This is a genomic window from Pseudooceanicola sediminis (assembly GCF_003575965.1).
In the GTDB taxonomy this organism is placed as follows: domain Bacteria; phylum Pseudomonadota; class Alphaproteobacteria; order Rhodobacterales; family Rhodobacteraceae; genus Pseudooceanicola; species Pseudooceanicola sediminis.
Genome location: NZ_QWJJ01000023.1, coordinates 1 through 42,004 on the forward strand (window position 1 = coordinate 1; position 42,004 = coordinate 42,004).

At 61.8% G+C, this 42,004-nt stretch carries 34 protein-coding genes and 2 pseudogenes; 26 read left to right on the top strand and 10 right to left on the bottom strand.

Annotated elements, in window-relative coordinates; all coding sequences use genetic code 11:
- Positions 1–226 precede the first annotated feature (226 nt).
- Positions 227–826, top strand: coding sequence for an MFS transporter (locus DL237_RS19125; protein WP_233545070.1), 600 nt, complete (start codon positions 227–229; stop codon positions 824–826).
- A gap of 239 nt (positions 827–1,065) precedes the next feature.
- On the opposite strand, the gene DL237_RS19130 is transcribed toward DL237_RS19125, so the two are convergent.
- Entirely contained in the window at positions 1,066–1,962 is an 897-nt protein-coding gene (locus tag DL237_RS19130) for a LysR family transcriptional regulator ArgP (RefSeq protein WP_119400655.1), read from the bottom strand.
- A 98-nt stretch (positions 1,963–2,060) separates the two neighbouring features.
- Between DL237_RS19130 and DL237_RS19135 the strand changes: the two genes are divergently transcribed.
- On the top strand, positions 2,061–2,672 hold the full coding sequence (locus DL237_RS19135) for a LysE/ArgO family amino acid transporter (protein WP_119400656.1): 612 nt from the start codon (positions 2,061–2,063) through the stop codon (positions 2,670–2,672).
- Between the two features lie 241 nt (positions 2,673–2,913).
- Positions 2,914–3,240, top strand: a complete 327-nt coding sequence (locus tag DL237_RS19140) for a helix-turn-helix transcriptional regulator (protein ID WP_199672175.1) — start codon at positions 2,914–2,916, stop codon at positions 3,238–3,240.
- A gap of 163 nt (positions 3,241–3,403) precedes the next feature.
- Here DL237_RS19140 and DL237_RS19145 read toward each other — a convergent pair whose 3' ends face one another.
- Positions 3,404–4,351 carry a YihY/virulence factor BrkB family protein gene (locus tag DL237_RS19145; protein WP_119400657.1) on the bottom strand — a complete coding sequence of 316 codons (948 nt, stop codon included), beginning with the start codon at positions 4,349–4,351 and terminating at the stop codon, positions 3,404–3,406.
- Between the two features lie 916 nt (positions 4,352–5,267).
- Positions 5,268–6,197 carry a LysR family transcriptional regulator gene (locus DL237_RS19150; protein ID WP_233545071.1) on the bottom strand — a complete coding sequence of 310 codons (930 nt, stop codon included), beginning with the start codon at positions 6,195–6,197 and terminating at the stop codon, positions 5,268–5,270.
- 145 nt (positions 6,198–6,342) lie between these two features.
- On the opposite strand from DL237_RS19150, the gene DL237_RS19155 reads away from it, so the two are divergent.
- The 7 genes and pseudogenes from DL237_RS19155 to DL237_RS19175 all read left to right on the top strand — a co-directional run bounded on the left by DL237_RS19155 (position 6,343) and on the right by DL237_RS19175 (position 12,136).
- The gene (locus DL237_RS19155) at positions 6,343–7,269 is read left to right on the top strand and encodes an MFS transporter (protein ID WP_199672177.1); all 927 of its coding nucleotides are present in this window, start codon (positions 6,343–6,345) and stop codon (positions 7,267–7,269) included.
- 12 nt (positions 7,270–7,281) lie between these two features.
- Positions 7,282–7,449 carry an MFS transporter gene (locus DL237_RS20770; RefSeq protein ID WP_199672179.1) on the top strand — a complete coding sequence of 56 codons (168 nt, stop codon included), beginning with the start codon at positions 7,282–7,284 and terminating at the stop codon, positions 7,447–7,449.
- A 3-nt stretch (positions 7,450–7,452) separates the two neighbouring features.
- Positions 7,453–8,295 carry an SDR family NAD(P)-dependent oxidoreductase gene (locus DL237_RS19160; RefSeq protein ID WP_233545072.1) on the top strand — a complete coding sequence of 281 codons (843 nt, stop codon included), beginning with the start codon at positions 7,453–7,455 and terminating at the stop codon, positions 8,293–8,295.
- Positions 8,280–8,714, top strand: a pseudogene (locus DL237_RS21095) (SDR family NAD(P)-dependent oxidoreductase); the annotation flags it as partial. The gene DL237_RS19160 and the pseudogene DL237_RS21095, both read left to right, overlap by 16 nt.
- Before the next feature lie 47 nt (positions 8,715–8,761).
- Positions 8,762–9,079: an SDR family oxidoreductase gene (locus DL237_RS20900; protein WP_233545073.1), complete on the top strand. Its 318-nt coding sequence runs from the start codon at positions 8,762–8,764 to the stop codon at positions 9,077–9,079.
- Between the two features lie 11 nt (positions 9,080–9,090).
- Complete coding sequence (locus tag DL237_RS19170; RefSeq protein ID WP_233545074.1) at positions 9,091–9,843, top strand: aldo/keto reductase; 753 nt, start codon at positions 9,091–9,093, stop codon at positions 9,841–9,843.
- A gap of 790 nt (positions 9,844–10,633) precedes the next feature.
- On the top strand, positions 10,634–12,136 hold the full coding sequence (locus DL237_RS19175) for an amidase (RefSeq protein WP_119400660.1): 1,503 nt from the start codon (positions 10,634–10,636) through the stop codon (positions 12,134–12,136).
- A gap of 67 nt (positions 12,137–12,203) precedes the next feature.
- Here DL237_RS19175 and DL237_RS19180 read toward each other — a convergent pair whose 3' ends face one another.
- From DL237_RS19180 to DL237_RS19190, 3 genes are read right to left on the bottom strand one after another with little or no spacing between them, the layout of a single operon-like run.
- On the bottom strand, positions 12,204–13,196 hold the full coding sequence (locus tag DL237_RS19180) for a TRAP transporter substrate-binding protein (RefSeq protein WP_119400661.1): 993 nt from the start codon (positions 13,194–13,196) through the stop codon (positions 12,204–12,206).
- 3 nt (positions 13,197–13,199) lie between these two features.
- Positions 13,200–13,736, bottom strand: a complete 537-nt coding sequence (locus tag DL237_RS19185; RefSeq protein WP_119400662.1) for a TRAP transporter small permease — start codon at positions 13,734–13,736, stop codon at positions 13,200–13,202.
- 13 nt (positions 13,737–13,749) lie between these two features.
- On the bottom strand, positions 13,750–15,036 hold the full coding sequence (locus tag DL237_RS19190; RefSeq protein WP_119400663.1) for a TRAP transporter large permease: 1,287 nt from the start codon (positions 15,034–15,036) through the stop codon (positions 13,750–13,752).
- Positions 15,037–15,200: 164 nt separating this feature from the next.
- Between DL237_RS19190 and DL237_RS19195 the strand changes: the two genes are divergently transcribed.
- The 7 genes from DL237_RS19195 to DL237_RS19225 are packed head-to-tail and all read left to right on the top strand — an operon-like array spanning position 15,201 to position 22,418.
- Positions 15,201–15,968: a TetR/AcrR family transcriptional regulator gene (locus DL237_RS19195; RefSeq protein WP_119400682.1), complete on the top strand. Its 768-nt coding sequence runs from the start codon at positions 15,201–15,203 to the stop codon at positions 15,966–15,968.
- A 12-nt stretch (positions 15,969–15,980) separates the two neighbouring features.
- A complete protein-coding gene (locus DL237_RS19200) occupies positions 15,981–16,325 on the top strand; it encodes a RidA family protein (protein WP_119400664.1) in 345 nt (114 codons plus the stop codon).
- Positions 16,326–16,370: 45 nt separating this feature from the next.
- Positions 16,371–17,606, top strand: a complete 1,236-nt coding sequence (locus DL237_RS19205; protein ID WP_119400665.1) for an NAD(P)/FAD-dependent oxidoreductase — start codon at positions 16,371–16,373, stop codon at positions 17,604–17,606.
- 30 nt (positions 17,607–17,636) lie between these two features.
- Positions 17,637–18,920: an aspartate aminotransferase family protein gene (locus DL237_RS19210; protein WP_119400666.1), complete on the top strand. Its 1,284-nt coding sequence runs from the start codon at positions 17,637–17,639 to the stop codon at positions 18,918–18,920.
- The gene (locus DL237_RS19215) at positions 18,917–20,434 is read left to right on the top strand and encodes an amidohydrolase family protein (protein WP_119400667.1); all 1,518 of its coding nucleotides are present in this window, start codon (positions 18,917–18,919) and stop codon (positions 20,432–20,434) included. The genes DL237_RS19210 and DL237_RS19215 overlap by 4 nt, the downstream gene beginning before the upstream one ends.
- The gene (locus DL237_RS19220; protein WP_119400668.1) at positions 20,431–21,360 is read left to right on the top strand and encodes a CobW family GTP-binding protein; all 930 of its coding nucleotides are present in this window, start codon (positions 20,431–20,433) and stop codon (positions 21,358–21,360) included. The genes DL237_RS19215 and DL237_RS19220 overlap by 4 nt, the downstream gene beginning before the upstream one ends.
- Positions 21,357–22,418, top strand: coding sequence for a phosphotriesterase family protein (locus tag DL237_RS19225; RefSeq protein WP_119400669.1), 1,062 nt, complete (start codon positions 21,357–21,359; stop codon positions 22,416–22,418). Before DL237_RS19220 ends, DL237_RS19225 begins: the two co-directional genes overlap by 4 nt.
- Before the next feature lie 1,550 nt (positions 22,419–23,968).
- Here the strand turns inward: DL237_RS19225 and DL237_RS19235 are convergent.
- A complete protein-coding gene (locus tag DL237_RS19235; RefSeq protein ID WP_233545075.1) occupies positions 23,969–25,012 on the bottom strand; it encodes a sodium:calcium antiporter in 1,044 nt (347 codons plus the stop codon).
- A gap of 973 nt (positions 25,013–25,985) precedes the next feature.
- Positions 25,986–27,017 (bottom strand): LacI family DNA-binding transcriptional regulator, encoded by a 1,032-nt coding sequence (locus DL237_RS19240; protein WP_119400672.1) that lies wholly within the window; start codon positions 27,015–27,017, stop codon positions 25,986–25,988.
- Positions 27,018–27,183: 166 nt separating this feature from the next.
- Between DL237_RS19240 and DL237_RS19245 the strand changes: the two genes are divergently transcribed.
- From DL237_RS19245 to DL237_RS19260, 4 genes are all read left to right on the top strand, one after another.
- Positions 27,184–28,125, top strand: coding sequence for a dihydrodipicolinate synthase family protein (locus DL237_RS19245; protein WP_199672181.1), 942 nt, complete (start codon positions 27,184–27,186; stop codon positions 28,123–28,125).
- Between the two features lie 61 nt (positions 28,126–28,186).
- A complete protein-coding gene (locus tag DL237_RS19250; protein ID WP_119400673.1) occupies positions 28,187–29,188 on the top strand; it encodes a TAXI family TRAP transporter solute-binding subunit in 1,002 nt (333 codons plus the stop codon).
- 65 nt (positions 29,189–29,253) lie between these two features.
- Complete coding sequence (locus DL237_RS19255) at positions 29,254–31,149, top strand: TRAP transporter permease (RefSeq protein ID WP_119400674.1); 1,896 nt, start codon at positions 29,254–29,256, stop codon at positions 31,147–31,149.
- A 3-nt stretch (positions 31,150–31,152) separates the two neighbouring features.
- Positions 31,153–32,238, top strand: coding sequence for a TolB family protein (locus DL237_RS19260; protein WP_119400675.1), 1,086 nt, complete (start codon positions 31,153–31,155; stop codon positions 32,236–32,238).
- 566 nt (positions 32,239–32,804) lie between these two features.
- On the opposite strand, the gene DL237_RS21100 is transcribed toward DL237_RS19260, so the two are convergent.
- Positions 32,805–32,972 carry a hypothetical protein gene (locus tag DL237_RS21100; RefSeq protein ID WP_158585694.1) on the bottom strand — a complete coding sequence of 56 codons (168 nt, stop codon included), beginning with the start codon at positions 32,970–32,972 and terminating at the stop codon, positions 32,805–32,807.
- 137 nt (positions 32,973–33,109) lie between these two features.
- Between DL237_RS21100 and DL237_RS19265 the strand changes: the two genes are divergently transcribed.
- The gene (locus DL237_RS19265; RefSeq protein ID WP_119400676.1) at positions 33,110–33,385 is read left to right on the top strand and encodes a hypothetical protein; all 276 of its coding nucleotides are present in this window, start codon (positions 33,110–33,112) and stop codon (positions 33,383–33,385) included.
- A gap of 918 nt (positions 33,386–34,303) precedes the next feature.
- Here DL237_RS19265 and DL237_RS19270 read toward each other — a convergent pair.
- A pseudogene (locus DL237_RS19270) lies at positions 34,304–34,522 on the bottom strand (ATP-binding protein); the annotation flags it as partial.
- A 304-nt stretch (positions 34,523–34,826) separates the two neighbouring features.
- Here DL237_RS19270 and DL237_RS19275 point away from each other — a divergent pair.
- The 4 genes from DL237_RS19275 (at position 34,827) to DL237_RS21040 (ending at position 41,715) form a co-directional block, all read left to right on the top strand.
- On the top strand, positions 34,827–35,714 hold the full coding sequence (locus DL237_RS19275; RefSeq protein WP_119400677.1) for a tyrosine-type recombinase/integrase: 888 nt from the start codon (positions 34,827–34,829) through the stop codon (positions 35,712–35,714).
- Positions 35,715–35,726: 12 nt separating this feature from the next.
- On the top strand, positions 35,727–36,953 hold the full coding sequence (locus DL237_RS19280) for an IS91 family transposase (protein ID WP_119400678.1): 1,227 nt from the start codon (positions 35,727–35,729) through the stop codon (positions 36,951–36,953).
- 895 nt (positions 36,954–37,848) lie between these two features.
- Positions 37,849–39,009: an ABC transporter substrate-binding protein gene (locus tag DL237_RS19285; protein ID WP_119400679.1), complete on the top strand. Its 1,161-nt coding sequence runs from the start codon at positions 37,849–37,851 to the stop codon at positions 39,007–39,009.
- A gap of 96 nt (positions 39,010–39,105) precedes the next feature.
- On the top strand, positions 39,106–41,715 hold the full coding sequence (locus DL237_RS21040) for a methyl-accepting chemotaxis protein (protein ID WP_119400680.1): 2,610 nt from the start codon (positions 39,106–39,108) through the stop codon (positions 41,713–41,715).
- Positions 41,716–42,004: the final 289 nt, after the last annotated feature.

Below are 42,004 nucleotides of genomic sequence, written 5' to 3' on the forward strand. Positions count from 1 at the left end.
TGGAACACCACCACACAAACAGGCCGGACAGACGACAGTACTGACAAAAATGACCGCAGAAATCGCCAAAAAACTCTTGCAATGCAGGAGCCACCCAAAGCGGAGCATTCGGTCTGCGCAGCTTTGCTGCGCTGGCACTGGCCGTCATGCTCGGCATGCTTTTAGTACGGGTTGAATTGCGCACCCGTCTCCGCTGATCCATTTGGCGCAGCTGCGTAACCGGCGGATGATCGGCAGCCTTTTCGCCAACACCAGTGCGGCCAGCGTGATCATGTCCGTGCTGGCAATCGGGCCTCCCTACCTTTTCGGCGCACTTGGGTTGGGCGCCGCCGCAGTCGGCCTTGTCGTATCCGTTGGCCCCGTCATCGCCGCGCTCAGCGGTGTGCCTGCGGGCTTGCTGGTCGACCGTTTCGGACCACGGCGCATGATCGTCATGGGCCTCGGGTGTATGACGCTTGGCCTTGTCAGCCTCGCTCTGACCTCACTTCATTACGGCTTGGCCGGGTACGGCGCGGCGATGTGCGTTCTCACGCCCTCCTACCAAGTCGTTGTGGCGGCAAACAACATGTCTGTCATGTCCGGTGTCGAAGAAGATCAGCGGGGGGCGATCTCGGGCGTGCTGACGCTGTCGCGGAGCCTGGCCCTCACGACAGGCGCGTCGATGATGGGGGCAATCTTCGTCTACTCGTTAGGCGCCAGCGACGTTGCAACAGCTTCGCCGGGTGACATCGCGAGCGGGATGCGGACCGCTTTTCTGATCGCTGCGGTGCTGACCCTGTTTGCGACACTCATCGCGAAGGCAAGCCACCCGGCGCGACCCAAGTGAAAAGCAAAATGACGGACGCTGCGCCTAGAATGTCGCGCGACTTTCACCTCAGCGTGGGCCGGGCGGGGGTCATTCCTCGATGACAGGGTCAGGTCGGGTACAGGGCGTTCATGCCCCGACCACCTGCGCTGACGGCCAGCGTGCGGACCATCGGTGCCTCAGCCTCGCTGGCACCGATACGGCGGGCCACGTGCCCTTGGGACCGGGTCACGGTGAGGCAATGGTTTGCCGGGCGATTGCTATGCCAGCTCACGACGCGCCACGGCCAGGATGCTGCGCGTCAATTCGGTCAGCTGATCGGCGGCCAGCCTGTTGATCTGCCAGAACAAAGCCCTCTCAAAGCCGAGACCGGGGACAAGTTCCACAAGATCCCCGCGTGCAATATGTTCCTCGGCAAGCTTGGCCGGATTCAGCGCCCACCCCATGCCGGCGATGCTGCCCTGCAAGAAGCTTTGCGTCGATGGCAACCAATGCGTCGGAAATGCCAGGTCACGCCCAAAGACCTGGCGGGCCCAAGCATGCTGAAGCCGATCTTTCTGATTGAACGTCAGGGCTGGCGCCAACTGGAATGAGCCTGCGGTGACCCCATCTGGAAAGTGCCGAGCGACAAATTCGGGACTGGCCGTGGCCTTGTACCACAGCGCCCCAAGTGGTGTGACGCGGCACCCCTGCACTGGGCGCTCCAGCGACGTCACCGCGGCAAGCACGCGCCCGCGCCGCAACCAATCCGCCGTGTGCTCCTCGTCGTCGATGGAGACATTCATCAAGTAATCACTGGATTTCGCAAAGCTCGCAATGGCGTCGAGGAACCAAGTTCCCAGGCTATCGGCGTTCGTGGCCACATTGATCGTCACCCGCGGCATGGCTTCGCCAGGCGCGGAAAGCTCTGGCAGATGCTCCAACAGGTCTTTTTCCAGCATCCCGACGCGTTCCATGTGCCGGCACAGCCAGAGGCCCTTGTCAGTCGCGACACAAGGTACACCGCGTTCGATCAACACGGTACCGATCCGTTCCTCGAAAGTCTTGACCCGCTGAGAAATGGCCGAAGGTGTGACATTGAGGGTCGCGGCCGCCCTTTCAAAGCTGCCGGTCCGGACAATTGCCATGACGGCACGGGCTGCCGCATAGTCGATCATGAGTTAGAATTCCTTAAGATGGATAAGTAGCCTTAATTTGTCTAATCCGCTCACCCGTAATAGCACAAGGCAGGCATTAGCGGAGCGGACCGACCCTCATGAACTTTTATGTATTTCTGACCGGCATCATGATGAGCCTCGGGCTTATCGTGGCCATCGGCGCGCAGAATGCGTTCGTCCTGCGGCAGGGCCTGCGAGGAGAGCATGTGTTGGCGGTTTGCCTTGCCTGCGCACTATCCGATGCAGTCCTGATCACCATCGGCGTAACCAGTTTTCAAACCGTGTCTGACTGGCTGCCGTTGCTGGAACCGATCATGCGCTATGGCGGCGCCGCATTTTTGATCTGGTACGGTGTCAGAAGTTTTCTGTCAGCTTTGCGTTCGAACGCAACACTTGAGGCAGCGTCGTCCGACGGTGTGAGCGACATGATGCGAACCCTGATCGCATGCCTCGCCATCACCTGGCTGAACCCGCATGTCTATCTGGATACCGTCGTGTTGCTTGGGACAATCTCCACACAGTTCGGCAGCGACACGGCCTCTTTCGCACTCGGTGCGATCCTGGGGTCCTTCATCTTTTTCTTCGCACTCGGCTACGGAGCAACCTGGCTGCGACCGGTTTTCGAAAGCCCGACTGCCTGGCGTATCCTCGAAATGGTCATAGCGCTGGTAATGTGGACAATTGCAGCAACCCTGCTGGTCGGCTCTTGAAGACGGTCACCAAGGCCGGTCTTTCAACACAGACTGAGAAGTTGTCGACATCGACGCCCGCCGAGCGCTCGAGCGAGGGGTCAAAATGTGGACACGCTGCGCAACCCATCCCCCATCTGCAACAAAAACACTCCGCAGCGCCCGCGCATGGCGCCGCTTGGCCCGCAACACACCGGAATGAAGACGACCCCCAGGGTCGAATTGCAATGAACTCTGCGATGGCGAGGCTACCCACACGGCGTTGACCGTCGATATCCTGCGCAGCATCTCAGAGGTTCTGGGCGAAGACGCACTCGAGCGGATCATCGACGCCCGCGAGTCAACGACCCAAGCCCTTTACAAGGAGGCCATGGCCGGATGCGAAACCCTTGGCGCACGGGTCGAGAAGCTGGCGGAGATACGCAATCTGGAGGGTTACATGGCGGTGGCCGAGCGCGACGAAACCGGTGAATTGTGTCTTGTCGAAAACCATTGCCCGAGCTGCGCTGCAGCGTCCTTTTGTCAGGGATTTTGCCGCGCCGAGCAGGCGGTCTTCGAGGCCGTGCTTGGCGATGGCGTGTCGGTCTAACGGGTCGAGCATATCGTCGGCGGTGGCCGTCGCTGTACCTATGTCATCCGCGAGACCACCCCATGACCGCAGTATAACCGTAAAAAGCGGCTCCCCCTAGGGCCAAGGATATCTGGGGCGTAATTGCAGACGCTCGACTGGCACGTGAGCGCGGGCCTATTGGTCACAAGCCCTTGTCTGTCCGCAGGGACTGCGCCAGACGCCGGATTCTGATGGCCCGGTTAAGTTCGCCGCCGAAAATCAGGATCAGGGCCGCGAGATACATGAAATAAAGCGCTGCAATGATTCCCGCGAGGCCCGCATAGTAGCTCGCATAGGCCGCGAATTTGGCCAGATAGACCGAGAAGGCCGCAGTCAGGACAATCCATCCGCAAACTGTAAAGAGCACGCCCGGCCAAACGCTGGAGAACCGGGTGCGGCGTGCAGGCAGAATGACGTGCGCCGCAAACAGCAAGGAAAGGAAGATGATCCCGGCCGCCGGGTAGCGGATGAGACGGACCGTGACAGAAGCTGGATCGAACCCAGGCATGAGCTGATGCAGCCATGAGCCCGCCCTGGGCGCCAGCACCAACAGGTAACCTACCATAACGAGGGCAAATCCTGAAATGAGGACCACGCCGGCCTGGATCACGTAGATCAGGATACCCGAGCGCGTTTCCCTAATGCCATAGGCGCGGTTCAGACCCACGCGCACACCGTCCACCCCACCAACCGCGAACCAGACAGTCAGCAGGATACCGATGCTTAACACGCCGCCACGCTGCGCGGTCATGACCTTCTCCACTTCCGAGACGATCGGATCGGCGATGACCGGCGGCACGATCTCGATCAGGAAAGCAGTCAGGTCGTCCGCCATTGAGCGGTCGCCGATGAAGGCCGTCAGCGAACTCGTAAAGATCAGAAACGGAAAGATCGCCAGCAGCATGCGAAAGGCCACGTTGCCGGCAAGACCGAAGGCGTCGTCGCTCCACAGCCGCAGGACAGCTTCGCGGGCCACTGCCACGGCCACACGCCAACCCGACCCCGTTAGCAGAACCTCAGGGCGTTCACTGACAACGCCGTGGGTCAGGACGGTGTCGCGGAGGGTCTGGTGATCGCGGTTGGGGCTCATTCGCATCTTTCTTTCGTACAAGGCGAGGCGACAGGTAGTTGTAGATCGCGACTTTCCCAGCATATCAGCTCATCCGGAAATCACATTAGTTTGCCACAGCGCGCTTTACCTGTGCATCAAGGGCTGGTCCATCGACGCAGGCTTGACGTGCCCCCGGACGTGATTGGATGGTTGATCCGGCACTTGCCGCCAGAACATTTCATGTCGGCCATCCTCCCGGTCGTGCAGCGCGGCAAAACCTGGGATACCGCCTATGGCACCTGCTGTTGAGCAAAACGCATTTTCAAGAGCCGTAAGAGCCGTGCGCACCATTTCTGATGAGCGAACGCGCGCATTTCAAGCGCGATCCGAGCCAAACGTCTTGCGCCGCAGCAAAGTGACAAGGGGATGTCTACGCGCCACCCCGGCACATCGGAGCCGGTGTGCCACTGTTTTGCGCTCACCTCACCACCTCGGCGGCATTGGCACCCTGCGGCCGAACGGTAGACCCAGATGACCGATACAAGGCGATACCCCCTTCCCCTGAACAGACCGCGCCAGACAGCACGTAACCTCGTGAAGCTCTGCCGATCACTTTTCCAACCGCAGGAGTTCTTCATCAACCGGACGAACGAAGAACAGGAACACGTCGTCGATGCGAGGGTGTCTGCGATGTTCAAGCGCGAGCGCCCGACTTCAGCAACCGCTGAAAGTCCACCCGATCCACGTTCACGACGACCTCACTGGTGGCACGACCGGTGGGCTGGGATCGGGCCTGCCGTCGGTGGAAGCAGGTCATTTTTCACATTATGACCCATGCGCGATACTTCTGCGCAGGACCTTGGGGCCAACGGAGTGCGGATGGCGGCGCAGCTGCCAGCACCGCCATCTGCGCGTGTTCAGATACGTTTTCATGGTGCGCGCCGGGATCGACCGATCACCTCGGGTGGCCACGCTGAATGACCCTCAGCAAGGCGCGAAGCGCCTCCGGCAACTGCCGACGGCTGGGATAGTATAGGTGGAAGGCGGGCCTCATCGACCACCACTCGGGCAGGACATGGACCAGGCGACCATCGGCGAGCTGCGGACGGATGCGGTCTTCGAGCGTGTAGCAGATCGCACCGCCGGTTTCGGCGATGTCGAGCGACATGGTCGTCTCGTTGACGATGACTGCCCAGTCGAGCGGCAGCACGACCTCCTCGCTGCCGCGCTCCAGCTCCCAGTTGTAGATCCGCCCGGTTCCCATCCGCAGTCCGATGCAGCGGTGCGCCCTCAGATCATCGGGATGATGCAGCGGCGGCGCTGCGGCCAGGTATTCGGGCGAGGCGACCGCCAGCCAGCGAAGGTCCGGTCCCAAGGGCAGCGCGATCATGTCCTCGGGGACGGTGCCGCCATAGCGGACACCGGCATCGAAGCCTTCCTGAACGATGTCGATCACGTGGTCGTTGATGTCGATTTCGACCCGGACCTCGGGAAAGGCACGCATGTAGTCGGCAAGCACCGGGGCCAGGACCAGGCGGGCGGCGTCAGTGGGCACGTTGAGCCTGAGGTTGCCGGCAGTTCGGTCGCGGTAGCGGTTCAAACCTTCGAGGCCAGCCTCGATCGCCTCCAACCCCGCCTGAACATCGGTCAGCAGTTCGCGCCCGGCCTGGGTCAGGGTCACGCTGCGGTTGGTACGGTTGAACAGGCGCACGCCCTGCCGCTGCTCGAGCCCGCGCATCGCATGGCTGAGCGCAGATGGTGACAGGTCAAGCTCGGCCGCGGCCTTCCTGAATCCGCCTGACTCGGCGATGACGCGAAAGAAATTAAGGTCGCCCAGATCGGTGCGGTTGAGGTTGATGGCAGCTCCTTTGTGCCCATGTAGCACGCTTTGATGTGAAATTCATTCATCATCGCGTGCAATTCTGTTCGCCTAATCGAGATAGGGTCGCGCCTCTATGTCTTGCTCCGAATCCAAGACAGGCGCCCCGAATGACTATCATCGCGGCACAGATCGTCCTCGCGCTCGGGGGGTGTTCCTCGGAACCGCCGAATTCGCGGCCATGGGGCTGCTGCCGTCGATTGCCGAGACCCACGCGGTGGACATGCCTACGGCTGGCAATCTGGTAAACCTTTACGCCCTTGGCGTGGTCGTGGGTGCGCCGCTGCTGACCGTGCTCACCGCGCGGATGGAAAAGCGCAAGCTGCTGATGGGGCTGGCTCTGCTGATCGTGCTGGGTAACGCCGGTTCGGCACTGGCGCCGAGCTTCGGACTGAATGAGCTGGCGCGCTTCGTCGCGGGGCTGCCGCATGGGGCCTATTACGGTGCGGCGGGCCTCGTGGCGGCATCCCTCGTGCCGCGCGAGAAGCGCACGCAGGCCATCGGCCACGTCATGCTGGGGCTTGACGCCGCGAACGTGGCGGGCGTGCCTCTGGTGACATGGATGGGTCAGGTCTTTGGCTGGCGCTCGGCCTTCGGGCTGGTGGCGGCAGGCGGTGTGCTGCTCTTCGTGCTGCTGCCGCTCGTGGTGCCGACGCGGCCTGCGGAAAAGGACGCGTCTCCTCTGTCGGAGCTTTCGGCCTTCGGCTCGATGCAGGTCTGGCTGACGCTGGCGACGGCGGCCATCGGCTTTGGCTGCATGTTCGCGGTCTACAGCTACATCAGCTCGACGCTGACCGAGGTGACCCGCCTCGCCGAGGCGCAGGTGCCATGGATGCTGGCCCTGTGGGGGCTGGGCATGGTCGTCGGCAACACCGCCGGGGGCTGGCTCGCGGACAAGTCCCTGACCCGCGCGATTCTTGGCTTCTTCGTCTGGACCATCGCGACGCTGGCGCTGTTTGCCGCCGTGGCCAGCTCGGTCTGGCTGGCGGGACTTTCGCTCTTTCTCGTGGGCATCGGATTTGCCCTGGTCCCTGCGCTGCAGGCCCAGCTGATGGACGCAGCGCCGCGAGTGCAGTAGCTGGCCTCCGCCATGAACCACTCCGCCTTCAACCTGTCGAACGCCATCGGCGCATGGACAGGCGGATTGGCCATCTCCGCAGGGCTCGGCTGGGCCGCCACCGGCTACGTCGGCGCCGCCCTGGCGCTGGTGGGCCTCGTCATCTTTGTCTTTGCCCAGAAACTTGACCGAAAGGACTGATCAATGCCCCGTATGAAAGACACCCTCGCCCCCGGTTCCGTCACCGTCATCACCGGCGCCGCTAGGGGCATTGGCGCCGCCATCGCCACAAATCTCGCGGCGCGCGGATTGAAGCTTGCGCTGTTTGATCGCGATGCAGAGGCGCCAGAGGCGCTCGCCGGCCGCCTCGACACCGAAGTACTGACCGTCACCGGCGACGTTTCCCTGGCCGAGGATTGTGAACGCCTGCACCGCGCCGTGACCGACCGCTACGGCGCCCCCCACCTGCTGATCAACAATGCCGGTATGATGCACCGCCCCGGACCTTGGGCGTCGCCGGAGGAATGGCGCGAGGTGCTGGACGTGAACTTTACCTCGGCCCTGCGGATGCAGCACCTCTTCGTGCCGGATATGATCGCAGGCGATCAGCCCGGGGTCATCGTCAACCTAGGCTCCAAGGAAGGAATCACGACCCCGCCTGGGCAGGCCGCCTATTCGGTTGCCAAGGCCGGGATCAAGGTCCTGACCGAGCAGCTGGACCACGCGCTGCGCACTGCCACCGACGGCCGCCTGTCGGCGCACCTGCTAGGGCCGGGCTACACCTACACGCCGATGAACTTCCCTGACACGCAACCTGGCGACGGCAAGCCAGACGCCCCGTGGTCGGCCGAACAGATGGTCGATTACTTCATGGCACGGCTGCAGAACGGCGACTTCTACATCCTCTGCCCGGATAACGAGGTGACGCCCGCGATGGATGCCAAGCGCATCCGATGGGCCGCCGAGGACATGGTGCTGAACCGCCCGGCGCTGTCGCGCTGGCACCCCGAGTACAAGGAGGACTTTTCGCAATGGATGAAATCGTGAAACCCCGCGCACTCATCACCGACGGCTCCGCCGGGATCGGCCTCGAAATCGCGAAACTGCTGGCCGAGTACGGTCACGACCTGATCATCACCGGCTCCAGCGCCCGCGTGCAGGACGCGGCGGACAGCCTGCGGACCCTCGGGGCGGATGTCCTTGCCGTCCGGTCGGACCTGTCGCGGCAGGACGGCGTGCGCGAGGTGGTGCAGGCCGTCCGCGGGGCCGGGCCGCTCGATGTCATGGTGCTGAACGCCGGAATCGCAGTCGGCGGCGCCTTTCTCGACATCGCGCTGGAGCGGCACTTGCAGCTGCTGGACCTGAACATCGGCTCGACCGTGCGGCTGTGTCATGCGCTTGTGCCCGAGCTGATCGAAACCCGCGGCAAGATCCTCATGGTCAGCTCGATCTCGGCCCTTGGGCCCTACGCCCTACGCCCTATGAAAGCGTCTATGGCCCTTCGAAGGCCTTCATGTCGTCGTTCGACCTTGGTCTTCGCGAAGACCTGCGCGACACCGGGGTCAGCGTCACGCTGCTGCATACCGGTGCCACCGCGACCGAATTGCACCACCGCGCCGGCATGGATGCAACCCACTTTGGTGACAACAGCTGGAAGAACGATCCGGTGCTGGTCGCCCGTCAGGGGGTCGAGGCGATGCGGAACGGCGTGAACAGCGTCATCGGCTGCGATGAGGCGACGCAGAAGGCCGGGGCCGAGCGCAAGTTCCAGTCCGAAGAGGACAAGGCGCGCCATCACGCCGAACACACACGGCCGCCCGCGGCCAAGTGAAGGAGAACAAGATGCACAACGTAACCGCAAACGGTGCCGCGATCCCCGCACTGGGCTTCGGCACCTTCCGGATGGAGGATGCAGAGGTGGCCGCCGTGCTGCCCGAGGCCCTGAGACTGGGCTTCCGCCACATCGACACCGCCCAGGTCTACGGCAACGAGGCCGCCGTGGGCGCCGCAATCCGTGCCTCAGGCGTGCCGCGGGACGAGATCTTCCTGACGACGAAAGTCTGGGTCACCGAGTTCGCCAAGGCCGATTTCCTGCCCGCCGTCGAGGAGAGCCTGAAAAAGCTGGGCGTCGACCACGTCGACCTGCTGCTGCACTGGCTGCATCGCAACGACACCCCGCGTGCGATGCAGATTGCCGAACTGAACAAGACAGTGGCAAAGGGCATGGCCCGCCACATTGGCGTCAGCAACTACAACGCCGCCAAGATGCATGAGGCGGCTGAACTGTCCTATGCGCCGCTGACCGCCAACCCGGTGGAGTACCACCCCTATCTCTCGCAGGCCGCGATCCTGAAGGCCTGCAAAGAAATGGGCATGGCGTTGACCGGGTATTATGGCATGGCCGACGGCCTCGTGCCGCAAGACGAGGTCCTGAAAGACATCGGCGCCGCGCACGGCAAGACAGCCGCCCAGGTCGCCCTGCGCTGGCTGGTCCAGCAGCCGCGCGTCGTGACCCTGTCAAAGACCGCGAAGCTCAAGCGGCTACCCGAGAATTTCGGTATCTTCGACTTTGACCTGAGCGCCGCCGAGAGGTAGGCCATCCACGACCTCGCCCGCCCCGAAGGGCGGATCATCTCGCCGGAGGACATGTCCCCCGAATGGGACTGACGTCTGTCGCTATCGGCTCTGGGCGCAAACATGCCGCACAGAAGGGGTCGACAAGGTATCAACGAACAAGAACGTTCGTTGATACACATGCCCACTTGGCAGAGTCAGCGCTTTGTCACCCTACCTGTTGTGAGTAGGCATGGCAGCCACCCGGCGCACGCCCTGCCTTGGTGTTCCGACAGGTTTGGGCCCTCACCCTGCGAATGCATTCACTGAAAACTCTCGGCAGAGCCATCGCAGCAAGTCACGATCCGGCTAGCATCGGCCTGTCGCGGTATTCGCAGAAATACCTTGAACCGATAGGACACCGACGCCAGACTGCTTCTTGCCGATACCATCAAGGAAGACGCTTCAGCAGGCACCCCGGCAGACCCTCGACATCCACCTTCGGCAATATGGTTTGATCATAATACCCAAGCCCTACAAAAGCATCGAAAAAAAGGTGGCGTCAGGCCATGCACTTCTCAAACCAACTCAATCTGCGCCCTATTGAGTATGGTTGCCATCGGGCATCCGCGACGCCGAAATTCTCTTGCTTTTGCTGGGCGTTCAAGCGGCCTGCTCCGGCGTCTTTTGGGAATCGCCGAGACAATTGAAACTAAATTGAACATCGTTCAATTGTCGCGTATCTTGGTTGGGAAAGTACTGACGGCATGTGCTCTGGTTTATCACGCACCTGCCCGCTGCCCCTTGGCCATCTCAATCATGGACATTCCGCATGACCTCACTCCCGACTTCTCCCGCTGACCTTAGTGCGACCGAGGCGCGCGACCTCATCGGCAGACGCGCCCTCTCCAGCAAGGAACTGGCCGAGGCCTGCATTGCCCGGGTCGAGGCAATCGACCACGCGGTCAACGCCCTTGTCGCGCGAAATTTCGAGACGGTGTTGGCGGGCGCCAAGGATGCGGACGAATCACTCGCGAAAGGTGACCCTCTTGGACCGCTGCACGGATTGCCTTTTGCGGTAAAGGACATGATTGATGTCACGGGCCTGCCGACGACCTTCGGGTCGGAGCTGTTTGCCGGCGCTATCGCAAAGGGCGACGATCCGATCGTTGCCGCGATGCGCCGCGCCGGAGGCCTGCCCCTGGGCAAGACCAACAACCCGGAGTGGAGCGCTGGCGGCAATACGCGCAACCGGGTCTATGGCGCGACGGCCAACCCCTATGACCTGACGCGCACCTGCGCGGGTTCGTCGGGGGGATCGGCGGTGGCGCTGGCCTGCGGTTATGCTCCACTGGCGACCGGATCGGACACGGGCGGATCGCTGCGCAATCCAGCGGCCTATTGCGGGGTCGTCGGCTTTCGCCCCAGTCCCGGCGTGGTGCCGGGACAGTCGCGCGGCATGGGGTTCATTCCGCTGTCGACCTCTGGCCCGATGGCGCGCAACGTGGCCGATGCAGGGCTGATGCTGTCGGTGCTGGCGCGACCGGACGCGCGCGACCCCTATACCACGGTGATCGACGGGCAGACATCCTGGGATCCTGCGGGGTTTGCCGCCCTGCCCCGGCGCGACCTGTCGTCGCTACGCGTTGCCATGAGCGAAGATTTCGGCTTTGCCCCGACCGAAGCGCTGGTGCGTCGCCAATTCCGCAAAGCCACCGCCGCACTGGCTCCGTTCCTTGGGCGGGCCGAGGAGACGACCCCCGATTGCACCGGCGCAGACCGCATCTTTGCCGTACTGCGCGGGGTGCTGTTCGTCGGCCAGCATGGCGCTCGGCTGGATGCGCACCCGGACAAGATAGGCCCGAATGTCACCGAGAACGTCATCGAGGGGCGCAGCTTTACCGCCGACGACATCGCCTGGGCTCTGAGCCAGCAGAGCGCGTTTTACCTGCGCTGGCAGGACTGGTTCCGCGACTGGGATGTCATCGTTACCCCCGCCGTCACGATCAGCCCGCGCGACTGGCACGAGTTGTACCCTGCCGAGATCGACGGCGTGGCGACGCAGAGCTATTATCACTGGCTGGCGATGGCCTATGCCTCGTCCCTCGCTGGGCATCCCTCGATCACGATCCCATGCGGGCACGACGAAAACGGCATGCCCTTCGGCTTGCAGATCATCGGACGACGCCACGCCGACCGCGACGTTCTGGCGGTTGCGGCCGAGGTCGAGGCTGTGCTGGCCGGGCTGTCGGACTTCGCACCGAAAGGTCCGGATCTGGCCGCCCTTGCCGCCGCGCGCCCGCTGTCGGAATCAGAGGGCTTCCTGAGCTTCTGAGCCAAGACATAGAATTGAAAAAGGGCGTCCGGAGGGGCGCCCTTTTTTGGTGCTGGTGCGGGATCGATCAGTCTGGAGCGTAGTCGCCGACCATATCGCGCAATTCGGTGATGCGGGCAGCGTCGACGTCGGTCAGCAGCTCGCCCATGCCGTCGGTGGCGGACTTGAAGGTCGCGAGCTCTTCTGCGGTGGGTTCATAGACGGCGATCCCAGCCATTTCGAGGTCGGCTTTCGACGTTTCCTGCGTGGCATCGACCCAGGCATAGACATCCTCGAGCGCCGCTTCGGAGGCCGCGTTGACCTGCGCCTTTTCCGCGTCCGACAGCCCGTCCCACCAGGCCGAAGACGCCAGCGCGATACGGGCCGAGATGATCACCCGCGCATCGGTGAAGTTGGAGAAGAGGTCCGCTTGACCAAAGGCCAGCGGTACGACCGATGCGTTGACATAGCCATTTGCGATGCCCGTTTGCAGCGCGTTCGGCACTTCGGAGAAGGGAATGACGACGCCGCTTGCACCCATCATCTTGAACATTTCCAGCTGGTTGGCATCCAGCGCGCGCATCCGCAGACCTTCCATGTCCTTGACTGAGCGGACCTCTTTCTGGTTGTTGAAGATGCCCAGCATGCCACCGGTCGGCACGACGGCCAGAATGTGCATGCCCTCTGCCGCCAGCTTTTCGTTGACCGTATCCAGGTAGTCGCTTTCGTCGAAGAACTTGTGCACGTGCTGCGAGCTGTCAAAGGTATAGGGTAGCTGCATCACCCGCATTTCCGGGACAAACTGGTAGGACATGGCGTAGTTCGACATCGAAACGTCCAGGATGCCCGAACGGACCTGGTCCAGCCGGTCATCCTCACCGCCCAGGGAATCGCGGGGGAAGGTCTCGGTCTCCCATCCCTCAGCCTTGAGGGCGGTGAGCAGGTTGTCGACGTAGCGATAGCTGCCTTGGGTGTCGCGATCCGGGGTTGCGTCCAGCGCCACCGCGATGGATTGCGCCTGAACAGAGGTCGTTAGGGCCAAGGCGAAAAGGCCAGCAGTGCAGAGAACGTGAAGTTTCATGGTCTACTCCGAATGGTTGGTTTCATATTGGTCGGCGAAAGCGATTTCACGGGCCAACACGCGTGGCGACACCAGCGCGCCAAGTCCGGCCAGCCCGTGCAGCAGGATCAGAAGGATGGTGACCGGCAGGGCGGAAGCCATCCAGGCTGTCGAAATCTCAAGCCCTTCGGAGGTGCGGCCAAGCTGGCGCAAAACGAAGGGAAAGCTGTACCAGAGCACCGGCACGAAAAATGCCCAGGAGGCGACGAGGCGCGCCACCACCTGCACCTTCTGTCGCCAGATCACCTTGGCGGGCGGGGTGACCATCGCCGGGTCGGCATGGGCGTGAAATGCGCATGAGGCGCCCAGCAGACCACCCCAGACCATCAGCCAGCGCGCCAGCTCCTCTGTCCAGAAGGGTGGCGAGGCGAAGGCGTAGCGCGCCACCACCTGCAGCATCATCGTCAGCAGCATCCCGAAAAAGCAGAAGGCGGCCAGGCGCAGCGCAAGAAAGTTCAGCGCTGCGGAAAGGGCATAGAGCGCCTCGGAGAGTCGGATCATCGTGGCGTCCTCCCTAATTGATGAAGCCGGCAAGGCGCGGCAGGAACAGGCTGATTTCAGGCACGAAAGTCAGCACCAACAGCACGACCACCTGCATCAACAGGAAGGGTGCAGCAGCCTTGGCGATGCCCCAGTACGGCACCCCCGACACGGTCGAGACCACCAGAAGCGCGGCTCCGAAAGGTGGCGTGACGATGCCGAGCATAAGGTTCACCACCAGCACGACGCCGAGATGGATCGGATCCGCACCCATTGCGATGCCGGCGGGCACGAACAAAGGCACCAGCAACGCCAGTGCGATCGGCACCTCTAGAAACATCCCCGCCACTAGAAAGACGGCATTCAGCAGCAGCAGGTACTTCCAGCCCTCGAACCCGAACCCGATGACCATCTCCGCCAGCAGGGTCGGCAATTTCTCCAGCCCCGCGAGGTAGCCGAAGATCGCCACTGCCGAGAGCAGAATGAAGATCGAACCTGACAGGATCGCTGTACGCTCAAAGCTTTCGACCAGCAGGCGCAGGTTCATGTTGCCATAGATCATGCCCGCGATGATCGAACAGCAGACAGCGAGGCCCGCGGCCTCGGTCGGGGTCATGATGCCGAAGACGATGCCCGACAGAATGATTACCGGAATGACTGTCGCGGGAAGCGCATGGACGAAGCGGCGGAAAACCTCGCGCGCGGGCAGACGTTCGCCTGCAGGGTGATCGTAGCGATGTGCCAGAAAGGCGTTGGTGGCGAACAGGGCCACCGCCATGAACAGTCCCGGCAGTATCCCCGCCACGAACAGCGCCGCGACAGAGGTGTTCATCAATGCGCCGTAGAAGATCATGATGATCGAAGGAGGAATGATCGGCCCGATGACTGAGGACGCCGCCGTGATTGCACCGGCGTAGTTGGCGCTGTAGCCCGCCTTGCGCATCGCGGGCACCAGAGTGTTGGATACGGAGGCGGCATCGGCCATAGCCGAGCCGGAAATTCCCGCGAAGAACACCGAGGTCAGGATGTTTACATGCCCAAGCCCCCCCTTCAGCCGTGCCATCAACCCCATCGACAGATCGACCAGCGCCTTGGTCACCCCGGCGCGGTTCATGATCTCGCCCGCCAGAATGAACAGCGGCATCGACATGATCGAGAACAGGTCGATGTTGGCGATGATGCGTTGCGGCGCGGCGGCCAGAAAGCGCGCGCGATCCGCCGCGACGAACGACAGGATCGAAGCCGCGCCGATCAGATGCGCCAGAACCGCTCCCCCCATGAGAAGGCAGACAGAAAAGATGAGTATCGAAATGGCGGCCATCGCGGCTCTCCGTTGTTCGGCTGAGGGCGTGATCGGATCGCGCCACCTCGGTCGCAGTGCTGTTGATCTTTTAATTGAACGGTGTTCAATAAGATGGCAAAAGGATTCTGCGGCTGGCAAGGAAATTCCCGAGTTTGCCCGAAAATTAATCAGGAGTGGCCATTTTGCCGGAAAATGACGATCCCAAGCCAAGGAGCAAGCTGCGGGGCCGCGCGGCGGCCATCGGCCTGACCAAGGCGCAGGTGATCGCAGCTGCGCTGGCACAGATTGATGAAAAAGGGCTGCAGGCATTTTCGATGCGCGAGCTTGCGCGCTCGCTCGACGTTTCACCGGGTAATATCTACTTTCACCTGGGCGGCGCGAAGGAAGACCTGTTTGCCGAGATTTCCGGGGCGCTTACGGCATCGGTATCTGAGAATATCGACGCTGGTATGCCTTGGCAGGACCGGTTGCGGCAGGTGTTTCTGGCCTATCGCGATACGGTGGGTACCCATCCCAATTTGGCGCCGATGCTGGGTGCCCAGATGAAATCGAACGGCGTGGCCAACCTCGCCTGGGTCGAAACGGTGCTTGGTGCGCTCGGCGACGCCGGATACCACGGGCAGGCGCTGCGTGATGCCTTCAACGCGCTGATCGGCGGGCTCGGCGGTTTCATCACGATGGAATTCGCCCCCGCCCCCAGTGAAAAAGCCCGAGAATGGGAAGAGCTGTTCGCCGCCCGTGTCGCAGCCATCGACCCCGAACTGTACCCCCGCACCCATGCAGTGCTGCCAGAGCTTTCCAACCGCATCTTCGTGCTGCGCTGGCAGAATGGCACGAATGTCTCCTATGCGGGTGGCTACGAATTGCTGCTGAACCTGCTGATCGACGGGCTGGCGGCACATGCGCCGCGCGGGCCCGACACCTCTTCCCCGACCGACACGACCAACTGAAAAGGACATCCCATGACCACGATTGCCAATCTTCCCTTCTCGAAAGTCCGCCGCAGCGGTGGCACCGTCTATCTTTCGGGCGAACTGGGCTTTGACGCCGATGGCAGCCTGCCCGCCGGCATCGAAGCACAGACCCGAAACTGTCTTCAGCGCATCAAGGCGACGTTGCAGGCCGAAGGACTGGATATGGCGAATGTGCTGTCGTGCACCTGCTATCTGACGGACAAGGCCGATTTTGCCGCCTTTAACACAACCTATGCAGAGTTCTTCGCCGATCCCAAGCCGGTGCGCACGACCGTGGAAAGCGGGCTGATGATTGACGCCTGCGTCGAGATCACCGTGATCGCCGAGGCATAAGCCCATCCTATCGGCGCGTGCGCCAAATTTGAGAGGCATTGGCTGATGTCCGAAATCCTCGTTCTGGGCGCTGGAATGGTCGGCGTTTCGACAGCGCTGGCCCTACAGGCGCGCGGCCATGCGGTAACGTTGGCTGATCGCCGCGCTCCAGGTCTTGAAACCAGCTATGGCAACGCCGGGGTCATCCAGGTTGAGGCGGCTGAACCCTATCCGATGCCGCGCGATCCGATGACATTGGCGCGCATGGCCTTGGGGCGCAGCAATGACATCGCCTATTCGCCTGCCGGGCTGCTGCACCAGTCGGGCGCGTTGTGGCGCTATTTCCGCGCCTCGGGGCCGCGCCGGCACAAGGTCGTGTCGCAGATCTACAGCCAGCTGACGGCGCGCGCGACCGCTGATCACCAGCCGCTGATCACCGCCTCGGGCAGCGAGAACCTGATCGCGCGCGACGGTCTGGCGCTGCTGTTTCGCAAAGCGATCGACTTTGACGCCGCGGCCCGCGCGGCCGAGCATCTGCGTGCCGCCTACGGTGTTGCCTCGCGCGCGGTGGACGGCAAAGCGTGGCAGCGCGAAGAACCCGCGCTGCGCCTGACCCCGGCAGGCGCAGTGCATTATACTGGTAGTTGGAGCGCCTCGGACCCCGGAGGACTGACAGCGGCCTATGCGGACCTGTTCGAACGACAGGGCGGGCGCATCCTGCTGGCCGATGCGAAAACGCTGCTGCGCACTGGCAGCGGCTGGCAGATCGACGGCCCCGATGGTCCGATCACGACCAAGGCCGCGGTACTCTGCCTTGGCCCCTGGACCGGCAGTTATCTGCGCCGTTTCGGCCTGCGGGTGCCGATGGTGCTGAAGCGCGGCTACCACGCCCATTACGACGCCCCGCTGCGCCCGCGCCGCCCATTTCTGGACGCCGACAACGGTGTTGTCCTGTCACCGATGACGCGCGGATTGCGGATGGCCAGCGGTGCCGCGCTGGTGCCGATGGACGCTGCTGCCGATCCGCGCCAGCTGCGCCGCGCCGAAGCCGCAGTCGGCACGCTGATCGAACTTGGCCCGCGGCTGGAGGAACCCCAGTGGGTCGGCACACGGCCCTGCCTTCCAAGCATGTTGCCCATGGTCGGCGCAATCCCCGCGCAATCTGGCCTTTGGGTGAATTTTGGTCATGGACATCAAGGTTTTACCCTTGGCCCGACCACCGCGACACTGTTGGCCGATGCCTTTGAGGGCGCGCCCTCAGAACTGCAAAAGGCGCTGTCGCCCGCAGTGCAGATGATCTGACCCCTTTCCGACGGTAACCCGGAGACGCCCATGCCGACCGACCTTGCCTTGACCACCGACACTTCGCTTGATCATGCGCTGCAAGTGGCCATCGCGTGCTACCGCGCCCGCAATCCGGGCAGTGCCGAGATGCTGGAGCGCGCCCGTCAGGTGCTGCCCGGGGGCAATACTCGTAGCTCACTCTGGGCCAATCCATTTCCGCTGTGCATTGCGTCCGGTCAGGGCTGTCACATCCGCGACGTCGACGGGAATGACTATGTCGACATGCTGGGTGAGTTCACCGCCGGAATCTTCGGCCACTCCTCTCCCGTCCTCGCCGAGGCGATCGCGACCGCCCACGCCCGCGGGATCAATCTGTCGTCACATACCCCCTATGAGGTCGAGCTGGCCGAGCGGCTCTGTGCGCGCTTTCCGTCCCTCGAGAGGCTGCGTTTCGCCAATTCCGGGACCGAGGCGAACCTGATGGCGCTGATGGCCGCGCGGCTGGTCACGAAGCGGGACCGGATCGTGGTGTTCCGGGGCGGCTATCACGGTGGGGTGCTGACTTTCGGGGACGGGGTGTCGCCCGTCGATGTGCCGTTCGACTATGCCTGCCTGCCATATAACGACATCGCCGCCGCCGAAGCCGAGTTCGCCCAGAGCGGCGCACGAATCGCGGCGGTACTGGTTGAGCCGATGCAGGGTGCCGGGGGCTGCGTGCCCGGCGATCCCGCGTTTCTGGCAGCGCTGCGCCGGTTGAGCGAGGCGCACGGCGCGATCCTGATCTTTGACGAGGTGCAGACGGCGCGCATGTCGGTTGGCGGCGCACAGGCGCGGCTGGGTATCATCCCGGACATGACAACTCTGGGTAAGATTTTTGGCGGCGGGCTGGCCTTCGGCGCCTTTGGCGGGCGAGCCGAGATCATGGACCGTTTCGATCCCGCGCGCGCCGATGCCCTGCCCCATGCGGGCACCTTCAACAACAACAGCCTGACCATGGCGGCGGGGGTGGCGGCGATTGACCACTACCTCGGGGCGGAGGCGCTGGAGGCGCTGTTTCAGCGCGGCGAAGACCTGCAGCGGCGGTTGACGGCGGTATTTGCCGAAACCGGTTTGCCATTTGCCGTCACCGGTATGGGCGCGATCATGAACCTGCATGCCCGCAGTGGCGAGGGTGCTGCGACAGACCGCAAGTTGCTGTCCCTTCTGCATTTCAGGATGCAGGAACGGGGCTACTATTTTGCCGCGCGTGGTCTGATCGCCCTGTCGTTGCCGGTCGGAGAGAATGAGATCCGCGGTTTTCTGACGGCTATTGAACAGGGGTTGCAGGCATGAAGCCGGCCTTCGATATCGTCATCCGGGGCGGTCGGGTGATGGACCCTGAAACCGGCTTCGACCAGATTGCCGATGTCGCCATTCGCGGCGCAGCGGTGGTTGCCATTGGCCGCGACCTGCCCGAAGGGCGCACCGAACTGGATGCGGTCGGGCGGATCGTCGCACCTGGGTTCGTTGACATCCACGCCCATGGCCAGTCGCTGGCCGCCGACCGGATGCAGGCCTTCGATGGCGTGACAACGGCGCTTGAGCTTGAGGTCGGCGCATTGCCAGTGGCCGAGTGGTACGCCACCCAGACCGAGCGCCCGCGGCTGTTGAACTATGGTACGTCGGCTGGGTGGTTGTTCGCCCGCTGCCAGGTGATCGCCGACATGCCCGCCGATGGCACTGTGCCGTCGATGACGCTGATGGGGCGCGGTGCGGACGACCGGCGCTGGTCGCTGGACGCCGCGACCGAGGCGCAGGCAGAGCAGATTGTGACGCTGCTGAAGGGCGGTCTGAAAGAGGGTGGTATCGGCATCGGCATCCCCAACGGCTATGCGCCCGGCGCGGGTGTGAAGGAGCTGACCCGCGTCTGCGCGCTGGCGGCGGAGGCGGGCAGCCTGACTTTTACCCACATCGCCAATGCGTCGAACGTCGACCCGCACAGCTCGCTCGAAAGCTACGTGCGCATCATCGGGCTGGCCGGGGCGACGGGCGCGCACATGCATGTGTGCCATCTGAACTCGACCTCGATTCTGGATGTGAAAAGCGCCGTCGACGTGCTGCAACGCGCTCAGGCACAGGGTCTGCCGATCACCGTCGAAGCCTATCCCTATGGCACCGGATCTACCGTGGTCAGTGCCGGCTTCTTCACCCAGCCAGATTTCGCCGCCCGCACCGGCTCCGATTATGACCAGATCGAACTGGTACGCAGCGGCGAACGGTTCACAAATGTCGAGGCCCTTCGCGCCGCCAGCGCGCGCGATCCCGGCGATCTGATCCTGTGGCACTTCCTGGATACTGAAAACGAACCGGCACATCGCGGCTTGCTGGACCTGTCGGTTACATATCCAGGCGGCAATATCGCGTCGGACGCCCTGCCCTGGACCATGCCTGATGGCAGCTTTTACGACGGCGCCGACTGGCCGCTGCCCGAGGAGGCGACCTCGCACCCCCGTTCCTCCGGGACGTTCACGCGGTTCCTGCGCGATTACGTGCGCGACCGCGCGCTGATCGGACTGATGGAGGGGCTTGCGAAATGCACCCTGCTGCCCGCCCGCGTGATCGAGGAAACTGCACCGCAGATCCGCCGCAAGGGGCGGCTTCAGGTCGGGTGCGACGCCGACGTGGTGGTCTTCGATTTCGATCGGTTGCAAGACCGCGCGACCTTCCGGCAGATGAACCTTACGGCCGAAGGCATGGTGCATGTGCTGGTCAACGGCGTGCCGGTGATCTGCGACGGCGCGCTCGACACGGATGCCGCACCCGGTGTGGCCATCGTCGGGCGGGGCATCGCAGAGGCACGCGCATGAGCGTGCCCGTCATTCTGGTGACCGGCTTTCTGGGCGCGGGCAAGACCAGTTTTATCAATGCCTTGCTGGAAAGCGGCTTGCGCCGCGTCGCCGCCATCGTCAACGATTTCGGCGCCATCAACATCGACGCGGAAATCCTTGAAGGGCGCAGCGATGCGGTGATCGGCCTGGGAAACGGCTGCATCTGCTGCTCTCTTCAAGGTGATCTGCTGCGCAGCCTGAAACTGGTACTGGCACAGCAGCCCGAGGCCATCGTGATTGAGGCCTCGGGCGTATCGGACCCGCGCGGCATTGTCGAAACGCTCTCCGATCCAGTGCTGTGGAACGATGTGCGGCTGGACGCAATCCTGTGCGTCGTCGACGCCCAGGACTTGGCAGACACCCCCGCGCGCGCCGACGATCCGCTGTGGCAGGCACAGGTCGGCGCAGCGGATTACGTCATCCTGTCCAAGACCGCGCTGGCCGATCCTGCAGGGCTGGCGCGCCTGAACACCCGGATCGCTGCCGGATACCGGCTGAAATCCTTCGACGTCGATCGCGACGGGCTGCCGCTGGCAGTGCTGTTCACCGATGCCATAACGCCGCGTGCCCCGTTGCCGCCGGGCCGGGTGCATAGCGCCGAACGCTTCACCGCACTGGACTGGCAGGCCGAAGGGCGTCTGCCCTTCAACGGTTTCCAGCGCCTGATGGAGGATCTGGCGCCGGTGCTGTGGCGTGCCAAGGGCTTTGTCTCGGTGATCGAGCGTCCGGGACCACCGCTGCTGTTCCAGATGGTCGGTCGGCGCGCCGGGTTTGAAACCGGCACCAGCACCCGCACCGGATGCCGGCTGGTGCTGATCGGTGAAACCGACGGCTTTGACGCGGATGCGGCGCGCGCCCGGCTTGACGCCCTGATCCAGCACCCTGACAAGAAAGATTGCAAATGACCGCCCTGTCCCCCTCTGATCTGAAAGGCAAGGTGCAGACCGTCACCGGGCTGGTCGCGCCGCAAACACTCGGCGCGGCCTTGATGCACGAACATCTGTTCATCGACCTGAACCCGCCGAAGTTTCGCACCACCCCCCTGCCCGATGGAGTTTCGGACGCGCCGATCGACCTGTGCAACTGCTTTCGCGCCCGCTATGGGCAGGGCCATTTCACCGACAACTACCGCATCGACGACTTCGCCGTGGTCCGCCACGAGGTCGAGGAAATGCAGCGCGCCGGGGGCCGCACCCTGGTCGATCTGACGGTCGGCGGCCTTGGCCCGCGCCCGCTACTCCTGCGCCGCATGGCCGAGGAAACCGGCGTGCAGCTGGTCATGGGCTGCGGGCATTATGTCGAGGAATACCAGATGGCCGAAACCGCCGAAATGTCGGTCGATGCCCTGGCTGCGCAGATGACCGCGCAGATACTGGAGGGCGCCTGGGGCACCGATGTGCGCGCCGGGATCATCGGTGAAATCGGCTGCCAGACACCCTGGACCGACCGCGAAAAGCGGGTGATGGAAGGCGCCATCGCGGCGCAAAAGGCTACCGGCGCGGCGCTGAACGTCCACCCAGGTCGCGAACCGCATCAGCCGCAAGAGGTGGTGGATTTTGTCACAGCGCGCGGCGGTGCCCCGGAACGCCTGATCCTCAGCCATATCGACCGGACCATCTTTGACGACGACACGCTGTTCCGGCTGGCCGACACTGGCTGCATGATCGAATATGACCTGTTCGGCTGGGAGGACAGCTATTATTGGCCCAACCCCGATATCGACCTGCCCAATGATGCGATGCGGGTGCGCTGGCTGCGCAAACTGGCAGAGCGTGGGCATCTTGACCAGATCCTGATCAGCCATGATGTCTGCACCAAGGGGCGGCTGGAGCAGTTTGGCGGCCACGGTTTTCAGCACATCTTTGCCAACGTGGTGCCGCTGCTGCTGCGCCGGGGTTTCACTCAAGGGATGGTCGACCGGATCTTGATCGACAACCCCGCGCGGCTGCTGACCTTCGTCTGACAGCTGGGATCCTGAGGTGTTGGGCCGAAGCGGCAGGCTTGGGAAACTGCAAATTCCGGCTCAGATCCCATTGGCATAAGCATCTCTACAACGAAGCAATCGTCTCAAAATCATCCGTGTGGGCTTTGCCATTCGATAGCGAAACTGGCTCAGGGTCCATTGATGATGATCGCGCTGCGTGTTTCACGACTCCTGAAATAGCATTGTGTCTTTTCCAAATCCTCCGGTCCGAGCGACGCGCAGATGGCGCCCCTCACGCCCTATTTCCAAAGTCCGATGCCGAATCTCACCTCGACGACAGGCCCATTCTGAGTCGGACTAAATTGATCAAATGCAAAGACTTACGCTAGCAGGGCGTTTCAGCGAAATATGGGTCGCAAACTATGCCAGATGGCCTGTGAGAATGGTGCAGATCTATGGTCTTCCCGATTACGGACAGATTTGCGAAAGTGCTGAGATTGCCTTTTGAGCACATTTTCACCCGACGAGGGAGCCTTGGTGGGCCGCGGCCGATATTCCGCCGCCCAGCCCCGAGGCGAGCACTAAACGTTGTAAAGCTCGCCCCGCCTGTCAATGCCTGCCAAGGCCGCTGCCCCGGTTTAGAATTCGGGGGGGGGACGCACTCGGCCTTCGCGCTTCGCAATAGCCTTTTGATCTCGATGTTGCCCATCCAGCGGCCCCCCTTCCATCGAAACCTTCAGCGGGGCGCCGAACAGGATCTGATTGAAGCGCAGGCTGATGAAAGGGCTGACCCGGCCCGTATTGAAGATCGCGGGCCGAGCATGCAACTTTAGAGCCTCTTCCAGCACGACAATGCAGCGCTCCGTATCCAAGGGGGCAATAGCTGCCAGGCCCGAATATGGCGCGTCATCCTCTCCATGGCGACTGCGCTAGAACGGTGGGTCGTCCAGATTCATCAAAGCCAGTTTCAGCGGAGCCTCGATCCTGCACACGCCCTACCGCACCGGCCGGCTCATGCTGTCCGGCGCGCACTGCTAAACGGTCTACAGCGCAGAAAGCATCGGCTCGATCATCTCTCGTGATCTGGAATCGCTCACCGACCGGAGTCGGTCGCTAGAAATTCCTGTTCGACGAAAAATTGCACGAGTTCGACGGTAGGTTGCCCTATCTTGACGCGCAGCTTTTCTATCTGGCCTGCCTTCCCACTCGTCTTGGCCTCGCCCTTGTCCGAAAAGATCCCGGAGAGGTCTTCGATCGACTTTCGCTACCAAATGTTGATCAGAGTTTCATGCATCCCATCCAAGCATTGCCACCAGTTCAGCGAACGTCATCTCGCCACGAATGGCCCCAGCCTGGGGGCTAAACTCTCCGGACACTGTTCGGCGTGAATGCCCAATATCAATAAAACCAATGAGCTATCGAAGGCCAAGCTCGAAATGGCGAGCCTTGCGGCGGGGGGCTTTGAATTCATCCTTTCCCTATTGATGCAAATTACTGAACGAAACTTGCTCACAAAAACATTTGGCAAACAAAGAAGCACTTTTACCTGAGACTCCCCGCCCACCTCAGGATCTAACTTAAGATGTGCGCTAACCAGATCCGCTCGTTGCTTGCAGGGCGACCGCTCCGCCATACACCACAAGGATCATTGCACTTTCAAAGCCGATACGACCGGGCCCTGCCCGCTGTCGCAAAACAAGCCCGGCGAGAAGTATGCCCGTCATCAAGATTGAGGTCGCCGTCCAGAAGTAATCGCCCGTGCTGGCCGCATGATATAATGATCCGTCCCGATAGGCGACATCCGCGGCTGAGAGGAAAAGCGTATCAAAGGTGTTGCCCCCGATGATACCGCCAACTGCCAGTTGGAGTGCCCCTCTGCGGACCGCAGCCAAAGTTGTCACGAGCTCCGGCAGCGACGTCACAACCGCTGTGGCCAATGCTCCGACAAGGGTTTCCGGCAGTTCCAGGCGGCCGGTCACCTCTGCAGCGGTTTTGGCAATAACCCAACCCGCAAGGCCCATCACCACCATCAGAAAGCCAAATTCCATGAACAGGCGCAACGTGCTCTTCTGTCCGGTTTCGGCGTCTTCCTGATCTGGCGTGTCGGTCCTGCTGTCACGCGTCGAAACAGGGCGCCACATCGGATTTTCGCGTAAGCTGCGTGTCGAGACAAGCGCCGCCACATAGACGACCGGGATTACAAACGAGACAGGATGAATCGCAAGAACTGTGAACTCTTTCATATTGATGGCCAACAGGGGAAGCGTCAGCAGAATGATCAGAACGATGGATTGAAAGACATTCGCCAGCTCGGCCGCGGCGTGTTCCAGGTTGGCCTTGCGATATGTGATGTCGGCGATGGCCAGAAAGGCGGTCTGAGCGGCGATGCCGCCGATGCTGTTGGAATACGCCAGAGAGGCAAGCCCGTCATGTGCGGATGTGATCGATACAATTGTGCCGCTTAGCGAGGTCGCCGCCCCCAGCAGAACCGCCCCCGCTATCGCTTCGCCAAGTCCGGTTCGGTCAGCCAGCTTGTCGGCGAGGTCGGTCATCCTCAGTCCACTGAACAGGACCATGATCGCCGCGACCAGAAACGCAGCCAGCAATCCGAATATCGACCATTGATCAAGCACAGAAGAGAGCCTTTCGCAAAGTATCATAGGTGGACGCAACGCCTCGATTGCACGACCACACACGACAAGGGGAGGGCAAACGCCTTATGAATCAAGAACTCGGCAGGCTAAAATAATGAAGGCGCCAGCGAAACAACAGACGAAGCACATGATCAGCCATCAGAGACCCTTGGATAATTCTACGCCTCTGTCTTGACCTCTCACCCTGGCTGAAATGTCAGTGCTACCCTGTGAAGCCAGCATTGATCCGCGATGAAAATGCGGCAATTGCGGCCGCATGAGTTTAATCCCCAAGCGGACCACTCCCCGCCTGACACTGCGCCTGATGCATGCAGATGACTAGCCGGATTATCATCGCCCCATGTCTTCAGACCAAGGGGTCTACATCGAGGGGCGTTCACCGCGTCTGTGTGTTGAGGGATGTTTTGTGCTGATCACGCGCGATGAAGCCTCGTTGGGTGTGGCGCCGTTATCATCGAGGCCAGAGGCGACGGCGATTCCGTCGGGCAAGTCGTCATCATCCAAGTGCCACTAAACACGGAATGGGAACTCGGCCGGTTTCTTTATCCTGAGGTGGAGGGGAAAGGTTTCGAAGATGAAGCGGCGGCGGCCCTCGCCGCTTGCCGCAACACGTAGCGCAATTTGAAACGCTGGCGTGCTAGGTCCATGCTGCCAATACAAGACCCGCCCCTTTGGCCGAAAAGCTTCGCGCGAAATTGGGTGCGACCGCTCAGCTACGAGCTTTAGCCGCCCCCGTTTACCTACACTTCTACAGAAGATTAGCCACCTAAGGCTTTGCCTGCGTCGCGGCGGTGGCGGACGAAGCCGTCGCACCGAACCGGCCAGAGCCGTCGCATCCGAGAGCCGGCAGAAGGATTTGTGATCCAAAATTATCCTAGTAGGTTTCGACGGCGCGCCCACGACGACAAAACTACCGTTCTTTTAGCTTCAGCCTGAACAAGTGTCGAAATGATCAGTGAGATCGAGGCGCCGCCGTAGATTTTCTTGGGATAAGGCTCGGCGTCGCGATGCGAACCTCGCTCGAGCCTTCGGATGCATTGTTCAATAGCTGAAGCGCCATTTCAGCGATATGGTCAAACGGCACCTTAACAGTCGTGAGGGGTACCGGCAGGCGTGACACGATCGGAATATCATTGTAGCCGACGAGCGAAATGTCATGTGGAACTGAAAATCCAAAGCTCGCGATAGCGGACAGAGCACCGATTGCAGTGTTATCATTGACCGCAAAGATTGCCGTTGGTCTATCTTTCAACTTAAGCAATGTCTCTGCCGCAAGTTCGCCAGACTCGATGCTGAAAGTCGACGGCACGATTAAATCTGACGACAACGAAACACTGGCCTCTTCTAGCGCCTTGCAATACCCCTCGAGCCGACCGCGCGCGCTCGTCGCGTAGTCCGGGCCAGTGATCAAGCCTATACGACGGTGTCCAAGATCAAGAAGATGGCGCGTGGCGAGGTAGCCGCCAAGTGGGTCATCCCCGATAGCAGCCAAACTCTGGCCGTTCTGGCGCAGTGCAAGAACGAAAGGAATATGGCGTGCGCGCAATTCATCCGTGAAATGGTCGTCGATACGCGCCGTCGAAAGAATCAATCCATCGACCCCCCGTCGGATCAGCGCCTCTGCTGCGGCACGGCCGGCGTCCGGGTGGTCGTCTGTCGTGGCAACGATGGCGAACTGACCATTTCGACCGGCCGCTTTTGCTAAAGATTCATAAAGCATTGCCATCACCGTATCGGTCAGGCGCGGTACGATCACGCCAATCTGCCCGGTTGATCCGCGCCGCAGGTTCGCGGCCGACAGGTCGCGCACATAACCCAGCTTTTCCGCTACCTCCCGCACATGTCGAGCAGATGGGTTATCTGCCGTCGGCAAACGTTCATCGAGTATTCGTGACACCGTTGATTTCGAGAACCCGGAAGCTTTTGCCACGTCCAGCAAGGTCACCCTGCCCTTTGGTTTGTGATGATTTTGGTCGCCGTCCATTTGGCCGTCCTTGCTGGTGCATCGTGCTCTGACGCTAAACTAACACTTGACAGCTATCTGGTGCAATGTATTTCTGGGAACGTTCCCGCAATCGTTCCCGTATCATCGAAAGATGTTGTGGATGACGCGGCACAGTCAGACACACCAGCCGGAGGAGTTTCCGAAAATGACCCCCATGGACATGCGCGGCCTGAGCCCCGCACCCGTTACAGCGTTCAAGAAAGACGGATCGCTGGACATCGAATCCAACGTGCGGATCGCAAAATGGCTTGCCAGTTTTGAAGATGTGAAGTCGCTGGTCATTCTTGGCCATGCAGGCGAAGGCACATTCCTGACCACCGACGAACGCCTGGAGTTGATCCGCGCCTATAAGGATTCCGTGGATATTCCGATCATCGCCGGTATTACCGGTGAAGGCACCAAGGTTGCCGCGGAAGAGGCGAAGCGGTCACTTGACGCCGGTGCAACAGGTGCGCTCGTCTATCCGAACCATGGGTGGCTGCGCTTTGGCTTCCAGAAAGGTGCGCCGCAGGATCGCTACAAGGCGATCTACGAAGAGGGTGGCCTTCAGACCATTCTGTTCCAATATCCCGATGCAACCAAGGCCTCCTACGATCTCGACACTCAGCTTGAAATCGCGGCGCAGCCTGGATGCGTTGCGACCAAGAACGGAGTGCGCAACATGAAGCGCTGGTATGTCGAGATCCCCGAGCTAAAGAAAGCGCAGCCCGATCTGCAGATCCTGTCCTGCCACGACGAATGGCTGCTGCCGACAATGTTCGACGTCGACGGTCTGCTGGTCGGTTACGGCAACATCGCACCGGAACTGCTGATCGAACTGATCAAGGCAGGTAAGGCACAGGATTATCCGACCGCCCGCAAAGTCTTTGAACAGCTTCTTCCGGTGACCCGTGCGGTCTATCACCGCGGATCGCACATGGAAGGGACTGTCGCGCTCAAGATCGGCCTTCGCTACCGTGGGCTTCTGGACAACGCCACGATCCGCGAGCCGCTCAAGAATTTAGGCGCGCAGGCCGAGCGCGAAATCGAAGCAGCTTTCGATGCAGCCGGGATCGGCCGGGTCGATATGGCGATGGCCGCAGAATAGGTAGCAAGCTGGCTTGCCCCCTGGGGAGAGGGAGCAAGCCAATTCACCAGGGAGGACAAACATGTTTGAATTTACCAGCCAGCGCATTCGTCAGATGATGGCAGCAGCTGTTGTCACGGCCATTTCGGCAACAGCCCTCAGCGCGCAGGACATCCGAATTGGCGCCATGCGCGAAGGATCGTCCTGGTACATCTTTGCTGCGACACTCGAGCAGATGATCGAACCGATCTTGGGCGACAATTCGGTCGAGATCATCGCACGTGGCGGCGGTGTGGCCAATCCGATGGTCGTTCAGACCGGCAAAGCCGAAATTGCGCTGTCGAACGTCGCCTCCGCCGTCTGGGCCGCTAATGGCGACGATGTCTACCAAGGGATGAAAGCTCCGGACATTCGCGCCCTCGTTGGCGGGCTGAACGATGTCTACGTCGGCGTGATGGCGACGAAAGCCTTCGTTGAAAAGCAAGGCACGACGGACTTGGCCGAAATCGTGGCATCCGGCGCGCCGATCCGCGTCCTGATAAAGCCCGTCGGATCGTCCGCCGTGCCCGTCGCATACATGATCATGGAAGGCCTCGGCACCTCGCCCGAACAGATCAAGGCAAATGGCGGCGACATCATCCAAGTCGACACCGGCCAGATTGCCGACCAGATGCGCAATGGCAATGCCGATATCTATATCGACACGATGATCAAAGGGCACCCGGCGATCACCGAGGTCGCCCTGACGAGCGACGTGACTTTTCTGGACATCCCGCAGCCCGCGATGGACGTCCTCGAGGCGCATGGCCTGCGACCCGGCAGTTATGGCCCCGACTGGTACAAAGGGCAAACGAGCGCCACGACCGGCGCAAATCTGGGCACGGTGCTGATCGCGAACGCGTCACTGGACGAACAGACCGCCTATCTGATCACCAAGACGATCATCGAAAATGCGGATGCTTTGAAAGCCTCTCATGGGGCGTGGGCTTCGTTCGATCCTGCCCAAGCCATGCTGCCCGCGAACGTCGGTATCGAACTCCATCCCGGTGCCCTGCGCTACTACGAGGAAGCCGGCCTGATGTAAGACGCGTAGCGTCGCAGGGCCCCTGCGGCGCACCCATTCCAGACCCAGCATGAGAGGAGGAAATCATGCGTGATCTGCTTCAACACGGCGCCATCCGGAACATTGCCTTTGTGGTTGGTCTGGGAATGGTCGCCTTTCAGATTTGGCTACTCTTCGAACCGCAACAGCCGCTTTTCGAACGTCCCATCCACTTGGCTTTCGCGCTCGTCCTTCTGTTCCTGTATAAACCGCTGACCACGGAGGCCCTGCCGCAATGGGCAAGGTTTTGCGTGGATGCCACGCTGATCTGCGCTTCCGTCGCGGTGTTGTGCTATTACCTGACCGGGTTCGAGCGTCTGACCACGCGGATGGAAAACGTCTCTCCGATCTTCTCGATGGACATCTTTTTCGGGGCGCTATTCGTGTTCCTGCTGCTTGAAGGATCGCGCCGGGCGGTTGGCTGGATACTGGTCTGGGTCCTTCTGGCCTTTATCGCCTACGCCTTTTGGGGGAATTCGCTGCCAGGATGGCTCAATTTTCGCGGGTTCGGAGTTGAGGCGGCGACCGAAATCATGACCATGACCACCGCCGGTGTACTGGGGATCACGACGTCGACCTCTGTGGCCTTCGTTTTCTACTTCGTCCTGTTCGGGGCGTTCTACGGCGCAGTCGGCGGTGGTCAGCTGTTTATTGACCTCGCCATCCGCGCAGCAGGTCGCGCAACGGGCGGCACGGCCAAGGCCGCCATTATCGGATCGTCGCTGATGGGCTCGATTTCCGGCTCCGCTGTGGCAAACGTCGTATCGACTGGCGTGTTCACCATTCCGCTGATGAAACGCACCGGCGTTCCCGCTCACCGCGCCGCAGGCATCGAGGCCATTTCTTCGACCGGGGGGCAATTGATGCCGCCGGTCATGGGCGTGGCGGCCTTCATCATGGCAGAGCTTCTGGGCATCCCCTACACGCAGGTGGCGCTGGCCGGCCTTATCCCCGCAATCGCCTTCTATCTCGCGCTGGTTCTTGTCGTCGACCTGAGTGCACGGCGCGACGGCGTGCGCGCGCTGACGATGGCCGAGCTCGCTGAAATCCCGGCTATCTTGCCAAGGCTTCATCTTATCCTGCCGCCGCTGGTCCTGATTGCACTTCTGATCAGTGGTTATTCCGCAGCCTATTCCGCCGTCGTGGCTTCGCTCGCTTGCCTTGTCGCGCCGTTTCTGCGCCGCTCGACCCGGATCGGCGTGTCCGAGCTGACCGAAGCTCTGCGCGAAGCACCGCGCCAGGCCGCCGAAGTGGCCGTCCCGATCGCCGCCATCGGCATCGTTATCGCAGTGGCCGTTCAGTCCAACCTTGCGCTCAAATTTGCGGGCTCTTTGTTGTCTCTTTCCGAAGGGTCGGTCTACGCATCGCTCATGCTGGCCATGTTGGGCTGCATCATCATGGGCATGGGCCTGCCGACAGTCGCAGCCTACATCATCGGTGCTGTCCTGTTCGTGCCTGCAATCCAGGACCTTGGAATCGACCCACTCGCAGCGCATTTCTTCATCTTTTACTATTGCGTCCTGTCGATGGTGACGCCACCAGTCGCACTTGCATCCTTCGCCGCGGCAGCCGTCGGGCAGGCCTCTGCGGTCAAGACAAGCCTGTCCGCATTCGGTCTCAGCCTCGTCGCTTTCTTCGTACCCTTTGCTTTCGTGTTTGATCCAGGGGTTCTGGGACAGGGCAGCATGGCGCAAATCGCGTTCAGCGCTTTGTCATTGCTGGTGTCGACCGCGCTCTGGGCCGTTGCGTTTGGCGGCTGGGCCGGACGACCGCTCGGATGGGCCACGCGCCTGCCGATTGGCCTTGCGGGTCTCGTGTCTGTCATCGCCCCGACCGGGACAACCCTTTGGCTGGTCGGCCTGCTTGCCGGATGGATCCTCGTCGTCGGCATCGCTGCCCTGTCGCGCCGTCGTGGTGATCCCGTCGCTAACCCTGCAGAGTAAAACATGCCTCATATCCTTCACCCTTCGGAATCCCGGACATTCACTGATGACCGGGGGCTCACGGTCCGCCAGATCACTGCGCACCCGTCGCTGCACCATCATCCCTTTTTCTTCGTGGATGCCTGGGACACTGAGATGGAGCACTTGGTGCTGACCTCGCATCGGACCGGGACCCCTCAGATATTCATCGAACGTGAACCCGGAAACGATCTTGTGCAATTGACGCAAGAGCCGGCGCTGGCCGAGTGGTCCGTCATCCCCTCCCGAGACGGCCGCTGGATCTACTTTGTCGCGGGCCAAGACGGCAAGCGCGTCTCGACCCGCGACGGACAGGTTGAAACGCTGGTTCATTTCGAAAGCGATGAGATGCGCGAGCCTGGCATGGTCGGTGCCGCCATGGGGACAACGGCGCTGTCGCAGTGCGGGCGGTGGTGGGCCATTCCCGTGAAGTCAGGCGCGATCAGCAGGTTCTGGCTGATCGACACTGAACGGCAAAAGACCGAAGTGTTCCTTGAGGCGCCGACAATCGGGCACCCGCAGTTTTGCCCGGATGACAGTGATCTGATTCTTTTTGCAGGGCCGATGACCGACCGGGTCTGGGTGACGGATCGCTCTGGCAACAGCCGACGGATATTTGAGCGTCGTCACCCGATGCAATGGATCACGCACGAGGTCTGGCGCCCCGGTCACCGCAGCGTGCTGTTCGTCGACTGGCCGAACGGTATGGGCGAAATTGACGTCGCAACCGGAAACGTGCGTGGTGTGACGGACTTTCCTGTCTGGCACGGTGCGCCCGATCCGTCGGGGTCACGGCTTGTTTGCGATACGAACTTTCCCGATCTGGGGCTACATCTCTTGACGCTGGATCAGGATTATCCACCGCGGCCCCTGCACAGGCCCGAGGCCTCGTCAGAAGGGGCGCACTGGGCGCACCCGTTTCCATACAACGACGGCCCAGTAGAGGTTTATGCCCCCCAGCATACCCATCCCCATCCGCGATTTTCGCCCGACGGCAGGCGAATTGTCTTTACCTCGGATCGCAGTGGCTGGGCGCAGGTATACGAACTCGAACTACCGGAAAATTTTTGAAAATCGTCTCGGCACTGCCCGGCTCGCACCTCTCCTCGGATTGTCGAAGGCATTAGGAATACTCCGTTCGAAAACGGTGAAACATATTCTTATCCCTGCATGTCATCAGATGCTCCACTGGATCGCACCCCGTCGACGTCTCACTCAGCCTCTTGGGCCCGGAACTAATGTTTTTAATGGCTTGTCGTCCAATCGCAGCCACTTGCACGGCATCAGAAAAATGGTGTTTTATGCGTGTCGTTGGCCTCGGCCAATCCGTGGTGCCCATGATGGCTAAATGTCAAAGTTGGTGACGCTTCACTACGGCATGACCTGATCCAAACAAGGTCAGTTCCGAGCCGAGCGTTGGCGGACAGGCTCGCCAAGGGGCACCTCGCCGCACCGCCACAAGGCCGGTTGCAGCCCAAACTGCCAACTTTTCGCCCGCTGCGAAAATCTCACAAAAGATGCTGCCGTGGACCGTCACCCACGATGGTCTGCGAAACCGGCTCCATCGGCAAAACGATGGTCTTGCCTAAAGGGCAAAGCGTGCGGATCCCTGTCGCAGTCCGCACGGGAGGGCGGGACTAGTTCACCGCTTCGACGGCCAACGCTATCACCTCTGCCACCTCATCAGGGTTCGTCATCGGCAGCATGTGGCCGTTCTTGATCTCGATGCCTGTCGAGCCGGCGTGCTCTGCCATACGGCGCTGCAACGGTTGCGAGATGAGAAGGCTCTCGTTCGCGACCGCCATCCAGCTTGGTTTATCCTTCCATGCCGCAGCAACAACTTTGTGCGCAAGATTCCCGGCCTTGGCCCCATGCCTGGGATCTTTTCCACGAACAGTGCGTCTTCTTCTGAAAGACCATTGCATGCCAAGGACAGGAACACGTGGTCGTTGACCATGAGAAAGCCATCGTCGGTGATCGTCAGCTTGTCCACCGCGAAATCGCTGTTCGCCGAAGCCAGAAGGTCGCCGCCGCTTTCCCCGATATCAGGCAGGAAGGCTGTGACGTAGACGAGGCCTTTGACGGCCGGGTCAATACCGGCTTCGGCAATGACCACGCGGGCATAGAAATGTCCCACGAGCAGCCCGACCCGCCCTGCACGTCCAGGCTTCTCTGGACTGCCGCGATATCATCCTCGACGGACGTCATTGGCAGCTGAGTGAGAGCAACCTTGAGACCTTGCGCAGGCAGTCGGTCGTACCCCATCATTTTACCTGAACCCAATACGGGTCTTGGCATCTAGACATAATAGGTTTTCTTCGCCTCACTTTGCTGCCGGTGGAACTGTTTTACCATGCAAAGGGAAACACGGCAGGATCGAGCCCGAAGCAGATTGTGAGACACCTTGGTTCATCCAACTCACGTCATGAACTTCAGTATCGCCCCCTAACCTATTATAGATTAATATTTTTTTCGAATTCGGCGCGTACTGAAACAGCTGTTATCATACCGGCTACCGTGATTGCGCACCGCCTTTCAGATCCCCGGGTGTCTGTCCAGGTGTGCCAATCTCGCGGATCGCCTTGCGCCGGCGATAGGCGGGAGGGGCGCGATGTAGGAACGGGCTCTTGCCGTGGTACTGGTGCTAAAGCGCGGCGGTTCAACGTTACGACGTCGGGGGCAGTGACAGCGAGATTCAGGCAGTGACCGGTCGCGAAACGCTCAAGATGGTCCAGAAGTACCGCGCGAAAGGCCGTCAAAGGTCGGCCTCGGAGGTAGCTTGGCAGCGTCGGGAACGAAAAAACCTCGGAACATGCATGCGCGAAACTTTGCAAAACGTCCCGAGAGGAGACGCCGCAAAGACATTCAATGCCTCACGTAAGCGTCTGAAATATTTCAAAATGGTGCGGGTGAAGGGACTCGAACCCCATTGATCCATAATGATATTTATCATTTTTTCGTAAAATTCTGGGGATTATTGCTATAGCTGCTATCGTGATGATCTGGTGAGTTAGGCTGTTGGATGTCACCCAGAAATGACCCGCCTTGTCACCGAGAACTGATCCGACCGTTTGTTGTGTTTGCTGGTTCAGGACGTGGTCAATAGCGCTGTTTCCTTCCGTTTCTTTTTCGCTGCCTAGGAGCCGACTTTGAAGCAGTAGCTGTCGGTTCCGGCCTCGAGGATGTGGCAGCGGTGAGGCAGGCGATCAAGGAGTGCAGTCGTCATCTTTGCATCATCGAAGACGCTGACCCACTCGCTGAAGCTCAGGTTTGTCGTGATGACCACTCTTGTGCGTTCATATAGCTTACTGAGAAGGTGAAACAGCAGCGCACCGCCTGAGGTGCTGAACGGCAGGCATGATCGCTGCTGCCGTTGATGCTGCAGGGGGCTCGAACGGCAGAGATGCGCAGGAAGTTGATTTTGCAAACCCGGACCTTGGAACGGGTTGATCGTATTTCGCGCTGCGCCGCATCGGAAAATTGCAGACGTTCGCCACAGGCGCATCACCCAAGTACAGCCGACCGTCCGGAGGGACTAAGCCGCTCCGCGGCATAGGCGCCCGTGGCTGGCGTTGGTTCGTCATTTCACCGTTTTTCTATGTGGCCGGGCTTTCTGGGCTGACGATTGGGTTCTTCCCACCGTCAGACAGGAGGTTCCCATGGAGGAGAAGAACACCACGCCGCTGCGCCAGCGGATGATCGAGGACATGAACATCCGCGGGTTGTGCGAGAAGACCCAGAAGGCGCACATCCGGAATGTGAAGCATTTCGCATCATTTCTGGGGCGGCCGCCAGACACCGCCACGCCGGAGGATCTGCGGTCATATCAACTCAGGATGACCCAAGAGGGCGTGACCGCCAGCACCTTCAACGTGCGCATCATCTCGCTGCGGTTCTTCTTCGGGATCACATGTGGACGCGACGAGATGAAGCGCTTCATGCAGTTCCACCGCAACCCCCGGAAGTTGCCAATAGTTCTGAGCGTCGAGGAAGTGGCCGATCTGATGGCCGCGGTGCCGGGCCCGGGGCTCAAGTATCGCGCAGCGCTCGGGATCAGCTACGGAGCCGGGCTGCGCGCATCCGAGGTCTGCAACCTGAAGGTCAAGGATATCGACAGCGACCGGATGCTGATCCATGTCTATGACGGCAAGGGCGGGCGTGATCGCAAGGCCATGCTCTCGCCCAGCCTGCTGGATCTGTTGCGGGACTATTGGCGCGAGTCCCGTCCTGAGGGCTGGTTGTTCCCGGGCAAGCCCAAGGTCAACCCGCTGTCGCCGCGTCAGTTGAACCGGGCGTTCACCTCGGCCAAGCATATGGCGGGCATCAAGAAGGCCGCGACACTGCATACTTTGCGGCACAGCTTCGCCACGCATCTGCTGGAGGCCAATACCGACGTGCGGGTGATCCAGGTTCTGCTCGGGCATGCCAAGCTAACGACGACGGCACGCTACACCCATGTGGCGACGAAGACGATCCGCGGCACGGTCAGCCCATTTGAGCAGATGAAGCTGCTTCAGGACGAGACCCTGCGACGAGGGTTGGAATAGCACCCGGGGCGCGTGCCCCGGCCGAAGCTGGAGATCGCTGACATTTTCCGCGCCCACGGTCCTGCGTGGCGGCAGGCCAATGCGGGGCATGTCAGCCTGACCCAGCTGAAGGTCATGTCGGCGATCGAGGCCTGCAGAACCGAAGCGCTCGGCGGGCATGTGGCGGGCTGCACCAAGTGTGGCCATCATCACATCGCCTATAACTCCTGCAAGAACCGGCACTGCCCGAAGTGTCAGGGGCCGGCGGCGCGCGACTGGATGGCGGCGCGCGCCGAAGACCTGTTGCCGGTGGAATACTTCCATGTCGTCTTCACGCTGCCCGGCGAGATTGCCCAGATCGCCTATTGGAACAAGCGTGCGGTCTACGGGCTGCTGTTCAGAGCGTCGGCGGAAACGGTGATGACCGTCGCGGCGGACCCCAAACGCATGGGCGCGCGGGTGGGCATGACCAGCGTGTTGCACACATCGTGCCAGAGGCGCGTCTTCGACACGACGGACTCAGCCCTGACACACCATCCTCACATCCACATGATCGTGCCGGGCGGCGGCCTGTCGCCCGACGGTGTGAAGTGGGTCGCTTGCAAACCCGGGTTCTTCCTGCATGTGCGGGTGCTGTCGCGGCTGTTCCGGCGCCTGTTTCTGGACGGGCTCATGGCACTGCACCGGACCGGGCAACTGGCCTTCTTCGGTGATCTCGAAGGGTTGGCCGCAGCTGAGGCCTTCAAGGCCTGGCTCGCCCCGTTCCGGAAGGCCGAGTGGGTGGTTTACGCCAAACCGCCCTTTGGAGGGCCTGAGGCCGTGCTGGCCTATCTGGGCCGATACACCCACCGCGTCGCGATCTCGAACGCCCGCCTGGTCAGCGCCGATGCCCAAACTGTCGCCTTCAGCTGGAAGGATTACCGAATCAAATCCGGCGATCGCCAAAAGGTCATGCGCCTGGCCACGCCCGAGTTCATCCGGCGCTTCCTGATCCACGTCCTGCCTGAGGGCTTCCACCGCATCCGGCACTACGGCCTGCTGGCCAGTTCGACCCGCAAGGCCAACATCACACAAATCCGCGCCTTGCTCTGCATTCAGCGGCCTGATCAGGTCGCTGGGCCGGCACCACAGACCGAGATCACCCCGCTCACCCTGCGCGAGCCATGCCCCTGCTGCGGCGGCCCCATGCGCATCATCGAGATCTTCCGCCGCGGGCAAAAACCGATGTCGCGCGCACCACCACGGGAGCAGGCCGCATGACACACCGCCTGTCAGATGACACAGAACACCACCGGCTGCACCCTGCAGATCCGGTCAGGAAAGGCTGTGCCCATCTTCCTTTGGAGCGAAACACGATGGCAATCACGCCAAATCGTTCAGCGGTTCCGAGGGTAACGAACACACTCGCGCCCGTCTCAGGCGCCGTGTGCACACTCGGCCGCCCCCTTGATACAAACGGTGCCCCAACCGCCAGCACACTTTACCCATAGGGTGATCCAAGCCCCCCGCGGCTTCCTCCTTCCGAGATTTGTCAACGTGGGCCGCCATCTCATGACCGCCACCGTCGCGCCGCGGCCCACATCGAAAAACCTTCAGGAGAGCCGACCTTCGCTGCGGTGCGCATAAGCGTCCAGAAGAAGTCGGGGGCGGACACACGGATGGACTTTTGCTGCGATCGACCGCGAGGTTACCCGCGCCCTTTCCTCGCAGGCTTCGGCCTCAATCGCGGCCTTTCCGAGGATTGAGCAGCAGCTAATGATGGCAAAGTGGATCGAGATTTAACGCCCTGGTTGGCACGCGGCGCTTTCGACCGGGCCGATATTGCCGCGGACACCTATGTCCACCTGATGGATTGTGCTCGCCGCGACAGTCTTCTGGCTGGCTGGCAACATTTGCAGGACGAGTGACAGGCCTTGCAGTAACGCAGGAGTTGGACCGGCTGCATTGGCCTCTGACTGTATCCCGAAAACCTGGCAGGCCTGCGTGCCAAGGGGCGGCTGTCCTTCGCCTCCCCCCAGTTCGTGACCTGGCCGGGAAGCGGTCGGTCGTATGAATTCATTAAGGAAGGACGGTTCCTTTTTGAACTGGCCTAAGATTCTGGAAAGGAATTTTGTGCCAAGCCTCCTTGCGATGCTCTTGTCGGAAGGACCCTGCAATGATGAAGCACGTACTTGGCGTGGCCTCTCTGCTCGCCGTCGCTGCCCTGTCCCCTGTCCACGCGGAACAGGGAATTACGGACACAACCGTCACCTTCGCCCAGGTCGCCGCCTTCGACGGCCCCGCCGCCGCACTCGGCACAGGGATGCGCCAGGGGATAGAGGCCGCCTTCGAGGAGGCGAACCGGAACGGCGGCGTGAACGGACGGATGATCGCGCTCGACACCTATGACGACGGCTACGAGCCCGACCGCTCGATGACCGTGGTCCGCGAGGTGATCGAGGGCAACGCCCATATCGGCCTCATCGGCCCCGTCGGCACGCCCACCTCGCAGGCGACGCAGCCCCTTGCGACGGCCGCCAACCTGCCCTTCATCGGTCCCTTCACCGGCGCCGGCTTCCTGCGTGACCCGGCGCTGAAGAACGTGGTCAACATCCGGGCGACCTATGGCGCGGAAACCGCGGTCTGGATCGACCACCTCGTCAAGGATCTGGGCCTGGAACGGATCGCGATCCTCTACCAGGATGATGGCTTCGGCCGCGTCGGCCTGGATGGCGTGACCGCCGCCATGGAAAGCCATGGCATGGAACTGGTGGCCCAGGGCACCTACACCCGCAATACCGTCGCCGTGAAGACCGCCCTGCTGGCCATCCGCAAGGCCGATCCGCAGGCCGTCGTCATGGTCGGCGCCTACAAGCCGATCGCCGAATTCATCCGCCTGGCGCACAAGATGAGCATGACGCCAGTCTTCGTGAACATTTCCTTCGTGGGCTCCGATGCCCTTGCTGCCGAACTGGGCGCCGAGGGCGAGGGAGTCATCATCAGCCAAGTCGTGCCCTTCCCCTGGGATGACAGCCTGCCGTTGGTCGCCGCATATCACGCCGCGCTGACTGCCGCCGATCCTGATGCCAAACCCGGCTTCGTCTCCCTGGAAGGCTATATCACCGGCCGCGTCGCCATCGCCGCGCTGCAAGCCGCAGGCGCCGACCTGACCCGCGAAAGCTATCTCGCGGCGCTGCAGGGCCTCGGCACCCTCGATCTGGGGGGGGTCACCCTCACCTACGGGGCGAATGACAATCAGGGGTCGGACATCGTCTTTCTGACCAAGATCCAGCCCGACGGCAGCTTCACGCCCGTGCCCTTCGGTCAAGGCGGCTGAGGCCGCGACCCGGGTCGCCCCCACGCCGTTCACTGCACATGGGCGCCGGCCTCACGGCCGGCCCTGAACTGAAATAGGGAATGGACGAGCTTCAGCATGGATTTCTTCGGTAGCGTACTCGCACGTCTCGTCGGGGTTCTTGGCGCAATGGCCGCCATGACCGTGGCAGCTGTCGTCGTCGGCTGGAACGTGTTCCAGTCCGTTGCGACGGAGGTCGGACACCTCGGCTCGGAAAGACTGCCCCAACTTGAACAAAGTGCGGATGTCTCGAGCTCCGCCCAGGATATCAGCCGCAACCTTTCCAACCTGCTTGCCGCCGTTGACCTCCCCACCCTGCAGGAGACGCAGTCCCAAACGGACACGATCATCGCCACCGCACAGGAGCGCATCTCGAGGCTCGCACCCGAGGCCCGCGACGCTCTTCAACCTGCCCTGCGGCGTGCCGGCCAGGCGCTGGCGGATCTCGCCGCCGAACGGCAGACGCAATTCCAGCGAGGGGACGAAATCGCGGCTGCGGTCGACCACGCCACCGACCTGGATGCCCAGCTCTCCGCAGCCCTCGCAACAGCCGCCGATGACGCCTACTTCGAGCTGGCAATGAACGGCGAGGCTACCATCGAAGGCGTCGACCAGCGCCTTACGGAGCTGGTCAGCCGCGACGTGGCTCTCCTGTCCGCCACCCAGCAGGCCCGAGCGGAGATCAACCTGATCAGCGGCCTGGCCCTGGCCGCCCTGCGCACCAGCGACAGCGCAACCCTCTCGATCCTCCGCGACCTGGAGCTCTCTTCCACGCAGGCGCTCGACGTGCTTACCCAACAATTGGCCGCCGATCCCGACACCCGGGCCGCCGCCGAAGCGGTTGATGCGACGCGTGCCGGCCTGGCTGCCGCCTTCGAACCCATCCCCTTCAGCCGCAAGCCCGATATCCGCGACCTTCTCGAACTGCGTCGCACCTCCGACACGGCACTCGCGACGGCCCTGGATGACATTTCTTTCGAGCTGGAGATCCAGACAGAGGACACGAAGGCGGGCAATTCCGACGCGATCCGCACTCTCCTGGATGATCAGGTGACACGGATCATGGAGATCGGCACCCTCGACAGCGTTGCCAAGGCCTTCTTCGCGACAGCGCTTCAGGCCTCGCTGGCCCGAACCCCCGAGGAACTTGCGCGTCGCTCCGCCGCCCTGTCCGGGGCCGCCGGGCGCCTGCACGAGCTTCAGGCCGACGAAACGCCCGAACTCCAGGCCGCCATTGATGCCATGCTTGGCCTCGCAGATCCCGACGCCGGCGTTTCCCGGATCCGCGCGGCAGCTCTCGATGCCAAGGCGGATGCCTTGAAGGCTGAACACACCGCCACCGAAACCGTGGCCGAAATCCTCAACCGCATCTCGGCCTACAGCCGGTCTGCCCGTACTGCGATCGGTGCAGCGGCTGGATCGATCGAAGCCAGTATCACCAGCGCCCGGGCCAGCATGTCCCTGATCGGCATCCTCAGCCTCGCCCTGTTCTGCGTGCTGCCCCTGCTGACATGGCTCATGGTCGTGCGCCCGCTCAATCGCATCACTCGGACCACCGAACGCCTGGCAGGCGGCGACCTGGCCGAGGTCACCGGCCTGGCAAGCCGTGGCGAACTTGGTCGCCTAGCCAGGGCGTTGCAGATCTTCCGGGACGGCGCGCTGGAACGCAAGATGCTGCAGGAGACCGAGGAAAAGGTCGCCCGGGAGCGCGCGGAAGAACAAGAGCAGATTGTCGGAGCCCTGGCCACGGGCCTCAAGCAACTTGCCGCCGGCGATCTCACCCACGAGATCCACGAGACCTTCCCCGGGGCCTATGATGCCCTGCGCACGGACTACAACGTCGCGATCGGCACGCTCAGCAAAATGATCCACCAACTGTCAGATTCTACCCAGACGATCTCGCACAGTTCCCAAGAGATCGCCCGCGCCGCTGCTGACCTCTCGCGCCGCACCGAATCCGACGCTGCCACCCTCGAGGAATCCGCCTCCGCCCTCGAAGAGCTGACCAGCTCCGTCGCTTCTGCCGCCAGTGGCGCCGCCAAGGCCAATGAGCTGGTTGGGTCGGCTCGGCGCAGTGCCGAAACCAGCCGCGGGGTCATGACCGAAGCCGTCGCCAGCATGGGCAGCATCGAGGAATCCTCTAAGCAGATCAGCCGCATCACCGCCGTCATCGACGACATTGCCTTCCAAACCAACCTGCTGGCGCTCAATGCCGGGGTCGAAGCGGCCCGGGCGGGCGAGGCCGGGCGCGGCTTTGCCGTCGTTGCCCAGGAGGTGCGCGCGCTTGCCCAGAGGGCCTCTGAATCGGCCAGCGAAATCAATCGGATCATCGGTCAGTCCACGTCACAGATCGCCAGTGGTGTCAGCTCGGTGGGCCAGGTCGGCAAGGCGCTGGAGACGATCATCGCCTCGGTGGTGGAGATCTCGGAACACGTAGGCAATATAGCTACCTCTTCCGGCGAACAGTCCCATGGCATCGGTGAAATCAACCAGGCGGTCGGCCAGCTCGACAATGCCTCTCAAAAGAACGTCGCCATGTTCGAAGAGACCACGGCCGCCTGTGCCGCGCTCGAACAGGAAACCCGGCAACTGTCCAGGGTGGTGGAGTGCTTCACGGTCAAGGGGTCTGCTGGCGGAGATACTTTCTGGTCCGCCGGCCAAAGTGGCGCGCCTTCCCAAGTTGCCTAAACACGCGGGCGAGGACCTGGAGGCGTCGGCGCTCGTTCCGCTACCCGGTCATCCAGCCTGTTCAATTGCCAAGTTGCGACCATCGGACGAATTGCCGCTGGTTAGCCCAGCAGATGCTGTTGCACGATGCTACCGATGACCAGTTCGGGCAAGCTGCACCGCAGCGAGACCGAACCTTGTGAACGGCCTCTGTGGGTGGCTCCTGCATTGCAAGAGTTTTTTGGCGATTTCTGCGGTCATTTTTGTCAGTACTGTCGTCTGTCCGGCCTGTTTGTGTGGTGGTGTTCCA

Bases quoted from the DNA above. Each gene is read 5' to 3' on its own strand.
- DL237_RS19125 (WP_233545070.1), top strand. From the start codon at position 227: ATGATCGGCAGCCTTTTCGCCAACACCAGTGCGGCCAGCGTGATCATG.
- DL237_RS19130 (WP_119400655.1), bottom strand. From the start codon at position 1,962: ATGATCGACTATGCGGCAGCCCGTGCCGTCATGGCAATTGTCCGGACC.
- DL237_RS19135 (WP_119400656.1), top strand. From the start codon at position 2,061: ATGAACTTTTATGTATTTCTGACCGGCATCATGATGAGCCTCGGGCTT.
- DL237_RS19145 (WP_119400657.1), bottom strand. From the start codon at position 4,351: ATGAGCCCCAACCGCGATCACCAGACCCTCCGCGACACCGTCCTGACC.
- DL237_RS20770 (WP_199672179.1), top strand. From the start codon at position 7,282: ATGAACCACTCCGCCTTCAACCTGTCGAACGCCATCGGCGCATGGACA.
- DL237_RS19160 (WP_233545072.1), top strand. From the start codon at position 7,453: ATGCCCCGTATGAAAGACACCCTCGCCCCCGGTTCCGTCACCGTCATC.
- DL237_RS20900 (WP_233545073.1), top strand. From the start codon at position 8,762: ATGTCGTCGTTCGACCTTGGTCTTCGCGAAGACCTGCGCGACACCGGG.
- DL237_RS19170 (WP_233545074.1), top strand. From the start codon at position 9,091: ATGCACAACGTAACCGCAAACGGTGCCGCGATCCCCGCACTGGGCTTC.
- DL237_RS19175 (WP_119400660.1), top strand. From the start codon at position 10,634: ATGACCTCACTCCCGACTTCTCCCGCTGACCTTAGTGCGACCGAGGCG.
- DL237_RS19180 (WP_119400661.1), bottom strand. From the start codon at position 13,196: ATGAAACTTCACGTTCTCTGCACTGCTGGCCTTTTCGCCTTGGCCCTA.
- DL237_RS19185 (WP_119400662.1), bottom strand. From the start codon at position 13,736: ATGATCCGACTCTCCGAGGCGCTCTATGCCCTTTCCGCAGCGCTGAAC.
- DL237_RS19190 (WP_119400663.1), bottom strand. From the start codon at position 15,036: ATGGCCGCCATTTCGATACTCATCTTTTCTGTCTGCCTTCTCATGGGG.
- DL237_RS19200 (WP_119400664.1), top strand. From the start codon at position 15,981: ATGACCACGATTGCCAATCTTCCCTTCTCGAAAGTCCGCCGCAGCGGT.
- DL237_RS19205 (WP_119400665.1), top strand. From the start codon at position 16,371: ATGTCCGAAATCCTCGTTCTGGGCGCTGGAATGGTCGGCGTTTCGACA.
- DL237_RS19210 (WP_119400666.1), top strand. From the start codon at position 17,637: ATGCCGACCGACCTTGCCTTGACCACCGACACTTCGCTTGATCATGCG.
- DL237_RS19215 (WP_119400667.1), top strand. From the start codon at position 18,917: ATGAAGCCGGCCTTCGATATCGTCATCCGGGGCGGTCGGGTGATGGAC.
- DL237_RS19220 (WP_119400668.1), top strand. From the start codon at position 20,431: ATGAGCGTGCCCGTCATTCTGGTGACCGGCTTTCTGGGCGCGGGCAAG.
- DL237_RS19225 (WP_119400669.1), top strand. From the start codon at position 21,357: ATGACCGCCCTGTCCCCCTCTGATCTGAAAGGCAAGGTGCAGACCGTC.
- DL237_RS19240 (WP_119400672.1), bottom strand. From the start codon at position 27,017: ATGGACGGCGACCAAAATCATCACAAACCAAAGGGCAGGGTGACCTTG.
- DL237_RS19245 (WP_199672181.1), top strand. From the start codon at position 27,184: ATGACCCCCATGGACATGCGCGGCCTGAGCCCCGCACCCGTTACAGCG.
- DL237_RS19250 (WP_119400673.1), top strand. From the start codon at position 28,187: ATGTTTGAATTTACCAGCCAGCGCATTCGTCAGATGATGGCAGCAGCT.
- DL237_RS19255 (WP_119400674.1), top strand. From the start codon at position 29,254: ATGCGTGATCTGCTTCAACACGGCGCCATCCGGAACATTGCCTTTGTG.
- DL237_RS19260 (WP_119400675.1), top strand. From the start codon at position 31,153: ATGCCTCATATCCTTCACCCTTCGGAATCCCGGACATTCACTGATGAC.
- DL237_RS21100 (WP_158585694.1), bottom strand. From the start codon at position 32,972: ATGGCGGTCGCGAACGAGAGCCTTCTCATCTCGCAACCGTTGCAGCGC.
- DL237_RS19275 (WP_119400677.1), top strand. From the start codon at position 34,827: ATGGAGGAGAAGAACACCACGCCGCTGCGCCAGCGGATGATCGAGGAC.
- DL237_RS19285 (WP_119400679.1), top strand. From the start codon at position 37,849: ATGATGAAGCACGTACTTGGCGTGGCCTCTCTGCTCGCCGTCGCTGCC.
- DL237_RS21040 (WP_119400680.1), top strand. From the start codon at position 39,106: ATGGATTTCTTCGGTAGCGTACTCGCACGTCTCGTCGGGGTTCTTGGC.